At 56.3% G+C, this 54,715-nt stretch carries 56 protein-coding genes; 27 read left to right on the top strand and 29 right to left on the bottom strand.

Going from position 1 to position 54,715, the window contains the following annotated elements:
* Positions 1-171: 171 nt before the first annotated feature.
* The 3 genes from AC2TDJ_RS04945 to AC2TDJ_RS04935 all read left to right on the top strand — a co-directional run bounded on the left by AC2TDJ_RS04945 (position 172) and on the right by AC2TDJ_RS04935 (position 2,855).
* Positions 172-750 carry a recombinase family protein gene (locus AC2TDJ_RS04945; protein WP_480839798.1) on the top strand — a complete coding sequence of 193 codons (579 nt, stop codon included), beginning with the start codon at positions 172-174 and terminating at the stop codon, positions 748-750.
* A 488-nt stretch (positions 751-1,238) separates the two neighbouring features.
* On the top strand, positions 1,239-2,276 hold the full coding sequence (locus AC2TDJ_RS04940; RefSeq protein ID WP_480839796.1) for a hypothetical protein: 1,038 nt from the start codon (positions 1,239-1,241) through the stop codon (positions 2,274-2,276).
* A gap of 180 nt (positions 2,277-2,456) precedes the next feature.
* Positions 2,457-2,855, top strand: coding sequence for a hypothetical protein (locus AC2TDJ_RS04935; RefSeq protein ID WP_480839794.1), 399 nt, complete (start codon positions 2,457-2,459; stop codon positions 2,853-2,855).
* A gap of 402 nt (positions 2,856-3,257) precedes the next feature.
* Here the strand turns inward: AC2TDJ_RS04935 and mepK are convergent, their stop codons facing one another.
* The gene (gene mepK / locus AC2TDJ_RS04930; protein WP_480839792.1) at positions 3,258-3,827 is read right to left on the bottom strand and encodes a peptidoglycan L,D-endopeptidase MepK; all 570 of its coding nucleotides are present in this window, start codon (positions 3,825-3,827) and stop codon (positions 3,258-3,260) included.
* Between the two features lie 358 nt (positions 3,828-4,185).
* On the opposite strand from mepK, the gene AC2TDJ_RS04925 reads away from it, so the two are divergent.
* Genes AC2TDJ_RS04925 through AC2TDJ_RS04910 form a run of 4 tightly spaced genes read left to right on the top strand, consistent with a single transcriptional unit; the run spans position 4,186 to position 8,420 of the window.
* The gene (locus tag AC2TDJ_RS04925) at positions 4,186-5,787 is read left to right on the top strand and encodes a L,D-transpeptidase family protein (protein WP_480839790.1); all 1,602 of its coding nucleotides are present in this window, start codon (positions 4,186-4,188) and stop codon (positions 5,785-5,787) included.
* A 34-nt stretch (positions 5,788-5,821) separates the two neighbouring features.
* The gene (lpxD, locus tag AC2TDJ_RS04920; protein WP_480839788.1) at positions 5,822-6,913 is read left to right on the top strand and encodes a UDP-3-O-(3-hydroxymyristoyl)glucosamine N-acyltransferase; all 1,092 of its coding nucleotides are present in this window, start codon (positions 5,822-5,824) and stop codon (positions 6,911-6,913) included.
* Between the two features lie 32 nt (positions 6,914-6,945).
* On the top strand, positions 6,946-7,203 hold the full coding sequence (locus tag AC2TDJ_RS04915; protein WP_170658574.1) for an acyl carrier protein: 258 nt from the start codon (positions 6,946-6,948) through the stop codon (positions 7,201-7,203).
* A gap of 8 nt (positions 7,204-7,211) precedes the next feature.
* Positions 7,212-8,420, top strand: a complete 1,209-nt coding sequence (locus AC2TDJ_RS04910; RefSeq protein ID WP_480839786.1) for a beta-ketoacyl-[acyl-carrier-protein] synthase family protein — start codon at positions 7,212-7,214, stop codon at positions 8,418-8,420.
* Between the two features lie 51 nt (positions 8,421-8,471).
* Here the strand turns inward: AC2TDJ_RS04910 and AC2TDJ_RS04905 are convergent, their stop codons facing one another.
* Positions 8,472-9,065, bottom strand: coding sequence for an invasion associated locus B family protein (locus AC2TDJ_RS04905; protein ID WP_480839784.1), 594 nt, complete (start codon positions 9,063-9,065; stop codon positions 8,472-8,474).
* Positions 9,066-9,514: 449 nt separating this feature from the next.
* On the opposite strand from AC2TDJ_RS04905, the gene AC2TDJ_RS04900 reads away from it, so the two are divergent.
* Complete coding sequence (locus AC2TDJ_RS04900; protein WP_480839782.1) at positions 9,515-11,062, top strand: helicase HerA-like domain-containing protein; 1,548 nt, start codon at positions 9,515-9,517, stop codon at positions 11,060-11,062.
* 44 nt (positions 11,063-11,106) lie between these two features.
* On the opposite strand, the gene AC2TDJ_RS04895 is transcribed toward AC2TDJ_RS04900, so the two are convergent.
* The 4 genes from AC2TDJ_RS04895 to AC2TDJ_RS04880 all read right to left on the bottom strand — a co-directional run bounded on the left by AC2TDJ_RS04895 (position 11,107) and on the right by AC2TDJ_RS04880 (position 14,478).
* Positions 11,107-11,361 carry a hypothetical protein gene (locus AC2TDJ_RS04895; protein ID WP_480839780.1) on the bottom strand — a complete coding sequence of 85 codons (255 nt, stop codon included), beginning with the start codon at positions 11,359-11,361 and terminating at the stop codon, positions 11,107-11,109.
* 189 nt (positions 11,362-11,550) lie between these two features.
* Positions 11,551-12,864, bottom strand: coding sequence for a branched-chain amino acid ABC transporter permease (locus AC2TDJ_RS04890; RefSeq protein ID WP_480839779.1), 1,314 nt, complete (start codon positions 12,862-12,864; stop codon positions 11,551-11,553).
* Positions 12,861-13,871: a branched-chain amino acid ABC transporter permease gene (locus AC2TDJ_RS04885; RefSeq protein WP_480839777.1), complete on the bottom strand. Its 1,011-nt coding sequence runs from the start codon at positions 13,869-13,871 to the stop codon at positions 12,861-12,863. Before AC2TDJ_RS04885 ends, AC2TDJ_RS04890 begins: the two co-directional genes overlap by 4 nt.
* Before the next feature lie 229 nt (positions 13,872-14,100).
* Complete coding sequence (locus tag AC2TDJ_RS04880) at positions 14,101-14,478, bottom strand: hypothetical protein (protein ID WP_480839775.1); 378 nt, start codon at positions 14,476-14,478, stop codon at positions 14,101-14,103.
* Between the two features lie 424 nt (positions 14,479-14,902).
* Here AC2TDJ_RS04880 and AC2TDJ_RS04875 point away from each other — a divergent pair, with 424 nt between their 5' ends.
* Positions 14,903-15,256 (top strand): hypothetical protein, encoded by a 354-nt coding sequence (locus AC2TDJ_RS04875; protein ID WP_480839773.1) that lies wholly within the window; start codon positions 14,903-14,905, stop codon positions 15,254-15,256.
* 125 nt (positions 15,257-15,381) lie between these two features.
* On the opposite strand, the gene AC2TDJ_RS04870 is transcribed toward AC2TDJ_RS04875, so the two are convergent.
* From AC2TDJ_RS04870 to AC2TDJ_RS04855, 4 genes are all read right to left on the bottom strand, one after another.
* Positions 15,382-15,819, bottom strand: coding sequence for a hypothetical protein (locus AC2TDJ_RS04870; protein WP_480839771.1), 438 nt, complete (start codon positions 15,817-15,819; stop codon positions 15,382-15,384).
* Between the two features lie 5 nt (positions 15,820-15,824).
* Entirely contained in the window at positions 15,825-16,655 is an 831-nt protein-coding gene (locus tag AC2TDJ_RS04865) for an ABC transporter ATP-binding protein (protein ID WP_480840232.1), read from the bottom strand.
* 8 nt (positions 16,656-16,663) lie between these two features.
* Positions 16,664-17,452 (bottom strand): ABC transporter ATP-binding protein, encoded by a 789-nt coding sequence (locus AC2TDJ_RS04860; RefSeq protein WP_480839769.1) that lies wholly within the window; start codon positions 17,450-17,452, stop codon positions 16,664-16,666.
* A 135-nt stretch (positions 17,453-17,587) separates the two neighbouring features.
* Positions 17,588-18,769: an ABC transporter substrate-binding protein gene (locus AC2TDJ_RS04855; RefSeq protein ID WP_480839767.1), complete on the bottom strand. Its 1,182-nt coding sequence runs from the start codon at positions 18,767-18,769 to the stop codon at positions 17,588-17,590.
* A 152-nt stretch (positions 18,770-18,921) separates the two neighbouring features.
* Between AC2TDJ_RS04855 and AC2TDJ_RS04850 the strand changes: the two genes are divergently transcribed.
* Positions 18,922-20,019 carry a PQQ-dependent sugar dehydrogenase gene (locus tag AC2TDJ_RS04850; RefSeq protein WP_480840230.1) on the top strand — a complete coding sequence of 366 codons (1,098 nt, stop codon included), beginning with the start codon at positions 18,922-18,924 and terminating at the stop codon, positions 20,017-20,019.
* On the opposite strand, the gene AC2TDJ_RS04845 is transcribed toward AC2TDJ_RS04850, so the two are convergent.
* Positions 20,016-21,020 (bottom strand): GlxA family transcriptional regulator, encoded by a 1,005-nt coding sequence (locus AC2TDJ_RS04845; protein WP_480839765.1) that lies wholly within the window; start codon positions 21,018-21,020, stop codon positions 20,016-20,018. The two genes, AC2TDJ_RS04850 and AC2TDJ_RS04845, sit on opposite strands and share 4 nt — an antisense overlap.
* 169 nt (positions 21,021-21,189) lie before the next feature.
* On the opposite strand from AC2TDJ_RS04845, the gene AC2TDJ_RS04840 reads away from it, so the two are divergent.
* Positions 21,190-22,560 carry a class II 3-deoxy-7-phosphoheptulonate synthase gene (locus tag AC2TDJ_RS04840; RefSeq protein WP_480839763.1) on the top strand — a complete coding sequence of 457 codons (1,371 nt, stop codon included), beginning with the start codon at positions 21,190-21,192 and terminating at the stop codon, positions 22,558-22,560.
* A gap of 68 nt (positions 22,561-22,628) precedes the next feature.
* On the opposite strand, the gene AC2TDJ_RS04835 is transcribed toward AC2TDJ_RS04840, so the two are convergent.
* On the bottom strand, positions 22,629-23,303 hold the full coding sequence (locus AC2TDJ_RS04835) for a PAS domain-containing protein (RefSeq protein ID WP_480839761.1): 675 nt from the start codon (positions 23,301-23,303) through the stop codon (positions 22,629-22,631).
* A 257-nt stretch (positions 23,304-23,560) separates the two neighbouring features.
* On the opposite strand from AC2TDJ_RS04835, the gene AC2TDJ_RS04830 reads away from it, so the two are divergent.
* The 10 genes from AC2TDJ_RS04830 to phoB all read left to right on the top strand — a co-directional run bounded on the left by AC2TDJ_RS04830 (position 23,561) and on the right by phoB (position 33,055).
* On the top strand, positions 23,561-24,439 hold the full coding sequence (locus tag AC2TDJ_RS04830) for a YicC/YloC family endoribonuclease (protein WP_480839760.1): 879 nt from the start codon (positions 23,561-23,563) through the stop codon (positions 24,437-24,439).
* Between the two features lie 18 nt (positions 24,440-24,457).
* Positions 24,458-25,099 (top strand): guanylate kinase, encoded by a 642-nt coding sequence (gmk, locus tag AC2TDJ_RS04825; RefSeq protein WP_480839758.1) that lies wholly within the window; start codon positions 24,458-24,460, stop codon positions 25,097-25,099.
* Positions 25,096-25,629: a gamma carbonic anhydrase family protein gene (locus tag AC2TDJ_RS04820; RefSeq protein ID WP_480839756.1), complete on the top strand. Its 534-nt coding sequence runs from the start codon at positions 25,096-25,098 to the stop codon at positions 25,627-25,629. Before gmk ends, AC2TDJ_RS04820 begins: the two co-directional genes overlap by 4 nt.
* A 17-nt stretch (positions 25,630-25,646) precedes the next feature.
* A complete protein-coding gene (locus AC2TDJ_RS04815; protein WP_480839754.1) occupies positions 25,647-26,693 on the top strand; it encodes a sensor histidine kinase in 1,047 nt (348 codons plus the stop codon).
* 196 nt (positions 26,694-26,889) lie between these two features.
* Entirely contained in the window at positions 26,890-27,930 is a 1,041-nt protein-coding gene (locus AC2TDJ_RS04810; protein WP_480839752.1) for a substrate-binding domain-containing protein, read from the top strand.
* 93 nt (positions 27,931-28,023) lie between these two features.
* Entirely contained in the window at positions 28,024-29,496 is a 1,473-nt protein-coding gene (gene pstC, locus AC2TDJ_RS04805) for a phosphate ABC transporter permease subunit PstC (RefSeq protein ID WP_480839750.1), read from the top strand.
* Positions 29,493-30,824, top strand: a complete 1,332-nt coding sequence (gene pstA, locus AC2TDJ_RS04800) for a phosphate ABC transporter permease PstA (protein ID WP_480839748.1) — start codon at positions 29,493-29,495, stop codon at positions 30,822-30,824. Before pstC ends, pstA begins: the two co-directional genes overlap by 4 nt.
* A 14-nt stretch (positions 30,825-30,838) precedes the next feature.
* Positions 30,839-31,636, top strand: coding sequence for a phosphate ABC transporter ATP-binding protein PstB (pstB, locus tag AC2TDJ_RS04795; RefSeq protein WP_480839746.1), 798 nt, complete (start codon positions 30,839-30,841; stop codon positions 31,634-31,636).
* 16 nt (positions 31,637-31,652) lie between these two features.
* On the top strand, positions 31,653-32,354 hold the full coding sequence (phoU, locus tag AC2TDJ_RS04790; RefSeq protein WP_480839744.1) for a phosphate signaling complex protein PhoU: 702 nt from the start codon (positions 31,653-31,655) through the stop codon (positions 32,352-32,354).
* 11 nt (positions 32,355-32,365) lie between these two features.
* Entirely contained in the window at positions 32,366-33,055 is a 690-nt protein-coding gene (gene phoB / locus AC2TDJ_RS04785; RefSeq protein WP_480839742.1) for a phosphate regulon transcriptional regulator PhoB, read from the top strand.
* Positions 33,056-33,058: 3 nt separating this feature from the next.
* On the opposite strand, the gene AC2TDJ_RS04780 is transcribed toward phoB, so the two are convergent.
* Positions 33,059-33,970 (bottom strand): LysR substrate-binding domain-containing protein, encoded by a 912-nt coding sequence (locus tag AC2TDJ_RS04780; protein WP_480839740.1) that lies wholly within the window; start codon positions 33,968-33,970, stop codon positions 33,059-33,061.
* Positions 33,971-34,066: 96 nt separating this feature from the next.
* Between AC2TDJ_RS04780 and AC2TDJ_RS04775 the strand changes: the two genes are divergently transcribed.
* Positions 34,067-35,296, top strand: coding sequence for an acyl-CoA dehydrogenase (locus tag AC2TDJ_RS04775; protein ID WP_480839738.1), 1,230 nt, complete (start codon positions 34,067-34,069; stop codon positions 35,294-35,296).
* A gap of 323 nt (positions 35,297-35,619) precedes the next feature.
* Positions 35,620-38,079, top strand: coding sequence for a CoA transferase (locus AC2TDJ_RS04770; protein WP_480839736.1), 2,460 nt, complete (start codon positions 35,620-35,622; stop codon positions 38,077-38,079).
* Positions 38,080-38,272: 193 nt separating this feature from the next.
* Here AC2TDJ_RS04770 and AC2TDJ_RS04765 read toward each other — a convergent pair whose 3' ends face one another.
* Both AC2TDJ_RS04765 and AC2TDJ_RS04760 read right to left on the bottom strand, forming a co-directional pair.
* Positions 38,273-39,136 (bottom strand): acyl-CoA thioesterase, encoded by an 864-nt coding sequence (locus AC2TDJ_RS04765; protein ID WP_480839734.1) that lies wholly within the window; start codon positions 39,134-39,136, stop codon positions 38,273-38,275.
* Positions 39,137-39,185: 49 nt separating this feature from the next.
* The gene (locus AC2TDJ_RS04760) at positions 39,186-40,403 is read right to left on the bottom strand and encodes a serine hydrolase domain-containing protein (protein ID WP_480839732.1); all 1,218 of its coding nucleotides are present in this window, start codon (positions 40,401-40,403) and stop codon (positions 39,186-39,188) included.
* A gap of 166 nt (positions 40,404-40,569) precedes the next feature.
* On the opposite strand from AC2TDJ_RS04760, the gene AC2TDJ_RS04755 reads away from it, so the two are divergent.
* Complete coding sequence (locus tag AC2TDJ_RS04755; RefSeq protein WP_480839730.1) at positions 40,570-41,175, top strand: DsbA family protein; 606 nt, start codon at positions 40,570-40,572, stop codon at positions 41,173-41,175.
* Here AC2TDJ_RS04755 and AC2TDJ_RS04750 read toward each other — a convergent pair.
* Both AC2TDJ_RS04750 and AC2TDJ_RS04745 read right to left on the bottom strand, forming a co-directional pair.
* Positions 41,172-42,200: a phosphotransferase family protein gene (locus AC2TDJ_RS04750; protein WP_480839728.1), complete on the bottom strand. Its 1,029-nt coding sequence runs from the start codon at positions 42,198-42,200 to the stop codon at positions 41,172-41,174. The genes AC2TDJ_RS04755 and AC2TDJ_RS04750 overlap by 4 nt on opposite strands.
* Before the next feature lie 42 nt (positions 42,201-42,242).
* Positions 42,243-43,061: an SDR family NAD(P)-dependent oxidoreductase gene (locus AC2TDJ_RS04745; RefSeq protein WP_480839727.1), complete on the bottom strand. Its 819-nt coding sequence runs from the start codon at positions 43,059-43,061 to the stop codon at positions 42,243-42,245.
* Between the two features lie 407 nt (positions 43,062-43,468).
* Here AC2TDJ_RS04745 and aroQ point away from each other — a divergent pair, with 407 nt between their 5' ends.
* Positions 43,469-43,918: a type II 3-dehydroquinate dehydratase gene (gene aroQ, locus AC2TDJ_RS04740; protein ID WP_480839725.1), complete on the top strand. Its 450-nt coding sequence runs from the start codon at positions 43,469-43,471 to the stop codon at positions 43,916-43,918.
* Positions 43,915-44,670 carry an autoinducer binding domain-containing protein gene (locus AC2TDJ_RS04735; protein ID WP_480839724.1) on the top strand — a complete coding sequence of 252 codons (756 nt, stop codon included), beginning with the start codon at positions 43,915-43,917 and terminating at the stop codon, positions 44,668-44,670. The genes aroQ and AC2TDJ_RS04735 overlap by 4 nt, the downstream gene beginning before the upstream one ends.
* 374 nt (positions 44,671-45,044) lie before the next feature.
* Here the strand turns inward: AC2TDJ_RS04735 and tsf are convergent, their stop codons facing one another.
* The 5 genes from tsf to AC2TDJ_RS04710 all read right to left on the bottom strand — a co-directional run bounded on the left by tsf (position 45,045) and on the right by AC2TDJ_RS04710 (position 48,841).
* Positions 45,045-45,920 (bottom strand): translation elongation factor Ts, encoded by an 876-nt coding sequence (tsf, locus tag AC2TDJ_RS04730; RefSeq protein WP_480839722.1) that lies wholly within the window; start codon positions 45,918-45,920, stop codon positions 45,045-45,047.
* A gap of 77 nt (positions 45,921-45,997) precedes the next feature.
* Entirely contained in the window at positions 45,998-46,789 is a 792-nt protein-coding gene (gene rpsB, locus AC2TDJ_RS04725) for a 30S ribosomal protein S2 (protein WP_480839721.1), read from the bottom strand.
* Between the two features lie 166 nt (positions 46,790-46,955).
* Positions 46,956-47,810, bottom strand: a complete 855-nt coding sequence (gene olsA, locus AC2TDJ_RS04720; RefSeq protein WP_480839720.1) for a lyso-ornithine lipid O-acyltransferase — start codon at positions 47,808-47,810, stop codon at positions 46,956-46,958.
* The gene (gene olsB / locus AC2TDJ_RS04715; protein ID WP_480839718.1) at positions 47,797-48,552 is read right to left on the bottom strand and encodes an L-ornithine N(alpha)-acyltransferase; all 756 of its coding nucleotides are present in this window, start codon (positions 48,550-48,552) and stop codon (positions 47,797-47,799) included. The genes olsA and olsB overlap by 14 nt, the downstream gene beginning before the upstream one ends.
* Positions 48,553-48,658: 106 nt before the next feature.
* The gene (locus AC2TDJ_RS04710; protein ID WP_480839716.1) at positions 48,659-48,841 is read right to left on the bottom strand and encodes a DUF3553 domain-containing protein; all 183 of its coding nucleotides are present in this window, start codon (positions 48,839-48,841) and stop codon (positions 48,659-48,661) included.
* Between the two features lie 42 nt (positions 48,842-48,883).
* Here AC2TDJ_RS04710 and AC2TDJ_RS04705 point away from each other — a divergent pair, with 42 nt between their 5' ends.
* Positions 48,884-49,480, top strand: coding sequence for a histidine phosphotransferase family protein (locus tag AC2TDJ_RS04705; RefSeq protein ID WP_480839714.1), 597 nt, complete (start codon positions 48,884-48,886; stop codon positions 49,478-49,480).
* Here AC2TDJ_RS04705 and AC2TDJ_RS04700 read toward each other — a convergent pair.
* From AC2TDJ_RS04700 to AC2TDJ_RS04670, 7 genes are all read right to left on the bottom strand, one after another.
* Positions 49,477-50,739 carry a glutamate-5-semialdehyde dehydrogenase gene (locus AC2TDJ_RS04700; protein WP_480839712.1) on the bottom strand — a complete coding sequence of 421 codons (1,263 nt, stop codon included), beginning with the start codon at positions 50,737-50,739 and terminating at the stop codon, positions 49,477-49,479. The two genes, AC2TDJ_RS04705 and AC2TDJ_RS04700, sit on opposite strands and share 4 nt — an antisense overlap.
* A gap of 45 nt (positions 50,740-50,784) precedes the next feature.
* Positions 50,785-51,891: a glutamate 5-kinase gene (proB, locus tag AC2TDJ_RS04695; RefSeq protein ID WP_480839710.1), complete on the bottom strand. Its 1,107-nt coding sequence runs from the start codon at positions 51,889-51,891 to the stop codon at positions 50,785-50,787.
* Entirely contained in the window at positions 51,879-52,913 is a 1,035-nt protein-coding gene (obgE, locus tag AC2TDJ_RS04690; RefSeq protein ID WP_480839708.1) for a GTPase ObgE, read from the bottom strand. Before obgE ends, proB begins: the two co-directional genes overlap by 13 nt.
* A gap of 37 nt (positions 52,914-52,950) precedes the next feature.
* Positions 52,951-53,487: a GNAT family N-acetyltransferase gene (locus AC2TDJ_RS04685; protein WP_480839706.1), complete on the bottom strand. Its 537-nt coding sequence runs from the start codon at positions 53,485-53,487 to the stop codon at positions 52,951-52,953.
* Positions 53,484-53,642: a hypothetical protein gene (locus tag AC2TDJ_RS04680; RefSeq protein ID WP_480839704.1), complete on the bottom strand. Its 159-nt coding sequence runs from the start codon at positions 53,640-53,642 to the stop codon at positions 53,484-53,486. The genes AC2TDJ_RS04685 and AC2TDJ_RS04680 overlap by 4 nt, the downstream gene beginning before the upstream one ends.
* A 96-nt stretch (positions 53,643-53,738) precedes the next feature.
* Positions 53,739-54,008: a 50S ribosomal protein L27 gene (gene rpmA / locus AC2TDJ_RS04675; protein ID WP_010440093.1), complete on the bottom strand. Its 270-nt coding sequence runs from the start codon at positions 54,006-54,008 to the stop codon at positions 53,739-53,741.
* Positions 54,009-54,019: 11 nt separating this feature from the next.
* Positions 54,020-54,640, bottom strand: a complete 621-nt coding sequence (locus tag AC2TDJ_RS04670) for a 50S ribosomal protein L21 (protein ID WP_480839702.1) — start codon at positions 54,638-54,640, stop codon at positions 54,020-54,022.
* Positions 54,641-54,715: the final 75 nt, after the last annotated feature.

The following is a 54,715-nucleotide window of genomic DNA, read 5'->3' as shown; positions in this document are numbered from 1 at the left end:
AGTCGGTTTCTAAAACCCCCCACCCCTTTGTTTCCAGACAAAAAATGCTGCCAATAGGCCAAGGTTCTGTGTCCATCCTCTCAGGGTGGCGGAAATGGTGGCAATGAAGTCGATCTCGGCTTTTGGCAAGCAATTGCCTCAACGTCTAGGAATCTAAAGGAGATCACCACCATGATCATCGGATACGCAAGAACATCTACACTGGAACAACAAGCAGGACTAGAAGCCCAACAGACGACACTCACAGAAGCTGGATGTGAGAGGGTCTACTTCGAACAAGTCTCTTCTGTTGCCCGTAGAGAGGCGCTCAGTGAAGCTCTCAGCTACTGTAGAGAAGGAGATGTCCTCATTGTCACCAAGCTTGACCGCCTTGCTCGTTCAGTCAGGCATCTAGGCGAGATCGTGGACGACTTAACTCAAAGAGGCGTCGCTCTAAGAGTACTCGATATGTCCCTTGATACTTCAACGGCTACGGGGAAGCTGATGCTGAATGTCCTTGGGTCCATCGCTCAATTCGAGAGAGAGATGATGTTGGAGCGGCAGCGAGAGGGAATAGCAAAAGCCAAAGCTGAGGGAAAATACAAAGGCAGAAAACCAACGGCACGTATGAGGGCTTCAGAGGTGCTTCAGTTACTAGGGCAAGGCTACAAGAAGCACGAGATCGCCCAGCGCTTAAGTATTTCTCAGAGATCGGTCTATCGGATCGTTAATGAGGCTCATCAGTCAGTCGCTGTGGAAGGTCAGTGCTGAAATAGACGACAAAATGCGCAGCTAGTGGTTGTTAGCTTCTGCTAGAAGCACTCACTAGCTGTGTTGTTTTGGTTGTTAATGGATGTGTAACGACCAGAAAGGTTCAGCCTGAGGCCCATTGCGGACCTTCTCAATAACTCTGGGGTGCCAACGGCTAAGGGTGGTATTTTTCTGGCGCCACAGGTTCAGAGCGCTTTCCATTGGCTTGTGGGTCATCAAATTCGATCAATTCAAGATTGTGTATATGTTAAGTGCTCAAAGGCAAAATGGCACAATCTACTGTTAGTTAGCTGTCGATCAATTGATCGTAGGTCGCTGTCCTCCGAAGGCAGAGGCATTATAAACCTCGCACGGGGAGTTTTGATCCCCTGCATCCACCAAAATGTAGACGGTTCCCACATACGGATAGTATTGAGAATGCTAGAATTTAGCACACCATGCTGAATCACTCATTTTAGCTATGCGAGCTCAACCCAGATTGGAACGTGATGCCTCTGTCAGATTACGCTTTGGAGTTGACCGGTTTCAAAAAAATACCGGAACAGGCTTCAATTGTAGCGAAATTCTACGGCTTGCATGTCTACAAAACTGGCGGCCTCAGCCTTTCAGATGTTACAAGCTCGTTGTTTTCTTGGGAGCTGGACGGCACAGAGTTTAAATTTGCATTTGGAAACAACCTAAACAGCGTATGCAGATTGCTGACTAACGATGACTTTTCGGATGACTTGGAAGCGTGGGAAAAAGAAAACGAATGTCAGCCACCTTACCTGGTTGTTTTGCTTGGCCCAACTCCACCCCATACAGCTACAAACTGCTGGACCAAGAGAGAAAGTGAAACACTGCTCACCTATGAGGCGTTCTTAGATGCCCGTGCTGACCTAAGGGCCACTAAGTCTGCGATTTTGCCTCGTTTCTTGACTGGTCTGTCCTGTGAGTTCCAGAAATCACTGGGGACCATCGGTTTTGATTTTGTACATTCCACGGCGTTTGGGGTTACGGATCAGGGCGAGAATGTTCACGATCTTGGTTTGTCTATTTTTGGTAAAGGAACGGTTACTGTAAACATTAATGATGCGGATTTGTCAGATGGCATGGCTTCGGCGAGGTCGATTGCAGAACAAGTCAACTACAAATCAGCTAAGTTCTTGGAGCAAGGGATGCGAGAAAAGGACGACTTGAAGGCATTTCTTTTTCTGTTTCTGTCAATAGAGACAACGACGCACAAGACCTTCAATCGCATAGACCACAAGGCTCATATAGAAAGGCTCTTTCACCCGGATGCTCGAATTGCACCTGAAGCCAGAGCATTGTTCGAGATAAGAAAAGACTTCATGAAGGACCTAACGCCTCGCTTCATTTGGTGTGCTACATGCGTCTGGAAAGGCATTAGTAGCGACGACATTTCTGAGTTCAAATCGCTAAAGAAAGTTCGGGACGACATTGCTCACGGTAAGATTGTCTCACCAGAATATAGCGATGTAGAACGTGTTCGAAAGCTTGCCCAGCGTGTTCTATCCCAGCAGTGAATTGAGACAAGCCTTCACTTTGGTCTACTGGAAAGCTGAAGCCAACGGCACGTGCAAAGACCGATGACGTTTTGAAATCGCGTTCAAAGGGGGTCGGTCCCTCAGAAATTGCCCAGCGCCTCGGAACAGGAAGGGCGCCATTCTATCGGATCATAAGTGACCAAGAGGAAATAAAAACAGATGACTAAAGATCACTGGGACAAAGCGGAGGTTATCGGCAAGATCACTGGTGCGGTGCTGATCCCAGTAGTTGTAGGAGTAACAATTGCTGTGTTGAACGTGCAGTCGAATACACGCACGACAGCAGCGCAAATGACAGAAATTGCTGTTGGTATTCTCGCAGAAAACCCACAGGACGACCCTACAACTAAGGGTCCACTAAGGGATTGGGCTATCTTGGTTCTTCAGAATCCTGGCAAGATTGTTCCTCTTAGTCCAGCAGCAGCAAAGCAACTTCAAACTGTTCCGATTGGACATAGTCGAGGAACATCAAGTGCCGTCACTGGCAGTATCTATGTTGACCCAAACTCCTTTCATCAAGGAGAATTGCTGGTGGTGCGCCCTGAGATAGCCGAATAAGCCTAAGCCATGTTTCTGGCTCAACGAATGAGAGACTTTCGCCCGTAACGCTTACTCATTGCATTTCGGTGTGTTGACGTAGACGAAGATGCTAATGGCCCAGTGATTGTGGAAGTGATCTGTTGATTGGGATGAAAAGTTGATCCGAAATCCTCAAGGGTGACACAAAGAGTGACACGTGTGGCGTTGGTGTTGACGTAACTATTTATAAAATAATAATAATGCCGAAGCTAAAATTGGTAGAAAATCCTCTCAGGTGCGCCACTCAATTCCCAATTGGATTATACCCCGGGCTGCATCTAGCACCGTGATGTGTTGGTAGTCGCAATGAAGTGCACAAAAACAAACCCCCAGCAGACTTGTCTGAGGGGGTACGTTTCCAAGTACGGGGTTTGGTTTGAATCAGCCGCGCCAGGTTCGGATGTCGCCGCAATCCATGTGCACGAAATTCGACCGGTAGTATTGCCCGACACCACCAGCGCGGCAGGACATTGCGGCCTTCGCCATTTGCGAAACCGAACGAGAGGACAAGCGCAGATCCGCAGCCTGGCCTTTCATGTGAAGCGAGTTTCTGGCAACGCCACGCGAGCGGGACCGCAGCATTGCATTGGTCTGCGGCGAGCGATAGCCCGACAGCAGCATGTAGGGTTCGCTGACGTCCAGCAGGTTGTGCGATGCGGCCATGATATCGATGGTACGCAGGTCCATTTCCTTGACCTGATCGCTGCGCCAGTCGCGCATGAAGTGGTTAATTTCCTTGACGGCTTGTTTGACATACTTGCCATCGACCCAGTAAATCATGTCGATGCGTTCACCCGTGCGACCCGAATACATGCGAATTCGGCGAATGTCGCCACCGCCACGGAGAAAACCAGCCGCATTGGAATAAGTGGGAGCTGCCACGACTGCCGTGGCTGCGAATGCGCCTAATAGGGCACGCCGGGTCAAGCCCGATGTACTGCTCTTGGTCATTTCTTGTTTCGTCCCGTACTGTTCCTGCCTGCACACGATGTTACGCGCGCGTTCTTAAATTTTTCCCCATCCCAGATGCGGATTTTATGGCACAGTTGGAATCACGCGCCAAGGAATCTTTGATGAATGCGAATTCAAGGGGGAATTTTCGGCAGTTTTTTGCGCAACTGATGCGAACGTGCACAGTTTTGCCACAGATATTCGGCGCTTAACCGCTCGCGATGCAAACGCGCATCACGGCCCGAAAGATGACCCTTGATGATGGATTTGTGAATAGACTTCTGCGGCGGTGCAAAACATTATTTCGCAGGCGCCTTTGTTAGGGGCGACCAAGTCATTGAATAACCAAGGACATCCTATGCCCTCTGTCTTTCGGACATGTACCAGTCTTTTCATCGCCGCTTGTTTCGCGGTATCCGGTTCTGTCGTTCAGGCGGGAACCGACAGCACGGCGTTCCAGTTGGCAGTGGCCGAGACGACGGCGCAGGAAAAGGACGTCGCCACGTTCTATCGGCAAAGCGGATTTGAACCGATTTGGGTTGGAGACACGCCTGAACATGCAGCCCGGCGCGCTGCGTTGATCAAGGCGTTGTCGACGACGGATATGCATGGACTGCCGACAGCGCGATATGACGTGCAATCCCTTATTGAACGCATGGAAGGGGCTAGAACGATCCGCGATCTCGGGTTGTTGGAAGCTGAAATGACCCGTGTATTCCTCAAATATGCCCGGGACATGCACTCGGGGACAATCAATCCGTCTAAAATCGATGATGGTCTTGTCAGAGAGGTCGAGCGGCGACCAACTGCCGAACACCTGGAATTGGTGTCGTCTGCCCCTGCAGGAAGCTACATTGCCAAAATTGCACCGCAATCAACGCAGTATCGGGCATTGATGAAGCAGAAGATCGCGCTGGAACACCTGATCGCTCAAGGTGGCTGGGGGGCAACGGTTCCCGTGACTAAGCTGGAGCTGGGTGACTCTGGGCCGAACGTCATCAAGTTACGAAACCGGCTGGTTTCGATGGGGTATCTGAAGCCCACGGCCAATCCAAAATTCGACGCTGATCTTTTGGCGGCGGTTCGGGCCTTTCAGACTGCTCACGGGCTGGAACCGGATGGCGTCGCAGGTAAGGGTACGATCACAGAACTCAACCGTCCGGCGTCAGACAGGCTCAAGTCAGTTTTGGTCGCCCTTGAGCGTGAGCGTTGGTTGCCGAAGCAGCGCGGAAAACGGCACATTCTTGTTAATCAGGCAGATTTCTCGGCAAAGATCGTGGACGAGGGGCAGGTGACTTTCGAAACCCGCGCGGTCATCGGTAAAAACACCCATGATCGCCGCAGCCCTGAATTTTCGGACCAGATGGAGCATATGGTGATCAATCCCAGCTGGTATGTGCCGCGTTCGATCATCACCAAGGAATATCTGCCGAAACTGCAATCCAATCCGAATGCGGTTGGTCATATCCAGATCACAGATCGCACCGGGCGACAGGTGAACCGAGAGGCGGTCGATTTTACCCAATTTACCGCGCGCGACTTCCCGTTTGCGATGCGCCAGCCGCCCAGCAAAAGCAACGCGCTGGGGCTGGTAAAGTTCATGTTCCCCAACAAGTACAACATCTATCTGCATGATACGCCTCAGAAAAATCTGTTCGCACGGGAAGTGAGGGCGTTTTCGCACGGTTGCATTCGATTGGCGCAACCCTTTGAATTTGCGTATGCCTTGCTGGCGCGGCAGGAGGAAGACCCCAAAGCCTTCTTCCATCGTGTTCTGGCTACCGGGAAAGAGACAACGGTGCCTCTGGATCAACCCGTCCCCGTGCATCTGATCTACCGGACCGCATATGTCGGACCCAAGGGTGACATTCAGTATCGGCGCGATGTCTACAACCGGGATCACAAGATCTGGGAGGCGTTGCAAAAGGCAGGGGTGGTCCTGCCGGACGTTCAGGGGTAATCACGGGGCAAGTCCTGCCACAAGGAAGCCCACGATGCAGTACACCGTTCAACAGATCGCCCAAGCCATTGGTGCCGAAGCCGAAGGTCACACCAACCTGACCATCCTGCGCGCCGCCGAACCCGGCGACGCTGGGCCAACCGACCTGGCGATGGCGATGTCGCCGAAATACGCTGAATCCCTGGCTTCTGGTTCGGCGCGTGCGGCCGTGTTGTGGGAGGGTGCGGACTGGAAAGCGCTGGGACTTGACGCGGCTATCTTTGTCGGTCGGCCACGAATGGCGATGGCGGGGATCACGTCCATGCTGGACCGCGGGCAGGGGGTTTTGCCCGGCATTCACCCTTCGGCTGTTGTCGATCCGACCGCGGAGATCGGAGCAGATGTATCGATTGGTCCGCTCGCAGTCGTCGGGGCGCGAGCGCAAATCGGATCGGGCGCTGTGATCGGTTCCCACTGCGTGATCGGCATGGACGCGACTTTGGGCAAGGACGCCGTCTTACGAGAGATGGTCAGCATCGGGGCGCGGGCCATCGTCGGTGATCGGTTCATTGCCCAGCCCGGAGCCCGGATCGGTGGAGACGGTTTCAGCTTTGTGACGCCCGAGATTTCAGGAGCCGAGAATGCACGTAAAACCATGGGCGATCAGGGTGATGCCAAGGCACAGAACTGGCTGCGCATCCATTCCCTGGGCGCAGTGGAAATCGGCGATGACGTCGAAGTCGGCGCCAATTGTACCGTGGATAACGGAACGATCCGGAACACGGTGATCGGCAGTGGATCGAAGCTCGATAACCTTGTTCATGTTGGGCACAACACACGCGTCGGGCAGGACTGCCTGCTCTGCGGTCAGACCGGTGTGTCCGGTTCTGTTGAAATCGGCAACAACGTTGTGCTGGGCGGTCAGACCGGTGTGGTCGACAACATTTTCATTGGGGACGGCGTGATTTCGGGTGGCGGGACCAAAATTCTTTCAAACGTTCCCGCAGGGCGCGTCATCATGGGATACCCCGGAATAAAAATGGAAAGCCATACGGACATTTACAAAGCGCAGCGTCGATTGCCGCGGCTGGCCCGCGACATTGAGGCGTTGAAAAAGGCTGTTTTCAAACAGCCCTCAAGCGATTAAATCATCCCCAACGCGACAATCAGGGGATCGACATGAGCATCAGCGACCGCGTCATCGCAATTATTGCCGAGCAAGCCGTGCTGGAGCCATCGGATGTGACACCCGACAGCACGCTGGAGGATCTGGGCATCGACAGTCTGGGTCTGGTCGAAAGCATTTTTGCGATCGAAGAGGAATTCGACATATCGATTCCCTTCAATGCCAATGAACCAACAGCCAGCGATTTCGACATTTCGAACGTGGCTGCGATCATCGCGGGGATTGAAAAGCTCGTGGCGGAAAAGGTCTGACAGGCGCTATGAAACGCGTTGTCATTACGGGCGCCGGCACCATTAATTCGCTGGGCCATTCTGTTCCCGACACGCTTGAAGCGATGCGTGAAGGGCGGTGCGGTATATCCGAGCTTGAATTTCGCGATGTCGAACGGCTTGCAATCAAAATCGGTGGCCAGGTTCGTGGTTTTGAAGCCGAAGGGCGGTTCAACCGCCAACAGATGACGCTTTATGACCGGTTCACGCAGTTCACTCTGACAGCCGCAAAAGAGGCTATCGATCAATCGGGTATCGTGTTTCACGGAGACGTTGCAGCGCGTTCCGGTGTGGTGCTCGGCACTGCAGGTGGCGGCGTTTCGACATGGGATGACAACTACCGCTCGGTTTATGAAGACGGCAAGAATCGCGTTCACCCATTTGTGGTCCCCAAACTGATGAACAACGCGGCCGCAAGCCACGTGTCGATGGAGCACAACCTGAAAGGCCCGAGTTTCACCGTGTCCACAGCGTGCGCGTCTTCGAACCACGCGATGGCGCTGGCCTTTCAGATGGTACGCAGTGGTGCGGCCCCGGCAATGATCACTGGCGGCTCGGAATCGATGCTATGCTTTGGCGGCGTCAAAGCGTGGGAGGGCCTGCGCGTCATGTCCAAAGACGCCTGCCGTCCTTTCAGCGCAAACCGCAATGGCATGGTTCAGGGCGAAGGTGCCGGCGCTTTTGTCTTTGAGGAATACGAGCACGCCCGTGCGCGGGGGGCGGGTATCCTGTGCGAGGTTGTGGGGTTTGCAATGTCTTCGGATGCTGCAGATATCGTCATGCCCAGCAAACAGGGCGCATCGCGCGCCATGGCTGGCGCCCTGCGAGATGCAAGACTGAATGCAAGCGATGTGGGTTATATCAATGCCCACGGAACCGGAACTGCGGCCAACGACAAAACCGAATGTGCTGCCGTCGCAGATGTGTTTGGCCCGCACGCGGATGATCTGATGATCTCTTCGACCAAATCCATGCACGGGCACCTGATCGGCGGCACAGGCGCGGTTGAACTTCTGGCCTGTATTATGGCCCTGCGCGATGGCGTCATTGCACCAACGATCGGGTATGAAGAACCCGACCCGGAATGCGCGCTGGATGTGGTTCCGAATGAAGCGCGCGAAGCCAAGGTGGATGTGGCGCTAAGCAACGCCTTTGCCTTCGGAGGTCTCAACGCAGTTCTTGCGTTGAAGCGGGTGTAAAGAAAGCCGCCGCGGAAACGCAGCGGCTTTTCAGTTACTTGTTTGCGGTTATTAGTTTACCGATGGACTCAGGCTGTCGAATGCCGAGGTAAATCCGCTCAGTGACATATCCATGTTGAGGACCTGGTCTGGCACGCGCGCGGGCACCAGTGACAGTACGGCTTTGGTACCAGATTTCATGGCATCGATATCACCCTGTGTCAGCCCCAGCTGCGCGACGCATCCAACCGGGATACAGTGGTGATAGTTGTACAGTTTCCGCGGGGCACCATCGATGGAGACCGCAAGCTGAGCCTGCAGCAGGGTTTCAAGCGGCACCACCACATTTGCCCAAGCTACCGCAGCGCCACCTTCGGGCAGTTTGCCGATTGTTACTTCGGCAATCGGATCGCCCTGGGCGCCTTTGAGGATCTGAACCATGGCACAGGGGTCGTTTCCTTCCTGTGCCTTGATACAGGAAATGCCCCAATCACCGGATTCCTCCTTGATGTATTGCTCGCCAATGCGTGGACCGGACTCTCCCAGATCGAGGTCATTGCCGACCTGAGACTGGTCGGTCTGCGTATCAGTTGTTTCCTGCGCGTATGCTGCGCTGCTCAGCAGAGCCACCGCCGCAAGAGTGAATGGGACAAGTTTCCTGATCATGAATGCCTCGTGTTGCTGATCCAGCTTTTTGTTTCCTCTACCACCGCAGAACCGTGGTGTCAGGGTTAAACCGGCATCGGCGTCCAGAATTGAACGGAAATCCGCCGAAAGTCGGGTGACAACTGCATGGGATGCCAAGGAAAAAGGGAGCCGGTGAAGCGGCTCCCTTTAAGAAATGTATCTCCCCGTCGGACTGGCCGACTTAGTTATGCGCAGACGTTACGAGAGCAATTCCCGTGGGTCAACATCTATCCGCAAAATTTAATCCAGCATTTAGTGCATTTACGTTTTGCCAGCCAAAAAAGCCGTGCCCAAGGGCACGGCCAGTCAACAGGGAGGAAGTTTGCCTCTTCACGGGCACAACCGCAAAGAAAGCAAAATGACTATCGCAGCCAAAGGTTAACTTTGTATGCTTGGCGCAGATCGGTAGAAATTGGGACAGTTTTTCTATGAGCGACAAGATTTTCATCGGCGGCGCGGGTCCGGACTATGGGCAGGCGCAGGGCATGGCTTTGAAGTATGCCAATCGTCACGGGCTGATTGCAGGGGCAACGGGCACGGGAAAAACCGTTACGTTGCAAATCCTGGCTGAAGGGTTTTCCAAAGCCGGTGTGCCGGTATTCCTGTCGGACGTCAAAGGAGATTTGTCCGGGTTGGCATTGCCGGGCAGTGAAGGTCACAAACTGCATCAGGCCTTCCAGGATCGGGCAGACCGGATCGGTTTCGATAAATTCGCATATGCGGCCTGCCCGGTGACCTTCTGGGACCTCTTCGGAGAACAGGGCCATCCCGTGCGTACGACGGTAACCGAAATGGGCCCGCTCCTGCTGTCGCGACTGATGGAGCTGAGCGAGGCGCAGGAGGGCATCCTGAACATCGCGTTTCGGGTTGCGGATGAAGAGGGTATGCCACTTCTGGATCTCAAGGATCTACAGGCCCTGCTGGTCTGGATCGGAGAAAACCGCGCTCAGCTGTCTCTGCGTTACGGCAATGTCTCGACGGCGTCGATCGGTGCCATTCAGCGCCGGTTGCTGGTGCTGGAAAATCAGGGCGGCACGAACCTGTTTGGCGAGCCTGCTCTGGATCTTTCCGACCTTATGCGGACCGATGAGAACGGCCATGGGGTGGTCAATATCCTCGCTTCGGACAAGTTGATGGGTGCGCCAAGGCTGTACGCTACGTTTCTTTTGTGGCTGCTGAGCGAGTTGTTTGAAGAACTGCCCGAGGTTGGAGATCCAGACAAACCTAAGCTGGTGTTTTTCTTTGACGAAGCCCACCTTCTGTTTGATGACGCGCCCAAGGTTCTGGTCGACAAAGTGGAACAGGTCGCGCGTCTGATCCGGTCCAAGGGTGTTGGTGTCTACTTTATCACTCAGAACCCGGCCGATGTTCCCGAGGACATTCTGGGCCAATTGGGCAACCGTATTCAGCACGCTTTACGGGCGTTTACAGCGAAGGACCGAAAGAACCTGCGGCTGGCCGCCGAGACCTATAGGGAGAACCCGGAATTCGACACGGAAATCGCTATCCGCGAGGTAGGCGTGGGTGAGGCCGTGACATCCATGCTGCAAAAGAAAGGCGTGCCGGGCATGGTCGAGCGAACCCTGATCCGCCCGCCCGGGTCTCAGCTAGGGCCCATAGGCGATGCAGATCGCCAGGCGATCCTGGTATCCTCGCCGATGGCCGCGAAGTACGACAAGAGCATAGATCGGAAGTCGGCCTTTGAAATTCTCCAGGCCCGGGCAAATACCGCCGCGCAGGAGGCTGCTGCTGCAGAATCCGAAGACATCTTCGAGCAGCAATCACCGATCGAGCGCGAATATGCATCGGCACGCCGGTACTCGGGCAGTCGGGTCGGGCGATCTTCATCTCGTGTGACACGCAAGAAGGACACGTTTGCAACCGCCATGAGCGAAGCAGTCATCAAGGAATTGAAAGGCACAACGGGCCGACGCATCGTGCGCGGCATATTAGGCGGGTTGTTTCGGAACCGGTGACCGAATAAAGCGCCCCGCCAATTTCCGACAGGGCGCTGCGCCCTTTATTTGTTCAACCGGCGCAAGCCTTCCTGTTTGCAGTAGTTGTCCGCCTCGGGCACCGACATTTTGGTGGCCGGGAAATTGATTGCGCGATCCCACGAAACACGATCATGCCGGTACAACTGACATGTCACAACACCCTTTGGCGTCTTCACCTGAACGGGCGTCGTTTCCAACTCTTCCGGGGTTGGCACACAGGCGGATAGGGGGGCCATCAATACGGCCAGCGTCGCAGTAAGTCTGAGTGGTTTCTGCATGGGCTATGCTGCTCTTTCTTTCGTGAACACAGTGATCGTTAAAAACCGGACGGATGCAGAGTGGGGTCCAGCCGTCAGGTACCGCCGAAGTGGTGATAGACGGTACACTCGTTTATTCTTTTTTAACCTTTGAAACAAGAAACCGCGCCGATTGGCGGCGCGGTCACGGCATTCTGGGTGAAGTTTTGCCTATTTCTCGGGGATCAACCCCCTTGGGCTGAACCTGAGAACAATCAGCAGAATCAGGCCCATCGTGAACAGGCGCATATGCGCCGCACTCTCGATCAGATGTGTTTTGAGTGCGCTGCCATCGGGTAGCCCGGCGGTAACTGCGCTCATCAACCACAGGCCGATCGGTTCGACCTGTACCCATAGGAACCAAATCAGGAAGGCACCCAGAACCGCTCCGAAGTTGTTACCTGATCCGCCGACGATCACCATGACCCAGACGAGAAAGGTAAACCGCAACGGCTGATAAGCGCTGGGTGTCAACTGACCATCCAATGTGGTCATCATGGCGCCTGCGATACCACAGATCGCGGAACCCAGAACAAAGATTTGCAAATGACGGCGGGTGACGTCCTTGCCCATCGCCTCGGCTGCCACTTCATTGTCCCGAATGGCGCGCATCATGCGGCCCCAAGGGCTTTTTAGGGCCATCTGCGCCATCCAGAGCAGCACCAGCAAAACGATCAGGAACAGCAGCGAATAGCCCAGTTTGACCGAAAGGGTTGACGCTGTCACCGGGTCCAGCCCGAACCACTCGGCGCGGGCGATGAACGACGGATCTTTCTGAAGCTCGACTTCATAGCCGACAACGGGCGCGGGGCGGGGAATTCCGTAGACATTCTTGACGCCTCGGGCCAGCCAGTCTTCGTTCTTCATGATCGCGATGATGATCTCGGCAATACCCAGCGTTGCAATCGCCAGATAATCCGACCGCAGGCCCAGCGCCGTTTTACCGATCAACCACGCAGCCCCTGCCGCCAGCAGTCCACCTGCTGGCCAGGCCAACAAAACCGGAAGGTTCAGACCCCCAAGGTTGCCTTCTACCGCCGGGTTTATTGCTTCGACCGCTGCTGCATTTGGATCGAAGATCGCGCGATAGACAAAAAATCCGATCACCAGAATACCAATGATCGACAAGGTTTGCGCACGTCCCTTCGGTAACTTCTGCGCGACTAGAACCGCGGCCACAACTGTGGCTGCCCCTAACAAAAGGGCCAGAACGATCCCGTAACCCCCTGCGGACCACGCTCCAGGCGTCGGAGAGGTCGATACCAGCACAACCGCCAGACCGCCGAGCGCGACAAAGCCCATGACACCCACGTTGAACAGACCGGCAAAGCCCCACTGCAGGTTCACACCGATGGCCATGATGGCCGAGATCAGACCCATGTTCAGGATCAGGATGGCGGCGTTCCAACTTTGCGTGAAACCTGTCAGCAGAATCAGGCTGCCAACGACGACGAAAAGCAGCGTGTTTTTGACGGACTCGGTCATACTGCTTTCCCCTTAAACAGACCCGTGGGCTTGAACAGAAGCACGATCAGCAAGATCACAAAGCTGACGGCGAATTTGTAGTCGGTCGACAGAAACTGCACCAAGCCCGACGGGGCAAGGCTTTCCGGTGCAACGTAAGTCAGCACTTTCTTCCACGCATAGGTAATCGTGACCTCGGAAAACGCGATGATGAACCCGCCCGCAATGGCACCCAGAGGATTGCCGAGGCCACCCACGATGGCCGACGCGAAGATGGGCAGCAGCAGTTGGAAATAGACGAAGGGCTTGAAGCTTTTGTCTAACCCATAAAGAACGCCCGCCGTCGTTGCCAAGGCTGCGACGATGATCCATGTGATCATCACCACACGTTCGGGATTGATGCCGGACAGCAGCGCCAGATCCTCATTGTCAGAATACGCACGCATCGATTTTCCGGTCCGCGTTTTGTTGAGGAACCAGAACAACAGCGCTACTGCAACAACCGCGACCACAACTGTGAGCGCCTGAGAAGTTCGGATCGCAAGGCCCTCGTTCAATCCGGTCATGGCCTTGAAATCCCGAGCGGAAATCAAGAACCGTGCGCCATCCGAGAACCGTTGGTCGTCGGGACCGATGATAAACCGCACCAGGCCATTCATGATGAACATCACGCCCATCGAAACGATCACCAATATGACTGGTTTGGCCTTTTGATCTCGGTAAAAGCGGTAAACAAGCCTGTCGGTGATCAACACGAGGATGATGCAGCCCAAAATGGCAAAGGGCAGGGCCAGAAGGGCAGTAGGCAAAGGCCCAAAGCTGACGCCTGCGGCCTGCAACGCCCAAGTGACCAGCACGGCGATCATCGCGCCAAAGGCCATCGTGTCGCCATGGGCAAAGTTCGAGAACCGCAGAATGCCGTAGATCAGCGTGACCCCCAGCGCTCCGAGCGCCAGCTGGCTGCCATAGGCAATCGCTGGCACGATGACAAAGTTCGTAAGCGCGACAAGCGCGTTGAGTAGGTCCATGAATTCTTCTCACTGTCCGGGTGCGGCCTTATGCCATGCGGGTGGGTGAGAACACAACATTTCAGCCGCGCAAGACGCCCTAAATGGTCACAAAAAACGCGATTTTCGACCTGCGTCACAGCCCATGTTGCCGGGTAGAAAAAACGACCCCCGGAGGCCGGGCACAAACCTCCGGGGCGCGGCGCGCCGATTCTGCTTTTTTGCGCGAATCTGGGCGGCTTATTGGGAACTATTGGGAAATCGTGCAGTTACCGCGTTCATTCCGCTGCTTCGCACCCGTTGCCCGGATCGCAAGTTGGCCAGAGTCGGTATTCACTGTGTAACCGACGCTGCCACCTTTAAGAACCTGAAGGAATTCCTGAGCGCCCAGGCTGGGGTAAACGAGCACCTCATGCTCTTGGTTGTCGACCAAAAGCGCGCCCTTGGATTGACCTTCACGCCGTTTCAACGTGACTTGCTGGCCGGGTTCGAGTGGCGTGCATCCACTGGTCTTGCATGTCTCGGTAATCTGGCACTCGTAAACTGTTTCACCTTGCGCGGGGTCTTGCGAAACGGCCTGCGCGGTTGCGGGCAGGACGATGGCGGCAAGCACTGCCAGATATTTCATATTGTGTCTCCTAAAGGGGTAATGGCCCGAAATATGTCGAGAATCCCGTCTGGATTCTCGTCGTTCGCTCGGTGTGAGTAGGCGTGGAAAATGGCAAGAATTAAGCTGATGGTGGGCGGAAATCAGAAGCGGTCGAATTTTCGTATGCGCGGGTATTTCAAAGTAACGCTCTGAGATTGAACGGTTTAATACTGACACGATTTAGGTTCCGCGGGAGAAAAGTAATGATTGCCTTTTTTACGTCACTTTCGACCATCAGTGCACTGGCGAGACACGGTCATGAAAAAACATCGACCCGACGAACACGCTTTTTCACTCAGCCTCAAGAACAAGTGAAGGTCTCCGTGCAGCCCATTGAAATCTTTGAGTTACTCGTTGACTTGTTTTGAAGCGTGGGGGCGCAGAAACAGGAAAGAGGTTCCACATGAAGTTTTACGCAGCTCTGATACTGTGTGCGACCATGCCGGTGATGGCGCAATCGGCAACGAGTGATCCGTTGAACGGGGCGGATTTTGTTGTCAATTGCGTGTCGGACAGCAATGGTGGCGCAGTGACCCTGGCGCGATCCGGCGCGTCCGACAAAGGGTTCATTGTCACGGATGAGATCAAGGGAGAGGCGACGATTATCGCGGGGCTAAACTCACTGACCTTCCTGCACATCATGGACAAGGACGTTGTGACCTTTGTCGTTGATTTCGAGGATCGGAACTACGATATGTCCATCAAAGGCCCGCATGCCAGCAATGATTTCGGGCAATGCGGCGATCCGGTATTCTGATGTCGGAGCAAGGTGCGAAACTTCAAAGTAGATAGAAGGCGATAGGCGAGCAGCCAGAACAAATGCGAGTTCGGCGTGCGCGACGAACTCGCTGAAAATCCCAGTTGGCTACAAGGCAACCGATCTCAATCTTCTGGCAATTCCCGCGGTTCGCACAAGCCTCCAAAAGTTACATGTGCGTCCGGACCAGCGTAGACAGATACCAAAATATCTTTGTCAGGAAAGAAGGTCACTAAGGTAATCTTCGGTTCGGTTTGTTGCTGCTCACTCCAGTTTCCAATTAACCAACGTCCATCTTCTTGTAGTTGTCCAATTCCAATTGAGTTGGTCGTCGTGGATCCGAAGCCGAACCGGTTGGATTCTCCTGGGCGCGACATACGGCTAAGGCCGAAAGGGGTATAGTCCGCCATTGCAACCGGTTTCGTAGGGTTACCACCAGCTGATGTGGTATCAGTAAGTGTGCAAAAATAGAGTTCGTGAAGTTCAATTTCCGATGCAGCTACGGAATTTTGGGACGCTATAGCGCCCAAAACAAAAAGGAAAACTGTCAGGATTGCTCTCAAGTTCCTCATCCCCCCAAGAAACTCTTCCGCACCTCCGGGTCAGCCAACAATTCCTTGCCCGTGCCGCTGTAGGCATTCCGCCCCTGCACCAACACATACCCCTTGTCCGCGATCTCCAGCGCTTGACGGGCGTTTTGTTCGACCATCAGGATCGGCAGACCGGTGCGAGAGACCTCGATGATCCGGTCGAAAAGCTCGTCCATCACGATAGGCGAGACCCCGGCGGTCGGTTCGTCCAGCATCAGCACCTTGGGCTGTGTCATCAGCGCGCGTCCGACGGCGACCTGTTGGCGTTGACCGCCCGACAACTCTCCGGCCGCCTGATTGCGTTTATCGCGCAGAATGGGGAAGAGGTCATAGACCTGCTCCATGGTCTGGCCGATGTCGTCGCGGCGGATGAAGGCGCCCATTTCAAGGTTTTCCTCGACTGTCATCGAGGTAAAGATGTTCTGGGTCTGTGGCACGAAACCCATACCCTTCATCACCCGGTCCTGTGGGGACAGGTTGGTGATGTCCTCGCCATCCAGCCGCACCGATCCGGCGCGCACGTCCAGCATCCCGAACACAGCTTTCATCGCGGTTGATTTTCCCGCGCCGTTGGGGCCGACGATCACGGCTATCTCACCCTTGTCCACGGCGATGGTGCAATCGTGCAGGATGTCGGGGCCCTTGCCATATCCTCCGGTCATGGTGTCACCGATCAGGAAAGGACCGCCGCCGACATAATGCGTCTTACCGCTTTTCTTGTGCGCCGGTGTCATGGTCCCGACACCATGGGTGTTGGTGATCGAGGCGTCTTTGTTGCCCTTGTCGTCCTGATAGGGGTTGTCGCTCATGCCAGCGGTCATGTTTGGGCCTCCAGCTTGTCTTTGTTCTTCAGGCCGGTGCCCAGATAGGCCTCGATCACGTGTTCGTTGGCCTTGATTTCGTCCAAAGTGCCCTCGGCCAGAACCTTGCCCTCGGCCATACAGATGACCGGGTCGCAGATCTTGCCGATGAAATCCATGTCATGTTCGATCACGACAAAGGTATAGCCGCGTTCCTTGTTCAGTCGCAGGATTGTATCAGCGATGGTCATCAGCAGGGTGCGGTTCACACCCGCGCCCACCTCGTCCAGAAACACGATCTTGGCGTCGACCATCATGGTGCGGCCCAGTTCCAGCAGTTTCTTCTGCCCGCCCGAGACCTGACCCGCCTTGTGGTCGGCAAGATGTTCGATGGTCAGGAACTCCAACACCTCATCGGCCTTGGCGCGCAAGGCGCGTTCTTCGTCTGCGATTCGCTTGCGGCCAAACCAGGTGTTCCAAAGCGATTCCCCCGACTGCGCACCGGGCACCATCATCAGATTCTCGCGGCAGGACATCGAGGAGAATTCGTGCGCGATCTGGAATGTGCGCAGCAGGCCTTTGTGAAACAAGTCATGCGGCGGCAGGCCTGTGATGTTTTCACCGTCCATGAAAACCTTGCCGCTTGTCGGCGGCAGAACACCCGCGATCACATTGAACAGAGTGGTTTTTCCGGCCCCGTTCGGCCCGATCAGGCCAGTAATCGAACCTTTTTCGATTTCCAGCGATGCCCCGTCCACCGCGTGAAAACCGCCGAAATGCTTATGCACGTCTTCGACGACGATCATGTGTTCCCCTGGCCACCTGAAAGTAGCGCTTTTTAGTTGTCCCCATGCCCCTTCATCAGGGGTGCGGGTTTGTGTCATCGAAACAGCCCGGACACAAGGCCCGGGCTGCTTGGTTTTAGAATTTGGTGTCCGAAATCAACGGAAATTGACGGTTTTGTTTTCGCCGTCGGTCACTTCGATCTCGCGGTACGAACCCGCGCTTTCACCGGGGCCGATCAGCTCGACACCGGACGCGCCGACATAGTCGATGTCCTGACCTGCGGCCAGCAGTTCCAGGCCTTTCGCCAACTCACCCGGATAGATCTTTTCACCTGGTGCGTTGGCGACGTCCATGATTTTACCGCCATAATCAGCAGGGTTCGTCGATCCAGCAGCTTGCATCGCCAGCATGAACAGGGCAGCAGCATCATAGGATTCAGGCGAATAAGGGGACGAGCCGTCAAAGCCCGCTTCCTCGGCCATTGCAAAGTACTTCTCGGCACCTTCACCGCCCGAGCCGGCAATCTGACCGAACGAGCCGTTCAGGTCCGGACCAACGTTTGCGGGAAGCGAGTCGCCGATCATGCCACCGGGCAGACCGAACGTGTCAAACGCACCGCTGTCCAGCGCCGACTGGATGATGCCCAGACCGCCCTGGTCCAGATAGCCCGCAACAACCAGAATGTCGCCACCGGCCGAGGCCAGCGCGCCAACTTCGGCCGAGTAGTCGGCCTTGCCGTCTTCGTGCGCTGCAACGATGGTCACTTCACCACCTGATGCTTCGAACGAGGACTGGATCGCATCCGCCAGACCCTTGCCATAGTCATTGTTGGTGTAGGTCAGCGCAATCGAGCTGATGCCACGGTCATTCAGGATGTCCGCCATCACCTGACCTTCACGCGCGTCCGACGGGGCGGTGCGGAAGAACAGGCCGTTGTCCTCCATGGTCGACAGGCCAGGAGAAGTCGCGGAAGGCGAGATCATGACCATACCGTTCGGGATCGCAACGTTCTGCAGGATCGCACCGGTCACGCCCGAGCAGTCACCACCGATGATGCCAGCAACGCCGTCAGCAATCATGCGTTCGCCGTTCGACGTGGCCAGACCGTTGTCGATACAGCCGGTGTCGGCGCGTGATGCGGTGACTTTGGCGCCATCCAGCAGCTTGCCGGATTCGGTGACCTCGGCCATCGCCAGCTCGGCACCCGAGCCCATGGCTGGGGAAAGCGATTCGATTGGGCCGGTGAAGCCGAACAGAACGCCCAGTGTCACATCCTCGGCCATTGCGGTTCCGGCCAGCAGAGCGGTTGCTGCAGTCGCAGTAAGCAGCTTTTTCATAAGGTTACTCCCTGTTATGAACGTATTCGTTCTGGGCACGACCCTAGGCAAGCTGTTCGGAAAAGAAAAGTCCTAACGAAAAGTTGGCTTTCGCAGGTATGCGCTATCTTGTTTTCTCGACCAAAGGCGATCCACGTAAGCGGAGGTTTCGGATGCTCAGGCTTGGTTTTTTTCTGGCATTTCTCTTGTCGTCCAGTGTGGTTTCCGCAGATCAGATACAGACCTCAGCTGGCCCCGTCACGGTGACAACGCTCGTCAGTGGACTGGATACGCCTTGGGCCATCGGAATATTGCCGGACAGTTCTTTTCTCGTCACGGAGCGCGATGGAGAGCTCCTCTATATTGCGGACGGGCAGTCAAAACGCGTCAAAGGCGTGCCAAAAGTCGTGACGAACGGGCAGGGTGGTTTGCTGGACGTCACTGTTGCGCGCGACTTTGTGCGCTCACGAGAGATTTTTCTGACTTTTTCCAAGCGACAGAAGGGCGGGGCCGGAACCGCGCTTGCTGTCGCCCGTTTGTCGGAAAGCGGTGATCGTCTGACCAATCTGCGCGTGATATTCGAGGCGCTTCCCGGCGGATCGGGAGGCCGCCATTTTGGCTCTCGCGTGGTTGAGGCAAATGACGGCACCCTGTTCCTGACGATAGGTGACAGAGGCGATCGGCCCAGTGCTCAGGACCGGACCAATCACATAGGCGCTGTCATCCGAGTGAACCGGGATGGAACGGTGCCTGCCGATAATCCATTTGTCGGCGAAAGTGGCGTACGCCCCGAAATCTGGTCGTTTGGGCACCGAAATCCGCAAGGAGCAGGACTCGACGCGCGCGGTCAACTATGGATTTCAGAGCATGGTGCGAGAGGCGGCGACGAAGTGAATCTGGTACAGTCAGGAAAGAATTACGGATGGCCGGTCATCTCCTACGGCGTCCATTACTCTGGTCAGAAAATCGGCGAGGGCACTACGAAACCGGGCATGGAACAACCCGAGCATTATTGGGACCCTTCCATCGCACCGTCTGGATTATTGGTGTATTCCGGCAAGCTGTGGCCGGAATGGAAAGGGGACATTTTTGTCGGTTCCCTGAAGTTTGATTACATTTCACGGCTCGAAGGAACGCCGCTGCGCGAAGTTGAACAGATCCAAGGCCCTGAAACCGAGCGTGTCAGGGATATCGTGGAAGCACCTGACGGGGCCATTTGGTTCATTTCAGTAGGAAACGGGGCGATCTACAGAATGACGCCGACCCGTTAGACCGACAGCCGACCGCCTTGTGCGCCGCGCTCGCGATAGGGCGTGGTGTTGTAGTGTGCCCGGTAGCATTTCGAGAAATGCGAGGGGCTGGCGAATCCGCAGGCCAGTGCCACGTTGATCACGCTCATGTCCGTCTGCATCAGTAGGTTGCGAGCTTTGTGCAGGCGCAGTTCCATATAATAGCGCTTGGGCGAGCGGCTCAGATAGCGGCGGAACAGTCGCTCGAGTTGCCGCGTCGACATGCCGACGTCCTTGGCCAGGATCGAGGGAGAGATCGGTTCCTCGATGTTCTTTTCCATCATCAGAATGACCTGGCTAAGCTTGGGATGGCGTACCCCGATGCGCGTGGGCGTGGACAGGCGCTGTGTGTCCTGATCCGTGCGGATCGAGGAATAGATCATCTGATCCGCCACCGCATTCGCCAGATCCTCACCGTAGTCCTCGGCAATCAGTTTTAGCATCAAATCTATCGAGGATGTCCCGCCCGCAGTGGTCATCCTGTTGCCGTCGATCTGAAATACCGATTTGGTCAGTTCGACGGTGTCGAACTCTTCGGCAAAACTGTCCGAGTTTTCCCAGTGGATGGTCGCGCGTTTGCCCTCCAGCAGACCAGCCTTGGCCAGTGTATAGGCAGCGGTACACAGTCCCCCGATTTTCAGGCCCTTGCGTGCCTCGCGGCGCAACCAGTTCAGGACACGTTTGGTCGTCGCGGCCTGAACGTCGACCCCGCCGCACACCAGAATCACTTCGTCACGTTGCAGTTCGGACAAGTCACAATCGAGTTTGAATGTCGTACCGGCGGAGCAATGAACCAATTCACCTCCTTCACCGGCCAGCGTCCAGGTATAGAGTTCCCGATCAGACATTCGGTTGGCGATGCGCAGGCTATCAAGGGCCGACGCAAAGGACAGAAGGGAAAACTTATCCAGCAGAACAAAAACAAAATTGTTCGGCTTAGTGGAATTGCTATCCACGGTGACAACTTGGCGTTGCTCTTGCATGGCGAACTGTCCTTGATTCGGTGCCGGCCGACCTTTTTGAGCCGGCGGAATTGCCAGCCACCATGCTCAAAGCTTGTTTCCGGCGTCAAGAGGCGCAAATGGGATATGGCCACTCTTCATTGCATTTTGTATAGAGACCCCCTGAAATACCTCAGCGGAGATCAAAGCAATGACCGAGTGGCAAAAAACGAACTGGCGCAACAAGCCTCGCGTTCAGATGCCCGAATATACCGACCCGGCCGCACTGGCCAAGGTTGAGGCAAAGCTTTCTCAGTATCCCCCGCTGGTTTTCGCGGGCGAGGCGCGTCGCCTCAAGCAGCATCTGGGTGCCGCAGGGCGCGGTGAAGCATTCCTGTTGCAGGGGGGCGATTGCGCTGAAAGCTTCGATCAATTCAGCGCTGACGCAATCCGTGACACCTTCAAGGTGATGTTGCAGATGGCGATGGTTCTGACCTACGGCGCCAAGGTGCCGGTGGTCAAGGTCGGACGTATGGCCGGGCAATTCGCAAAGCCACGCAGCGCACCGACCGAAGTGGTGGATGGCGTGGAACTGCCCAGCTACCGCGGCGACATTATCAACGAACTGGCCTTCACACCCGAGGCGCGGATTCCGAACCCAGAAAAGATGTTGCAAGCCTACACTCAGGCGGCGGCAACGCTGAACCTGCTGCGCGCGTTCTCGACCGGTGGTTTTGCCGATATGAGCCGCGTGCATTCCTGGACACTTGGATTTACCGATGAGCAGGACGTTCAGAAATATTCCGAGATTGCGGATCGGATTCAGGACACCATCGACTTCATGGGCGCGGCCGGGATTACCGCCGACACCACCCACGAATTCTCGACCGTGGAATTCTACACCAGTCACGAAAGCTTGTTGCTGGAATATGAAGAGGCACTGACGCGCCTCGATTCCACGTCGGGCAATTGGCTGGCTGGCTCTGGTCACATGATCTGGATCGGGGATCGCACACGTCAGCCGGATGGTGCGCATGTCGAATTCTGCCGCGGCGTCCTGAACCCGATTGGCTTGAAATGCGGTCCAACGACGACAGCCGAGGATCTCAAGGTTCTGATGTCCAAACTGAACCCGGAAAACGAAGAAGGTCGCCTGACCCTGATCGCCCGGTTCGGTGCAGGGAAGGCAAGTGAACATTTGCCGCGCCTGATCAAAACCGTGAAAGAAGAAGGCGCCAAGGTGACCTGGGTTTGCGATCCGATGCACGGCAACACGATCAAATCGGCGACCGGATACAAAACGCGCCCGTTCGAATCCGTTCTGCGCGAGGTTCGTGATTTCTTTGGCGTACATCAGGCCGAAGGCACCATTCCTGGCGGTGTGCATTTCGAAATGACCGGTCTGGACGTTACTGAATGTACCGGTGGAGTTCGTGCTGTGACCGAAGAAGACCTGTCCGACCGTTACCACACGGCCTGCGATCCGCGTCTGAACGCCACGCAATCGCTGGAGCTGGCGTTCCTGGTTGCTGAAGAACTGACCAATTTGCGCCGCGATCGGAAGAAACGCGCTGCAAGCTGAGTGCACTTGTCAGAAACTCTTGAAACAAAGCGGCGGGTCTTGAGCCCGCCGTTTTTTGTTGTGCGAACTTAATCCTCGCGGGAAGAGACCAGTCTCAGATGACTTTTGGACGGATGAAGAGGCTCCTGATCTTCGGCAAAGCCCATCGCCTTTTCCGGGGAAACCTGTGGAGGCACCTGAAGATCAGCAATCTTGCGCACCCGGCTGTCCGTGATCGTGAACCGTCGTGGCGTTGTCCCGATTGCGCCATCGCTGATCATGACACCCAAGACCCGGCTGACATCGCCAAGGTCGCTTTTCAGCGGCAGAAGGATCATGCGGGCTTGCAGGTGTGCACGACCCATCTTGCCTTTTGAAACCATGCCCAGCTCGGTTACGGCGGGGGCGGCAAAAACCCGTTCCAGTTGCAACGTGACCTCTTCCCGCGCTTCCGGTTCGAAAAAGGATGTCAGAGGCATCCCACGGACTTCCATTCCCGCCAGTTTATTCAGATGACTGCCCGCAAGGCGAAACCGGGCAAGACCTGGTGCAATGCGTTCCAGAATAAACGTGTATTCAAGAATATTCTCCAATCCGCGCGGATCGATTTGTGATCGCTTCGGCACCCCATCTCCGGTCAGCAGTGCGGTCCAGTATGCCTCGGCCTGACGTATGGGGGACAGGCTGCGCCCGCTGTCAAAGCGATCCATTGCAACGATCTTTCCAAAACTTGAGCCGGAACCGGTCCCGAAAAAGGTTTTCATTTTCATCACCCTAACATCAATCACTCGCGATTTATCTAAAATGCCGTGTAATAGGCACCACAGCGATACACCAGCCGTTGCGACCGGAAGATTGGCACGGGTTAAGACAATTTTGGAGGAATTCTTTAACGAATGGTTAACTTTGCCGGATGAAGTCAAGAATAAGCAAGGTCTTGCCCCGGGGCGGTCGATGGCATTAGGTGCGGCAGGCGCGCGAAACGCGTCAGAGGATTGAAAGGGCAGGCATGATCAAATCCATGACTGGGTTCGCTTCGGGCAAAGGCGCGCTAGGCCCACACAGCTGGACGTGGGAGCTGCGCAGCGTCAACGGCAAGGGCCTGGATATGCGCCTGCGTGTTCCGGATTGGCTAACAGGGCTCGAAGCCGCTCTGCGGGCAGAACTGTCCAAGGCCGTCGGTCGCGGAAACATCACCCTGTCGCTGCGTGTAAACCGGGAAGAAACTTCGTCGGACATAAGATTGAACAGTGCTGCCATGCAGGCGGCGCTGGCTGCCTTGGCCCAGACCGAATCCATGGCTGCCGAGCAGGGCGTGACTTTGGCACAATCGCGTGCCAGTGACCTGCTGGTTCTCAAAGGCATGATGGATAACGGTTCTGACGAAGACGAAGCGGCACCCATCGTCGCGCAACTGACCAGTGATTTTCGCGGGTTAATATCCGACTTTCTGGCCATGCGCCGCACCGAAGGGCAGGCATTGGCGGAAATCCTGCAAACACAGCTGGATCGCATTGCCGACCTGACCGACCAGGCGGCAGGGTTGGCCGAGAGACGTCGCGATGATATGGCGAAAGCGTTGCGTGAAAATCTGGCGCGTGTTTTGGACAACGCACAGGGTGCTGATCCCGAACGTGTCGCGCAGGAGCTGGCTTTGATCGCGGTCAAGGCCGACATCACCGAGGAGATCGACAGGCTGGCCGCGCATGTCACAACGGCGCGAAATTTGCTGGCCGAAGAAGGCCCGGTGGGGCGCAAACTGGATTTCCTGACCCAGGAATTCAATCGCGAGGCCAATACCCTGTGCTCCAAGTCCCAGAATGCCGAACTGACGGCGGTCGGGTTGGAACTGAAGGCGGTCATTGATCAGATGCGCGAGCAAGTGCAGAACGTAGAATAACAGACGGGAACCAGAAACATGGCGGATCGCCGAGGTCTCTTAATCATTTTGTCCTCACCTTCGGGCGCGGGCAAATCCACGCTGGCCCGACGGCTGATGCAATGGGATAGCGAGTTGGAGTTCTCGATCTCGGCTACAACCCGTGCGCCGCGACCGGGGGAAGAGCACGGTCGCGAATACTACTTCTTGTCCGAGGACTCTTTCAAACAACAGGTCGCGGATGGTCAGATGCTGGAACACGCCCATGTGTTCGGAAATTTCTACGGGTCTCCCGCCGAACCTGTGCTCGACTCAATCAACCAGGGCCGGGACGTTCTGTTCGATGTGGACTGGCAGGGCGAGGTTCAGATCCGTAATTCGGATCTGGGCAAACACGCGCTTTCGATCTTCATCCTTCCGCCGTCGATCCGGGAACTGCGCCGCCGTTTGGAAGGCCGCGGTCAGGACAGCGAAGACGTGATTGCAAAGAGAATGCTGAAAAGCTGGGACGAGATCAGCCATTGGGGATATTACGACTATGTCCTGATCAATGATGATCTGGACATGACAGAAGAGAAGCTGAAAACCATCGTCAGCGCCGAGCGGATGCGGCGTATTCAGCAGCCGCGCCTGCAACATCACATCCGCACATTGCAGACCGAGTTCGAGGGGCTGTCATGACCATTTACGCTCTGGGTGAAGATACGCCACAGATCCACGAAGACACTTGGGTGGCGCCTGACGCCAACCTGATAGGCAAGGTCGTGTTGGAGCAGGGGGCCTCGGTCTGGTTTGGCAGCACCATTCGCGCCGACCACGAAGAGATTCGGGTGGGTGCGGGCAGTAACGTTCAGGAAGACTGCGTCATGCATATCGATGCAGGCTATCCATTAACAATTGGTCGGGATTGCACGATCGGGCACAAGGTCATGTTGCATGGATGTACAATCGGCGACAACAGCTTGATCGGTATGGGAGCCATCGTTCTGAACGGCGCGAAAATCGGGCGCAACTGTCTGATCGGGGCAGGAGCCCTGATAACTGAAGGAAAAGTGATCCCCGACAATTCGCTGGTCATGGGATCTCCTGGAAAGGTCGTCCGTCAGCTGGACGAAGCGGCCGCGCAAAAGCTCACGCTCAGCGCGCTGCACTATCAGGAAAACATGCGCAAATTTCGCGAAACACTCAAACCGGTTTCACTAGGCAGTTAACGCCGGATAGGCCCCAGATGTCCCAAGACCTGATTGGCGAATTCGTTTCAGCCGTACCGATGCCTGCTTTGCTGGTGGATCAGACAGAGCGGATCATCGCTGCCAATACGGACGCCAAAACGCTGCTCGGTCAGAATATCGAGGGGCGTCACTACGCCACGATCCTGCGACAGCCGCAGGTGATCGAAGCCATGGAACAAAGCCTGCGGTCCAAGGGCCCTGCCAAAACCCGTCATCTGTCCAATGATGGCGCGCAGGACACGACATTTCAGGTGGAATGTCGATACCTGAATGGCGTAGGTGCCGTTTCTGGCGGCGCGGTTCTGGTGGTATTCCAAGACGTCACCCATCTGGAGCAGGCCGGCCAGATGCGTCGCGACTTTGTCGCCAACGTCAGTCACGAATTGCGCACACCTCTGACCGCCTTGATGGGATTCATCGAGACGCTGCGGGGTCCGGCCCGCGATGACGTCAATGCCCGGGACCGGTTTCTTCAAATCATGACGGACGAAGCCAACCGGATGAACCGTCTGGTTGGCGACTTGTTGTCCCTGAACCGCGTGGAAAGCCAGGAGCGCGTTCGCCCAACCGAACAGCTTGAACTTACGGCCTTGCTGGAATCCACACTGAACTCCCTTCGCCCTCTGGCCGACGATGCAGCGGTCACCATGACGCTGAATGCGCCGCCCGAACCGGTTTCAGTCACGGGTGATAGCGACCAGTTGCGTCAGGTTTTCACCAATCTTATTGAAAATGCGATCAAATACGGCGGCAGCGGCGAGAGTGTAACGGTCAACATTCTACCTTCGGAACGTGACACAGCGATGCGTGGACCGTCGGTTCGGGTTCAAATTGTGGATAAGGGGCCGGGTATTGATGCCGTGCATCTTCCCAGATTGACGGAACGATTCTATCGGGCGGACAGCCACAGATCCCGGGAACTGGGTGGTACAGGGTTGGGGCTTGCAATCGTGAAGCATATCGTCAATCGCCACCGGGGTCGTCTGCGGGTCGAGAGCGATCTTGGAAAAGGTTCCGTCTTTACAGTGATTTTGCCACGCTGAGATCGGTTGACCCGACCTCGCGACTTTGGTGTCGGCGCTCACTTTACGTATCGTCAAGTTAAGAAATCCTAAGAAAAACTTGAGTTGTCATAAAACCGTTACGTATGTGTCACAAAAGGCTTACGCGCGGTACTTAGGGGTGCCGGCAAGATCATCATGGGGGTGATCATATCTTATCTTTTTCAGGGAGACTGAAATGTCCTTTGTAAAACTGTCGGCATCTGCGCTGGCAATCGCTGCCGTCTCGGCGACCACTGCTGCAGCTCGTGACAATGTCCAGGTTGCCGGTTCGTCGACCGTTCTGCCGTATGCCTCGATCGTTGCGGAACTGTTCGGTGAAAACACCGACTTCCCGACACCGGTTGTCGAATCGGGCGGCTCGTCGGCCGGTCTGAAACGTTTCTGCGAAGGCGTTGGCGAGAACACTATCGACGTTGCAAACGCATCGCGTGCGATCCGCGAAAAAGAAATCAAAGCCTGCGCCGAAAACGGTGTGACCGACATCATGGAAGTGCGCATCGGCTATGACGGCATCGTGTTCGCCAGCCAGCAGTCGGGTCCTGCTTTCACCGCATTCCAGCCGGCTGACATCTACAACGCCATTGGCGCAAAAGTCATGAAGGACGGGGCGCTGGTCGACAACAGCTACAACAGCTGGGCCGAGTTCAACGGCGACCTGCCGGATGTTGAAATCGCCATGTTCATCCCGGGCACCAAGCACGGCACCCGTGAAGTGTTCGAAGACAAGGTTCTGCTGGCTGGTTGTGAATCGACCGGTGCCATGGAAGCCATGATCTCTGGCGGCATGAGTGAAGATGACGCCGAAGACGCCTGCCTGGACGTGCGTGCGGACGGCAAGTCGGTCGACATCGACGGCGACTACACCGAAACCCTGGCGCGTATCGACACCAACCCGAACGGCATCGGCGTGTTTGGACTGGCGTTCTACGAGAACAATACCGACAAGCTGAAAGTGGCCACCATGGGTGGCGTCGCACCTTCGACCGAGACCATCGCGTCGGGTGAGTATCCGGTTTCGCGTCCGCTGTTCTTCTACGTCAAGAAGGCACACATCGGCGTGATCCCCGGCCTGAAAGAATACGCTCAGTTCTTCGTCGCTGACGAAATCGCTGGTGGTTCAGGCCCGCTGGCCAACTATGGTCTGGTTGCTGATCCTGAGCTGGCAAAAACTCAGGAAGCCATTGCCAATGAAGAGACCATGGGTTCGGGCAGCTAATCCCGCCTTTGGTCTGAAGTACCGGGGGCGGCATTTGGTGTCGCCCCCAACTTGTGTTTCTGAATTTCCCAATCGAGACCAAATGGGGGTGTCATGCCGATACTTTGGCTCATTCTGATCGTTCTGGCGATCGCAGCTTTCGGTTATGTATTAGGTCGGGCACGCGCTCTTCAAAGCGCCGGAGGGGACAGTCGGGATCTGCATTCGCTTCCGTCGTTTTACGGCGCGAACGTCGTGCTGAAAACGGTTGTACCGGCATTTGGTCTTCTGGTTGTCTGGTTGTTGGTGCAACCGCTTTTCGTTAACTCGCAGATATCCGGGATGATCCCGGATTCGGCCATTAAAGACGGCTCGTCCCGCAGCCTGGTCATGGCCGAAATCCGCCGTGCAGCCAGGGGTCTGGACAACGCAGTTGCACAAGGGCAATTGACCGAGGATCTGGCACGGAACGCACGCGCCGATTTCACGGACATGACCCAGCGCCTCAAGGACGCGGGGCAGGTCGTGACCTCGGACATCACCCAGCCGGTGCTGCGCGCAGCGCAACGTTATCGGATCATGAATTCCACCGGTTACTCGATCATGACGGTCGCAGTAATCCTGGTCGCGCTGGCTGGTGCCGCATTCAGTTGGTTTCAAACACATTCGGAATATCGTGCCCGCAACGTTGTGGAGCAGGGGGTCAGCGTTCTTTTGCTGGCCGCTGCATCGATCGCAATTCTGACTACCGTCGGTATCGTTCTGTCGCTGGTCTTCAACACGTGGGAATTCTTCAAGCTTTATCCTGCGTCGGATTTCTTTTTCGGAACGACATGGGCGCCCAGTTTCTCGGGACGTGGCGGATCTTCCGCTCTGGGCATCATTCCACTGCTTTGGGGTACGTTCTATATCTCGCTGGTTGCTCTTTTGGTGGCTGTTCCCATCGGACTGTTCGCCGCCATCTACCTGAGCGAATACGCGTCGGCCCGCGTCCGTTCTTTCGCAAAGCCACTGTTGGAGGTGCTGGCCGGTATTCCCACCATCGTTTATGGCCTCTTTGCCCTGCTGACCGTTGGCCCGCTTTTACTGGGCGTGTTCGGCGATGGCGGACTGGGCTGGATGAAAGCGGGCACGGCCGTAATGACAGCGGGTCTTGTCATGGGCATCATGCTGATCCCGTTTGTGTCGTCTCTGTCGGACGACATCATCAACGCGGTGCCTCAGGCTATGCGCGACGGCTCGTACGGGCTGGGGGCGACGCAGTCGGAAACCATCCGTCAGGTCGTGCTACCGGCAGCACTGCCCGGGATCGTCGGTGCGATCCTGCTGGCAGCATCGCGCGCCATTGGTGAGACAATGATTGTGGTTCTGGGGGCTGGTGCCGCCGCGCGCCTCAGCCTGAACCCGTTCGAAGCCATGACCACCGTCACCGCAAAAATCGTCAGCCAGTTGACCGGGGACGCGGATTTCGCATCACCCGAAGCGCTTGTCGCTTTTGCGCTTGGAATGACACTTTTTATCCTCACGCTGGGGCTCAACATCTTCGCCCTTTACATCGTGCGTAAGTATCGGGAGCAGTACGAATGACCGACGCCAGCATGCAAAGCCCCGAAACAGGTCGCCACTCGGTCTCGCTGACTGCCAGCGATGCGCACACAAAAAAGCGCGCCAACGCGGAAAAGCGCTTTCGCGCCTACGGTATTATGGCGATTGCGACCGGCCTGTTCTTCCTGATCGTTCTGTTTGCCTCAATCCTGTCGCAAGGCCTTCCGGCTTTTCAGCGGACGGTTGTCAGCGTGGATTTCACGTTGACCGAAGCTCAGCGCGATGAAGCCGAAGGCACGTTGTTCAAGACCAAAGCTTACTCCGACCTTTTCATCTCCGAACTGAACGGCGAATTGGCGGAACGTGGGATCAGCGTCGATTTCGATGAAGCCGCCATCGAACGTCTTCTGGGTAAAGTTGGCGGCACGATCCGGACCTTTTATGCCGACAACCCGGATAAGTTGGGCGAACCCATCGAGTTTGATCTGACCGCGTCCAGCCGCGTTGACGGATACTTCAAGGGTCGCGTTTCGCGCGATACTTTGCAGGACAGTCGTTTCCTTCAGCTCAGCGATCTGGATCTGGTGGACGCACTGGAAGAGGCAGGCATCATCAAGCAAGTGTTCAACTGGCCTTTCATCACAGGCGCGGACTCGGGCGTGGACAACCCCGGCGGTGCGGGAATCGGGGCATCGGTTGTCGGCTCGTTCTTCATGATGTTGGTGGTTCTGGGCCTGTCGTTGCCCATCGGCGTCGCCGCGTCGATCTATCTTGAGGAATTCGCGCCGCAGAACAGGTTCACGGATCTGATCGAGGTGAACATTTCGAACCTCGCCGCCGTGCCGTCAATTGTATTCGGTATCCTCGGCCTCGCGGTCTTCATCCAGTTCATGCACTTACCACAGTCTGCGCCATTGGTCGGCGGTCTGGTTCTGACGCTGATGACGTTGCCAACAATCATCATCTCGACCCGCGCGTCGCTCAAGGCGGTTCCGCCATCGATTCGCGATGCGGCATTGGGGGTAGGGGCCTCGAAGATGCAGGCCGTGTTCCACCACGTGCTGCCACTGGCTGCGCCGGGGATTCTGACCGGCACCATCATTGGCCTGGCCCAGGCGCTCGGTGAAACCGCACCGCTGCTGCTGATCGGCATGGTGGGTTTCGTGGCCCGCGGCTATCCCGATGGGTTCCTCGCGGGCTTTACCGAGCCGAACTCGGCCATGCCTGCTCAGATCTATACCTGGGCCGCGCGTGCGGATGTAGGTTTCTACGAGAAAGCCTGGGGCGGGATCATCATTCTTCTGATCTTCCTGCTCTCCATGAATATCATCGCAATCATCCTTCGCCGCCGCTTTGAACGCCGCTGGTAAATGGAGCTATAACAATGAACGACATGTCGCGAGTGGAGAGAGAAGTGGACACCAAGGAAATCAAGTTGGAGTGCCGTGACTGCCAAGTCTACTACGGTGACACCCACGCCATCAAAGATGTGAATGTCGACATCGAAGACAAAACTGTTACCGCTTTCATCGGCCCGTCCGGTTGCGGCAAGTCGACGTTCCTGCGGTGTTTGAACCGGATGAACGACACCATTGACGTTGCCCGTGTCGAGGGGTCGTTCAAACTGGATGGCGAAGACATCTATGACAAGCGAGTCGACCCGGTTCAGTTGCGCGCCAAGGTCGGAATGGTGTTCCAGAAACCCAACCCGTTTCCCAAGTCGATCTACGACAACGTAGCTTATGGACCGCGCATTCACGGTCTTGCCAAGAACAAGGCGGAGCTGGATGAAATCGTCGAAAAGTCCCTGCGTCGCGGCGCGATCTGGGACGAGGTCAAGGACCGTCTCGATGCCCCCGGAACCGGCCTGTCGGGTGGGCAGCAGCAGCGTTTGTGTATCGCCCGTGCCGTGGCGACCGAACCCGAGGTCCTGCTGATGGACGAACCCTGTTCGGCGCTTGACCCGATCGCGACGGCGCAGGTCGAGGAACTGATCGACGAGCTGCGCGAGCGATATTCTGTGGTGATCGTCACCCACTCGATGCAACAGGCGGCGCGCGTCAGCCAGAAGACTGCATTCTTCCATTTGGGCAACCTGGTTGAATTCGGTGAAACGGGCCAGATTTTCACCAACCCTGAAGATCCGCGCACGGAAAGCTACATTACAGGCCGGATCGGCTGAGCACAGGTATTTGGACATGACCGAACAACATATTGCATCCGTTTTCGACCGGGACCTCGAAGCCATTCAGGCACATATCATGAAAATGGGCGGTCTGGTCGAGGCCGCCATCATGAGCGCGGCCCGGTCACTGGAAATGCGAGACGAAGAACTCGCACAAGAGGTCCGTCAGGGCGACAAGGCCATCGATGCGCTGGAAGATATCATCAACGAGGAAACCGCTCGGCTGATCGCATTGCGTGCGCCGACGGCGAGTGACCTGCGGCTGGTTCTGTCGGTCCTGAAAGTTTCCGCCAATCTGGAACGTATCGGCGACTATTCCAAGAACATCGCCAAACGCACCACCGTTCTGGTTAACTCCGGCGAAATCAATGGCAGCGCTGCCGCACTGCGCCGCATGGCGCGCGAAGTGGAACTCATGCTTCGCGATGCTCTGGACGCCTATATTCAGCGCGACGAAGAACTGGCCCGCGACGTGATTGAGCGCGACGAAGAAGTGGATCAGATGTACAATGGCCTGTTCCGCGAGTTTCTGACCTTCATGGCCGAGGACCCGCGCAATATATCTTCGTGTATGCATCTGCACTTTATTGCGAAGAACATCGAACGCATGGGCGATCACGTAACGGCCATTGCCGAGCAGGTCGTATACCTCGTCACGGGCGAACGCCCGACCGAGGGCCGACCCAAAGCCGATACAACGTCGCAAACCGCCTAGGAGGCAAGACAATGTCCGTTGATCAACCTACGGTGCTGGTTGTCGAGGATGAACTGGCCCAGCGCGAGGTGCTTGCGTACAACCTCGAAGCGGAAGGTTTTCGCGTATCCAAGGCGGCCAGCGGGGATGAAGCGCTGTTGCTGGTGGATGAGGACAGCCCTGACATAATTGTCCTTGACTGGATGATGCCAAACCTCAGCGGGATCGAAGTTTGCCGCCGATTGAAGACCCGCCCGGACACGCGGTCGATCCCGATCATCATGTTGTCGGCGCGCAGCGAAGAGGTCGACAAGGTCCGCGGGTTGGAAACAGGGGCTGACGACTATGTCGTCAAGCCGTACTCGGTCGTGGAACTGATGGCGCGGGTGCGTACCCAGTTGCGTCGGGTGCGCCCTGCAACGGTCGGCATTCGACTGGAATTCGACGACATAATCCTCGATTCTGAAACGCACAAAGTCAGCCGCAACAACAAGCCGCTTAAGCTTGGGCCAACGGAATTCCGGTTGCTGAGCACATTCATGGAAAAACCGGGCCGCGTCTGGAGCCGTGAACAGCTTTTGGACCGCGTTTGGGGGCGGGACATCTATGTTGATACCCGCACTGTCGACGTACATATCGGGCGTCTTCGCAAGGCATTGACACAGCATGGCGGCGAAGATCCCGTTCGCACAGTTCGCGGTGCCGGATACGCACTGGGCTAAGGATCAACGGGGCAGGGTCTCTTCGCTCTGCGCCTGCGAGGCGAGCCAGTGCCTGAAGTGCCGCAATGCTGTGTCCTCGGACTTCTCCCGGGGCCAGACCAGATAATAGGCGCCAAGTGTCTCGACACTGTCGGAAAATGCAGCGATCAGGTTTCCTGTCGCCAGATCCTGTTCAACCAGATAGTTCGGCAGCAGTGCTACTCCCAGACCATGCAGCGCTGCCTGATTGATCGTCGTGAACTGGTCATGCACTGTACCGGGCAGGGGATCGGGATGTGCGACTCCCAACTGACGAAACCAGTCTTGCCAGGCGCGTGGTCGTGTCTGAATGTGCAGCAAAGGCAGTTTCAACAGGTCATCGGGCGACTTAGGAGCACCTTGAGGCAGCAACTCTGGTGAACACACGGGAACGACACGTTCGACCTGCAAAAGCAAACGATCCGTTCCGGGCCAATCGGGTTCACCAAAATGCAACGCTGCGTCAAAGGGTTCGGCGGCAAAGCTGAATGGTCGCAGCCGGGTCGTCATGTTGATCGTGATGTCCGGATGCAGTCGCGCAAAATCGGGCAGGCGGGGCACGAGCCAACGCATCCCGAACGTCGGCAATATGGCAAGGTTCACCATTCCCCCGGCGGGTGCGACGTGCAGCTTCATTGCCGCCTGCGCAATCTGAGACAGGGCGGGACGGATTTCCTGAACATAGTCCTGTCCGGCTTGCGTGAGGGACAGACGCTTGCGGTCTCGTCGCACCAGCTCTGCGCCCAGCTGTGCCTCGAGTGTTTGCAGTTGCCGGCTGACCGCGCTTTGGGTCAGCGCCATCTCCTCGGCAACCGCCGAGGCCGAACCCAAACGATCCAGGGCTTCAAGTGCACGCAGGGCAGAAATTGGTGGCAATGTAAGTCGGCGCGGTTTCATCTATGCGTTTTAGTCATGAAAACTTGCAAATGTCTCGCTGTTTTTTGCAAGAAACTCAGATTAGATTTAGGAAAACTGTCTCAGCGGAGAAATCTCATGAATGCCCCCGACACCAAACCAACCCTGCGCGCCAAGGATGCACCCGATTTGGGGGCCTTTGCGTGGGACGATCCCTTCCGCCTGACCGATCAGTTGGAAGAAGACGAACGACTGATTGCGGAAAGCGCACGCAGCTATGCACAGGAGAAGCTGCAACCCCGCGTCACCGAAGCGTTTCAGAACGAAGAAACTGACCCCGAAATCTTCCGCGAAATGGGTGAGATGGGGTTGCTGGGTACAACATTGCCTGAAGAATACGGAGGCATCGGTGCCGGATACGTCGCGTATGGCCTTGTCGCACGCGAGGTTGAGCGTGTGGATTCCGGCTATCGTTCGATGATGTCTGTCCAAAGCTCGCTGGTCATGTATCCGATTTATGCCTACGGCAACGAGGAACAGCGCCGGAAATACCTGCCGAAACTTGCCAGCGGCGAATGGATCGGTTGCTTTGGGCTGACCGAACCGGACGCCGGTTCAGATCCTGCCGGAATGAAAACACGTGCCGAGAAAATCGACGGCGGATACCGCCTGACGGGCACCAAGATGTGGATCTCGAATGCCCCGATTGCCGATGTTTTCATCGTCTGGGCCAAGTCTGATGCACATGACGGAAAAATCCGCGGCTTTGTTTTAGACAAAGGGACCAAAGGTCTGAGCGCCCCGAAGATCGAAAACAAGTTGAGCCTGCGCGCTTCGATCACCGGTGAGATCGTTCTGGACGGTGTCGAGGTGGGCGAGGACGCTTTGCTGCCCCACGTACAGGGCCTCAAAGGTCCGTTTGGTTGTCTGAACCGCGCCCGCTATGGAATCAGCTGGGGAACCATGGGGGCTGCAGAAAGCTGTTGGCACGCCGCACGCCAGTACGGTCTGGACCGAAAGCAGTTCAACCGGCCGCTTGCGCAGACGCAGCTCTACCAGAAAAAGCTGGCGGACATGCAGACTGAGATCGCTTTGGGGTTGCAGGCCAGCCTGCGTGTTGGTCGACTGATGGATCAAGCCGAGGCCGCGCCAGAGATGATTTCGATTGTCAAACGCAACAATTGCGGCAAGGCGCTGGAAATCGCTCGGATGGCGCGTGACATGCACGGCGGCAATGGTATTTCGTTAGAGTTTCAGGTCGTCCGACATATGATCAACCTTGAAACCGTTAACACCTACGAAGGCACGCACGATGTGCACGCTCTGATCCTGGGGCGTGCGCAAACCGGGTTGCAGGCCTTTTATTGAGACCGGTCAAAGTTGTAACCCAACTGATCCGACGCTTATAGGGCAAGGCGGTCCTACCGTCTGCTTTCCTGGCGACGCATGTGTCCGTCAGGATGCCTTGGTCGGATGCTGCGTGTTTGACATTGCAGTGTCCGACCCCAAGCTTCTTCGTTGCGCGAGAGCAGTTGAACGCGCGTTGAGCGTTCCAAAAATTAGCCATGTCATTCGTTCTTTCAAATTTTGATTGTGAGGCCATCAATTTTATTTCAGTGTCCCGATGGAATCTCTGGTTTCAGGCTTCACAAATTTTGCTCTCCACTCGGAAAAATTAGCGCAGGTCCAAAATGTCAGAACGACCCTTGTCTCACATCCGCGTTCTCGACTTCGGTCACTATCTGGCCGGTCCTCTGGTGGGCATGATGCTGGCAGACATGGGGGCCGAGGTCATCCGTATCGATCCGCCCAATGGCCCGGCCTTTGACGATCCTGCCTTCGACATGATTTCGCGCGGCAAAAAAGTTTTAACGCTTGATCTCAAGTCTTCAGCCGGGCGCCAAACGGCGGTCGAACTGGCCAAACGCTCTGACGTTGTGATCGAGAATTTTCGCCCTGGCGTCATGGATCGTCTGGGTTTGGGGCCCGGCACTCTGCGCGCCGCAAATGATCAACTGGTCTATCTGTCGTTACCCGGTTTTGCCTCGACCGATCCCGTGCTGGCCGGATTGCCTGCGTGGGAGGCGGTCATCGCCGCCTATACCGGGCAATTCACGGATATGGGGCTGAACCGGCGGTTGATGGGGATCAACCCGTCCTTCACACCGCTGACATTGGCCTCGGCCTACGGTGCCAGTTTCGGCGCCATGTCAGTCTTGTTTGCCCTGAACGCACGCGACCGAAACGGAGGCGACCATATCGAAGTTCCGCTCGCCTCGGCTTTGCTTGAAGGGCTGATCTACAATTGCGAGCAGATCGAAGACTACCCCGAGCGTTACAAGTCCCCGCGTGAGGTGGAATTGGATCGGCGCGCGGCCGAAGGTCTGCCTTTGAACCTGAAATTCGACGAATTGTCTGAATTCCTTGATCCGTTCTATCGCACTTATACCTGTGCCGACGGGCGCGGCTTTTATGTGGTGTCGGGTTCGGTTGCCACACATCCACGGCGGGTGCTGGAAACGCTGGGCCTTAAGGAGTTGGCAGATGAACTGCCGGATTTCTCGGCCTATCTGGATACCAAAGACTGGCCCGCGGAATGGTCAATGCGAAATTACCCGGTCGGTGCGTCCGACCGGGCGCGCGTTTCATCGGCCATGAAGGACGCTTTTCTGACCCGACCGTCGCATGAATGGGAAGAGCTGTTCGGAACGGCCAAAGCACCGGCTACCGTGCAGCGGTTTACACAAGAGTGGTTGTCTGATCCTCATGCGCTGGCCTCGGGTCTGGTGCTGCGGGTCGAGGATGAGCGCCACGGCAAAATGCGCCAGATGGGCAATGTCGCATGGCTGGCAAGCGACGAGGGTGCGACTGAAAAAACCGGGCCACAATCTGCTGATTTGAAAGCGGTATTGGCGGATGCGCCGCGCAGCGGAAATGTTTCAGGAAAAAGCGGCTGGCTGGACGGAGTGAAAGTGCTGGACCTGACCAACGTGATCGCGGGCCCGACCATTGGATCGACGCTGGCGCGCTTTGGGGCAAATGTCACGCTTGTACAGCCGGTCGAGCCTTCGGTGGATCCGTGGAACACAATTGTATTTGGGATTCACGCACAACGCGGCAAGGAAAGCATTCTTCTGAATCTGCGCAGCGACGAAGGGCAGGCGGCATTGGCCAAACTGATCGCCGAGGCCGACGTCATCACATTGAACGGAACGGACGAACAGCGCGACAAACTCGGCCTGTCACCGGATCGCTTGGCGGCGATTAACCCGAAACTCATCCTTGTTCAACTGGATGCTTTCGGTGGGCCAAAGCGCGGGCCGAAATCGGACCACCTTGGTTATGACGATCTGGCGCAAGCCGCGACCGGCGTGATGGTCCGGTTCGGGGGCGGAATGGAAACCCCGGAAGAGCACGCGCATTTTGGAACGATTGACGTGCTGACCGGATTCTGCGCCTGCGTTGCGCTTGGCGGAGCGCTCTTGCGACTGCGGAAAACGGGGAAGGGTGGTGTTGCTCGGGCGTCCCTGGCGGGTGCAGGCAACCTTATTCAGGCGCAGTTCATGTATGACTACGAAGGTCGTGAACCGTTTGGCGAACCCTCGGGGCGCGACGCTTTGGGATGGGGGCCGTTCTATCATTGTTACGAGGCTGCGGATCAGTGGATGTTCTTTGCCGCACCGGCGGACGGGCCGGCGGCTTTGGCCGCTGTTTCGGAACTCGCCGATCTTGCCGATTTGACCACAGAAGATCTGCACGGCGCGCTGGCGGATCGGTTTCGGCAGAAGCCGCTGTCCCACTGGCAACGGGTTTTCGGCGGTTCAAGCACCGTGGTTCCGTTGGCTTCGCTTCACGAAACGCGTGACCGAGCCTTGCAGCTTGAAAGCGCGGGAGACATCGACATTGCGAAGGACACATTCCGGGTCATTCGCCACGATCAGCATCCAATGGGTCGTTGGTGCGATCTGGTCGCGCCCAATGCTGTTCGTCCGACCAGCGGCCGGATCACAGTTCCGAGCCCGATGCCCAAATATGGAGCGCATACGACGGACATTCTGAAGAGGATCGGCTACGACGAAGCGCAAATTCAGCAAATGATCGGTCGCGGCGCGGCCGCCACAAGCTGGTCTGAGAAATACCTGCCAGAGTAAAGTGGACGGCATCGACACGTAGTGAAGGGGCAGAATGGTGCTCTCGTTTAACAGATCTATAATTCGTATAATCGGTATTATGGTAATTGTGCAATGCGGCTGCCTACACCGTATTCGTCACTGAAAGAAATGCTCTAGCAATCTCAGTCCGTTTTTTCTCTTGTTATCGGCCATTTAGAAAAGCCACTTGATCTCACTTTCGCGACGGTCGCAACAAACCTTCCTGCGCGACGGATGCGACCAACGTACCATCCTGAGTGTAGATCGAACCACGATTGTAACTTCGACCGCGCCCGGTCCACGGCGACTCCATGGTATAGAGATGCCAGTTCTGAAACTGCACGGGCCCATGGAACCAGATGGCATGATCCAGGCTGGCGCCGTTTATTTCGCCGGAAAACCAGCTGAGACCGTGCGGACGCATGCCAGAGCTCAACAAGCTCATGTCCGAGGCATAGGCCAAAAGAAGATGCTGCGTCACTGTATCGGCCTCATCTGCCGCGGCCATCCGAAACCAGAGGCTGTTACGATCATCCGTTTTTTCTGGCCTGAAAACGTCCAGAGGCTCAATTTCACGAACTTCGATCGGACGTTCGCGCAACAGTTCCGACCGCAGTTTGTCAGGAACCCGATCCAGATACTTTTGACGCAACTCATCGCGCGACGGATGGTATTCCGGCGCCGAAACCTCTGGCATCGGATGCTGATGGTCCCAACCATCGTCCTGAACGTGGAATGAAGCGGACATGTTCAATATCTGCTTTCCATGTTGAATGGCGACGACACGTCTGGTTGTAAAAGAACCTCCGTCTCGCGCTTTATCAACCTGATAAATAACGGGTATTTCCGGATCACCCGGTCGGATGAAATACGCGTGCAAGGAATGGCACAAACGATCTTCGACCGTCCTGTAGGCGGCTGCAAGGGCCTGTGCGACCACCTGCCCTCCAAATATCCTTGTGGGCGTTTCACCACCTGAACCGGTTCCACGAAACAGGTCTACTTCCAGCCGCTCAATGTTCAGCAGGTCCAGCAGGATGCGTTCGGCTTCGGTCATCAAATCGTCTCCGGTGTCAGGCCGGTTTCAGGTATCAACGACGCGCACATCATTCAACCAATGCACCGAGAACAAGCGAGCGGAGCTCGGCCCGCGACGGGTATGAGCTGGAGGGTGACAGCTGCGTAAAAAAGACGGTTGTCAGATCATTGACCCGGTCGATCCAGAAAAAGGTCGAGGCCATGCCGCCCCAAGCGAAGTCTCCAACAGAAGACGGCGCGCCCAGTCGACCCGGATTCAGGACAACAGACCCGCCAATTCCAAACCCGATTCCTTGCATCGGTTGTTCCGCAAAACTCTGTGGTCCCATTGAGGCAATGTCGCCCGGTAAGTGATTGCGCATCATATATTCTACGGTCTTGGCCCCCAGCAGACGAACACCGTTTTCAGTTCCATTGTTGCGCAACATCTCGGCGAACCGGCTGTAGTCATCGATCGTACTCACCAATCCTCCTCCACCGGAAAACGTCGTCGTGCGTTCGAACGGAGAACCTCCGGCGGCGTCGACAAGCCGTAACGTATCGCCACCCTGTTTCGCCGCGTTCAAGGCCATGGCATCGCCTTCCAGCGGAGTATAGAGCGAGGCAAACCTGTCCCCTGCCCCTGACGGCACAGAAAACCCGGTTTCCTGCATTTGCAGTGGCTCGAAGATGTGCTCTGCAAAGAACTGATCAAGTGACTGTCCTGTCACAACCTCAATCACGCGACCTATGACATCGATGCCCACCGAATACTCCCAGCGCGTGCCGGGCTGGAACGCCAGCGGCAGGGCCGACAGCACTTTAACCCGGTCGGCCAATGGCCCTTGGTCTGGTGAAAAAATCAGATCCAGCGCGTCCAATTCCTGCGGAAGAAGACCGGGATTGAACGGATAACTGAGGCCACTTGTATGTGTCAGCAATTGATGCAGGGTTGGCGTGGGCGCATTTTCAGTTTGATCCAGACGCGTCGCTTCGGGAACCAGCGCTTGCATGGATTGAAATTCAGGAATGAATTCGGACACGGGCGCATCCAAGTGGACCAGCCCGCGTTCCGCAAGCATCATCAGAGCGACCGAAGTGACAGGTTTTGTCATGGAATAGATCCTGACAAGCGTGTTTCGTTGAAATGGCAGGTTGTTTTCAACGTCGCGGCAGCCGCAGCTGTTAAAAATTACTTCCTGCCCGTTTTGCTTCACCAAAAGGGAACTTCCCGCGTATTTGCGTTGCTCGACATATCGGTGCATCCAGTTGCGAATATGCGTCAGTGCTGTTGGGTCAAACCCCATGTGTTCGCTCCGCTGTGATGTTTTTCGCCGATAGTGCCGCGACGTGTTTGTAAACGACAGCGAAAAACCGCGTCCTCTGACGGAAAGCTCTGAATCGACGCGCCATGGACTGCTAAACTAAAGATTGAGTGGATTCGGCTCTGCATTTACTGACCGGGGAAGAAACATGGCGCAAAACATTGTATTTATGTATGACTTCTGCAGTCCCAATGCGTATCTGGCCTATAAAGTTTTGCCTGATCTGGCGAAAACCCTGAATGTATCGCTGGACTTCCAACCGGTTCTGCTCAGTACCGTTTTCAAGGCCACGAACAATCAAAGCCCATTTCAAGCCTTTTCCGATATTCGCCAGAAATCTGCCTATCTGACGCATGACCTCCACCGCTTTGCCCGGCGTCGCGGCATCAGTTTCCACATGAGCCCACATTTTCCACTGAACACCAAGTTTGCCATGCGAGGTGCTGTCTATGCCCATGGAAAACCGTGGGAACGCAGATACATTGACGCTGTATTTGACGCAATCTGGGTTCACGGCCAAAAGGTCGACGACCTGAATGTCTTGATGGATGTCGTTCTGGAAAGCGATTTGCCCACTCGCAAAATTCGCGATGCACTGGGTGATGCACACATCAAGCAACAACTGAAAGATCAGACAAAAACGGCAGTTAGAAATGGCGTTTTTGGCGTGCCCACGATGTTCGCCGGTCCCGAGATGTTTTTTGGGAAAAACAGCCTTGGGAATCTTGAATTGGAACTCTCACATTCGAGTTAGCCGTCCAGTGCGGCAAGCCCGTGTTTTGCAAACTGCGGAACGTAGGCGCCAAAAGCGCGGGCTCGTTCAGGGTCTGACGCGTTGCCGTCGAGTGCGCGCTTGTAGACCCCTTGCAATATTCCGGCCATTCGAAAAAAGTTGAAGGCCAGATAGAACCCAAAATTGTCGATCCCGTCGAGCCCCCTTCGCGCACAGTAATCCGCGACAAAGCGTTGATCTGAAGGCAACCCCAGACTGCCGCGATCAACCCCAGCCAAACCGCGGCCTTCTGATCCGGGGGGCATTTGCCACTGCATGATAACAGCCGCCAGATCAGCGTAAGGGTGGCCGATTGTGGACAATTCCCAATCCAGAACGCCGATACAGTGTGTTCCATTCTGTTCGAACATCAGGTTGTCGATACGGAAATCACCATGCACCAGTGTTCTTTGGCCGTCATCTGCCGGTATTGACGATTCCAGCGCTGCGATCAACGCGTCCATTTCGGCGATCACAGCTGTTTCCGAAGCGCGGTATTGCTTCGTCCATCGCGCAATCTGGCGTTCGAAGTAATTCCCCGGCGGCCCATAGTCGGACAAGCCGACGTTGTCGATATCGACCTGGTGCAACTCGGCCAGAACTCGGTTCATCTCATCCAGGACCCCTGCCCGCGTTTCGTTATCTTCGCCTTGCATCGTAGGGTCCTGAAAGCTGCGTCCCGGCAGATGTTGCATCACGTAAAACATCGTTCCAATAACGCTTTCGTCCTCGCAAAGAAGATACATGGCCGGCACCGGGACCTTGCTGCCAGCCAGCGCGCTTTGCACCCGGTATTCACGATCGACAGCGTGCGCGGACTTCAGCAAAACACCCGGAGGTTTGCGGCGCAGGACATAGTTTTTGGTTGGCGTCTGCAGCAGATAGGTCGGGTTGGATTGCCCGACGGCGAACTTGGTGGCTGTAACCGGGCCTTCGTAATTCACCAGGTGCGCTTTAAAGTAGGTGTCTATTGCGTTCAGATCTAGCGTATTTTCAGACGTCGGCATGAGCTATCTCGGGTTTGGATCCGTCTAAATTCAACGGCCAATTCAAAGGGCGTCGGCGAAAATATTGCCACCGCTTTGGACATTGATCCCGCCGGATACCGGGATGACAGCACCGGTAACATAGCTGCCGCCGCGCCCGCACAGGAACAGCATGCACCCGCCAATGTCATCCTCTCGCCCGACGCGACCGAGCGGGACGGCCTTGCCAACCTTTTCCCTCTTGTCCAAATCTTCGGTCGCGAATGCAGTCATTCGCGAGACAAACGGTCCCGGTGCGATGGCGTTAACCGTCAGTCGGTATGGTGCAAACTCCTTGGCCATGATTTTCGTCAGATGTATCACAGCCGCTTTCGAGGCAGAGTAGCTGTAAGCGCCGTCTCCCATGGGGGCCTCGCCCATGACCGAGGCCACATTTACCACCCGCGCCGGATCTTCATCCGATGCCGCCTTCATCAACAGCGGTAATAGTTTCTGGGTCAAATCAAAGATGCCCGCCACGTTTACCGACATCACCTTTTCCCATGCATGGTAGGGAAACTGTCCCATGGGCGCGCCCCAGGAAACACCAGCATTGTTCATAAGAATATCAAGGCTTTGTGCGCGAGTATTCACTTCGGCCACAAGGGCATCAATTCCGGCCTCGCTTCCGATATCGCCCGCAAAGCCTTCGGCCGAACCGGGCGCGTCTAGTGCGTTCAACTCGGCCGCTACAGATTGGCAGGCGTCTCCCTTGCGCGAGGCTATCAGAACTCTGGCCCCGGAACGCACGAAGGCCTCGGCCGCCATTCGGCCAATTCCTGTCGCCCCTCCTGTCACCAGCGCGGTTTTTCCTTGAAGCGAAAACAAAACTTCCGGGGTCATGTGAATTCCCTAATTTGGCTGGCGGCCACCTGCCGCGGCCTGAAAATGCAAGGATGTTCCGCCACGTCGGTGGCATTTGACACTAATCCAACGCAATCAGATCTATCTAAGCAAGAGAAAGAAGCGCAAATACCAATTTACTGCACGTCAGCCGAGAAATGTTTTACCTGGAGTTCCGGGTCGGTTTGCGGGCAAGTTCAGTGTTTCGAATTGGTAACCTTCAAGCGGAATCGTCGATCTGTTCACGGAAAAGTTGTTTCGCCGGGAACCGATATGTGACCAAATTTACATCCTTACCATTCATATCACGCCAGCATAAAGAATCACGGTTCGCCTCATGAGGGCAGAGGTGGCTGGACGCTCCTTGAAATCGGGTTTATGAAAATAGGACATGGGGACAGTAAGAAATGAAAAACATCCTGGTTCTGAATGGCCCGAATCTGAACCTTCTGGGGACTCGACAACCAGAAGTATACGGCCATACGACCCTCGAAATGATAGAAGACCTGTGCAGATCTCACGGTGACACGTTGGGACAGCACATCACACATCTCCAATCCAACCATGAAGGGGCGCTGATCGACGCAATCCATGAAGCGCGCGGAAAGCAGGATGGGATCGTACTGAATGCCGGTGCTTTCACACACACGTCGGTTGCAATGATGGACGCGATTTCCTCGACGCAAGTTCCAGTGGTCGAAGTGCACCTTTCCAATATCCACGCGCGCGAAGAGTTCCGCCACAAGTCCTTTGTCGCGCCGGTTGCCATCGGACAAATCTGTGGATTTGGCGCCAAAAGTTATGTTCTGGCATTGGATGCGCTGGCCGCGCATCTCGGACAGGAGAGCTCGGAATGAACCTGAACGAGTATCTCAACTTTCTAAGCTACGCCAAGACGCTGGAAGAGCTTTGGGATGCGCATTGCCGTCAAATGGCAAAGTACGGATTTGATCGGCTGCTGTACGGCTACACGCAGTACAGAACCGAGACGTCCTTGGGCGATCCCGAAGATTTCGTGATTTTGACCAACCACTGCAAAGAGTATCTGGACGGGTTCCTGCGGTCAGGTCTGTATTTCCACGCACCCATGCTCAAATGGGCGTTGGCCAACGAAGGTGCTGCCAGTTGGCGCATGATTCAGGAAGCAATGTCCAGCGGCACCATGACCCCAGAGGAGCGGCAGGTCTACGAGTTCAACAAGTCCAAGGGCGCAACTGTCGGCTTCACGGTCAGCTTCACTTCGGTCTCGCTAAGGTCGAAGGGCGCGATTTCGATGGCGCATTACGGGGACATGTCACAGGACGAAATAGATGCTGTCTGGGATGAGCATGGCGATGACATCCTGCTGATGAACAACATGGCGCATCTCAAGATCCTCACCCTGCCCTATAACGCGCCGAACCGGGCGTTGACCAAGCGCCAGCGTGAAGCGTTGCAATGGGTTGGCGATGGCAAGACGACACAGGACATCGCACTGCTGATGGGGCTGACATCAGCCACAGTTGAAAAGCATCTGCGCCTGGCGCGCGAGGCACTGTGTGTTGAAACGACCGCGCAGGCCGTTCTCAAGGCGTCACTGCAAAACCAGATGTTTGTCATGGAAGTGTAATGACCACAAAACTGACGCAAAAATGCGTCAGCTTACCTTAGGTAAGGAAAACATTACTTCCTTATCCGCGCTTAAAATTGCAGAGTGATACTGTTCCGTGAGTGGTGGCTTTAGCCAGGGAACATTTGATCGGATCTTTGCTATATCAGAGCTCTCCGGTCGCTCTGTCTCAGGGGCGTCTATTCGTCCACGTACCTGGGTCGGAAATTTTGGGGGGCCTCGACCATCCCCATCATGCGGGGCCCCTCAATCTATCTCCACACAGCTCGTCCAGTTTTCGATCGCCGTTTTGTCGTAAAAAAACCGGCTACGCATTGCGTAACCGGTTGCTTTGGTTCGAAATGTGCGGCCCGGCGAACGGGCCGCGACATGCCTTAGCCCTGAGCGGCTTTGGCAACTTCGGCAGCGAAGTCTTCTTTCTCGACCACGATGCCTTCGCCAACTTCCAGACGGATGAAGCCGGTGATGGTTGCGCCGGCTTCCTTGGCCGCCGCTTCTACGGTCAGATCGGGGTTCACAACGAATTGCTGGTTCAGCAGAGTCGATTCGGCGACGAATTTCTTCATGCGGCCTTCGATCATCTTTTCGATCACCTGCTCCGGCTTGCCGGATTCGCGGGCGATGTCCATTTGAACCTGCTTTTCCTTCTCGACAACTGCCGGATCCATGTCCGCTTCGGACAGAGCAGCCGGGTTCACAGCGGCAATGTGCATCGCAATCTGCTTGCCGATGGCTTCATCGCCACCGGACAGAGCAACCAGAACACCGATTTTACCCATGCCATTGGTTGCCGCATTGTGGACGTAGGACACAACTGTGTCGCCCGACAGTTTGGCCATACGGCGCACCGACATGTTCTCGCCGATAGTGGCGATCTTGTCGGTCAGGGTGTCAGCAACGGACTTGCCACCCAGATCAGCAGCCAGCAGAGCCTCGACATTGTCAACGCCTTCGGCCGCATATGCGATCTTGCCAACCATTTCCTGGAACTCGGCGTTTTTCGCAACGAAGTCGGTTTCCGAGTTCACTTCAACAGCAACGCCGTTGCCGCCATCGACGTGGACTGCTACCAGACCTTCTGCTGCGGTACGGCCCGATTTCTTGGCCGCTTTGGCCAGACCTTTGGTGCGCAGCCAATCAACGGCTTCGTCCATGTTGCCTTCGGTTTCGGTCAGCGCTTTTTTCGCGTCCATCATGCCTGCGCCGGTCTGGTCGCGCAGTTCTTTAACCATTGCTGCTGTGATTGCCATCTTTTGGCTCTCCTCAATTCAAACGGAATTGGGGCAGGTCATACCCTGCCCCATATGTCATTTACGTGACGGGCAGCTTACGCTTCGGCAGGTGTTTCTGCTTCTGCGGGCGCTTCTTCCGCAACGGCTTCTTCAACCGGAGCTTCTTCGAATTCACCCAGGTCAACACCTGCAGCACCCAGCTGAGCGGTCATACCGTCCAGAGCGGCACGTGCGGCCAGGTCGCAGTATAGCGAGATCGCGCGGGCTGCGTCGTCGTTGCCGGGGATGATGTAGTCAACACCATCGGGCGAGCAGTTGGTGTCGACAACAGCCACAACCGGGATACCCAGCTTGTTGGCTTCGGCGATGGCCAGTGCTTCTTTCTTGACGTCGATGACGAACAGCAGGTCCGGAACGCCGCCCATTTCGCGGATACCGCCCAGCGACGCCTGCAGTTTGCCCTGGTCACGCTCCATGCCCAGACGCTCTTTCTTGGTCAGGCCTTCAGCACCCGATTCCATCGCTTCGTCGATTTGGTTCAGACGGTTGATCGACTGGGAAACGGTTTTCCAGTTGGTCAGCGTGCCGCCCAGCCAGCGGTGGTTCATGTAGTACTGAGCCGATTTTTCAGCCGCTTCCGCGATCGGGCCAGCGGCCTGACGCTTGGTACCAACGAACAGAACGCGGCCACCTTTTGCAACGGTGTCACGAACGGCCTGCAGCGCCTGATCCAGCATCGGAACGGTCTGGGTCAGGTCCATGATGTGGATGCCATTGCGCGAGCCGTAGATGAACGGGCCCATGCGGGGATTCCAACGCTGTGTCTGGTGACCAAAGTGAACGCCAGCTTCCAGCAGCTGACGCATGGTGAACTCGGGAAGAGCCATGCTGTTTTCCTTTTCCGGTTTGCGCCTCGGCGGGGGTGAAAGAAGCGGATGCTCCAACCGGCGGTCTTGATGAGGATGTCTCCCTCAAAAAGCCCAAACCCCGCCTGCGGGTTTGAATGGCGCGCGTATAAGGCAGGATTGAACGCAGCGCAAGTGCCAATCGCCCTTATTTTTCGAGGCGAGCCAACGCGTGGGCGTGCCGGACCGCCTCTTCGCAATGCGCAGCGAGTGCCTTGCGATCTGGAAAATCGCTGACCCGAGCCGGAGAGTGGTAAATCAACTCGACCGAACCCTGCTTGCGTGCCCCCAATGTCTTGAGCAGATGGGGCCCGAAGTCCATATCGCCCCACCAGCCATAGAACCTTTCGGGTTGCCCCTTGGGGGCATGGAAAATGACCGAAACCGGCTGCACGTACATGAATTCTTGCAGCTCATCTGCGAAGAACGCCGCGAAAAGTGTTGTTTTGAAGGGCAAAACCCGCAATCCATCTGTCGAAGTTCCTTCGGGAAAGAACAACAGCTTGTGTCCCGCTTTCAGACGGTTCTCAAAAATCTGCGTCTGCTCACGCGCTTTTTTGCGGTCACGCTCGATGAACACGGTGCCCGTTGCGCGGGCCAGCCAGCCGATCCCTGGCCATTTCGCAACCTCGGCCTTGGAAACGAAGTAAACTCTTTTGCGGGCATTCAGCGCAAAGATATCCAGCCAGGACGTGTGGTTGGCAACCACCGCTCCGCGTTCGCGCATCAATTCTCCTGACGTCCGGAACCCGATGCCGAGGATTCGGAACGCGTTGCGACAGACGAATTGCGGGATGAAAGACGAGACGGGACGGCGCATTCCAAAGAACGGTTGCTCGATCAGACGGATGGCCAGCAGGACGAACAACCCGCCGAAGACCAGCACAGCCAGCGGCAGCCCGCGCAGAACCGCCAAAACCCAACCGAAAACACCCAGCTCTACCGGTTCTGGTGCGTCCTCGCTTTGCCAAGAAGTCTCGCTCACCGTCTCAAGCTCCGCCATAGATGCGACGCTGCCGCTCGTTCATCCGGGTCGTATCCAGGATCAGACACACATCGGTTGTGTTAAAAACGTGGTCGATAAAAGCCCCCTCGCCCACAAACCCGCCCAGCCGCAGATATGCCTTGATCAGAGAGGGCACTTGAACCATTGCGGCGCGTCGATCCAGCGCATCTGCAGCCACAAGGTTCATCGATTGGAACACGTCAGGTTGCGCCTTTACCCGAAGGTCAGGCGGTGCCAGATGGTTGTGGTGCAGCATCGACAAAGGTTGCGCCAGTTCCTGCACGTCTGTTCCATGAAAGCTGGCAACGCCAAACAGCACCTCTATCCCTCGTTCTGTGACGTACCGAGCCAGGCCGTTCCAGAGGTGGTACATCGCTGTGCCGCCTCGATAGTCGGGATGCAAACAAGAGCGGCCGAGTTCAAGCAGTTTGCGTCCGCTCTGTTTTAGAACGGTCAGGTCATATTCATCCTCGGAATAAAATTGCCCCAGTTCTACTGCACGTTCACCCGGTAACAGCCTGTAAACGCCCACAACTTCGCCAGTTGCATCGTCAATTGCCAGCATATGATCGAAATATGGATCGAACCGGTCCTGTTCCAACCCGGCATCATGGTCAACCATTTCTCCGCCGCCGCCGAGCTCTCGAACGAAGACGTCGTATCGCAGCCGTTGTGCAGCGCGCAACTCGGCCTGGGTCTCGGCCAGTTTGACTGTAAAAGAAGGGCCAGTATCCGGCATCAAAGGGGTCTATCCGTTGTTCAATCTTCGCGCTGATACCGCAGATGTCGGGGGCAAGGCAACAAGTGCACTCTGGTCAAGGTTGTTAACCTTTTCTAAACCAGTTTCACGGATCAAAGACAGGCATCAGGGCTATGCGTGTCCCATCGATTACCACTTTCCCCTGCTCGCGAAAGTTCACGGTGATCTTGCCGCCTATGTTGGACTGCACCTGTCCGATACCCCATTCGGGGAAATCCGGGTGGCGGACATACATGCCCGGTGCAAGAATGGCATTTAGGTCTGTCATGTCGTGGCTCCGGTCCGGCGGCAGATGCAGCAGGAGGTACGCATGGGCGACACGAACGTCAACCTGGCCGAGTTGATCGGTTCCCGGATCTGCCATGATCTGATCAGCCCGATCGGGGCAATTACCAACGGGTTGGAGCTGTTGGAGATGGTTGGCGCGTCACAAGGCCCCGAGATGGAGCTGATCTCGGGCAGTGTCGGCAGCGCGGGCGCCAAGATCAGGTTCTTCCGCGTGGCCTTCGGTGCCGCCAGTGATCAACCGCTGGGACGTGCCGAGGTGAACAACCTGCTGAAAGACATCGAACAGGCCAGCCGGGTCCGCGTGCGTTGGCACGTGACCGAGCCGATGCCGCGTAATCAGGTCAAACTGGCATTCCTTGCTTTACTGTGCTGTGAAAGCGCCATGCCAATGGGCGGGGAGGTCGAGATTACCGTTACCGGAGACACCTGGCTCGTCAGCGGCTCGGCGGACACCATGAAGGTTGACGCAGGGTTGTGGAAAGGTCTGACCGGCAAACACCACCCGGTCAAGGTGACGCCCGCGCAAGTGCAGTTCGCCCTGTTGCCAGAAACTGCGACCGCAATGGGGCGGCGCGTTGCGGTTGAGACCGCCACAACGCGAGTCGCCATTCGGTTTTAGCTGCGCGTGGTCCCGTTCCCGCGCACCAGATATTTGAAGCTGGTTAACTGAGCCGCGCCAACCGGTCCCCGCGCGTGCATCTTGCCGGTGGCAATTCCAATTTCGGCACCCATTCCAAACTCACCACCATCCGCGAATTGCGTGGACGCATTGTGCATCAGGATCGCGCTGTCCAGCCGCTCAAAGAACCGGGCTGCGGCCTGCCCGTCTTCTGCCATGATACAGTCGGTATGGTTCGAGCCATACCGCCGGATGTGGTCAATCGCTTCATCAACGTCCGCGACCGGTTTCGCCGCGATGATGCTGTCTAGAAACTCCTTGCCCCAATCCGCATCGGTTGCCGCAATGGTTCCGTCACCCGCCAGCGGTCCCTCAGCGTGAACCTCAACCCCGGCAGCCAGTAGCGCCGCAATCAGGTCACGCCCCAAACTGTCTGCGATGTCTCTGTGAATCAGCAGGCATTCGGCCGCGCCACATATTCCGGTCCGGCGGGTTTTGGCGTTCAGAACCACATCCAGCGTTTTCTGAGGGTCGGCGGATTTGTCGACGTAGATGTGCACGATACCTTCGAGATGCGCAAAAACCGGCACTCGTGCCTCACGCTGGACAAGGCCGACAAGACCTTTACCGCCGCGCGGAACAATGACGTCCACGTAATCTGTCATCGTCAACAATTCCTGAACCGCTGCCCGGTCGCGTGTCGGCACCAATTGAATTGCATCTTCCGGAAGGTTTGCAGCCTTCAATCCTTCGACGAGACAAGCGTGAATGGCGGTCGATGAATGAAAACTCTCGGACCCGCCGCGCAGGATGACCGCGTTGCCCGACTTCAAACAGAGCGCGCCCGCATCAGCCGTAACATTGGGTCGGCTCTCATAGATGACTCCGATTACACCCAGAGGCGTGCGGACGCGCTGAATGTTCAGCCCCGACGGCATGTCCCATTCGGCCAGCACTTCGCCAACAGGATCCGCTTGGTCGGCTACTGTACGCAAGCCATCGACCATGCCTTGAATGCGAGCGTCGTCCAGCATCAAACGATCCATCATCGCCGGGCTCAAACCCTTGTCGCGGCCAAATTCAAGATCCTTCTGATTGGCCTCGATGATCTGGGCGCGGTTCTTCCAAACGGCGTCCGCTGCCGCTATCAGAGCGGCGTGTTTGCGCTCGGCATTGGCAAATGCCAGTTCCTTCGACGCGGCTTTGGCGCGTTTTCCAAGGTCGGCCATCAGGGCGGGGATGTTATCGAAATCCTTCATGTCTTGTGCCTTTCTGGTCGGCAATTTGTATTTCGGCTTGCGTGTTTACACAGCCAGATCGTCGCGATGGATCAAAGCGGCCCTGCCAGGATAACCCAGCGTCGCCTCGATTTCCGAGGATTTGCGCCCTTTGATGGCGTCAGCCTCTTGCGCTGTATAGCGGCTGAGGCCTTGCGCCAGACGCCGCGCGCTTGGGTCTTGAACCGCAACCGGATCACCGCGCCCGAAATCACCACTTACGGCGACGACACCGGCGGGCAGCAGGCTCTTGCCGTTTGCAAGCGCGCGCGCGGCGCCCTCATCCACCGTGATCTCTCCGCGCGGTTTCATTGCGGAAATCCAACGCTTGCGGGCAGCATGTGGGTCGAGCGTTGCGGTGAACCAGGTGCAATTGGCACCGTCTTCCAGCGTTTTCAGCGGGTTCAACGGTGAACCTTCAGTAATCGCCATGTCGCAACCCGCAGCGACTGCCATCTTGCCAGCCAGCAATTTGGTCTTCATCCCACCTTTTGACAGCCCCGACCCGGCATCACCTGCCATCGCTTCGATCTCGGGCGTGATGTGTTCGATCACGTCATAGCGCGTAGCGGAGGGGTCCTCGCTGGGATTGCCGGAATAAAAACCATCCACATCGGACAACAGGATCAACTGATCGGCCCCAACCGTCACCGCGATCTGTGCCGCCAGACGATCATTGTCTCCATATCGGATCTCATCCGTGGCAACTGTATCGTTTTCATTAACAATCGGAACAACACCCATACCCAACAGCGTTTCCAGCGTGGCGCGTGAGTTCAGATAACGGCGGCGGTCCGCACTGTCTTCTAGCGTTACGAGAACCTGCGCTGTCTTGATGTCGTGCGGCGCCAAAGCCTCTTCGTAGGCCCGTGCAAGTTTAATCTGACCGACTGCGGCAGCGGCTTGAGATTGTTCAAGTGGCAAACTTGTCCCAGTCAGGCCAAGGACACCACGCCCCAATGCAATGGACCCCGAAGATACCAGAATGACATCTGCGCCCTCCCCTTTGAGCCAGGCAACGTCTTGGGCCAGAGAGTGCAACCACTCAGAACGCAACAAACCCGTTTCGCGGTCCACCAGCAACGCAGACCCGATTTTGACAACCAGGCGTTTGGCGGAAGTCAGGGTTGCCAAGGCTGGGCCTCCTCAGTGGGTTTTTGCCGCAGGCGGTTTTCATCAATTTGGGTACGCAGCGCACGAAGAACCTCGGTTACGCCCTGATGTGCGACACCGGACATGGTCATGACCGGGCCGCCAACGGCGTCTTCAAGCTCGGAACTGGCAAGTTGCAGTTCTTCTTCATCCAAAGCGTCAGACTTGTTCAGGACCGTGATCCGGGGCTTTTCGGCCAGTTCACCACCATAGGCTTCAAGCTCATGTATGATCGTCCGATAGTCTTCGGCGACCGTCTGTGATGTCCCGTCGACCAGATGCAGCAGAACCGCGCAACGCTCTACATGGCCCAGAAAGCGGTCTCCGATACCACGGCCCTCGTGCGCGCCTTCGATCAGACCGGGAATGTCAGCCACCACAAATTCGACGTTATCAACACCGACAACGCCCAGATTAGGATGCAGGGTCGTAAACGGATAATCAGCAATCTTTGGTCGTGCGTTCGAAGTTGCCGCCAGAAAGGTCGACTTCCCGGCGTTTGGCATGCCCAGCAGGCCGACATCCGCAATCAGCTTCAGCCGCAGCCAGATGGTGCGGTCAATCCCGGCCTGCCCCGGATTGGCGCGGCGCGGCGCCTGGTTGGTGGCGGATTTGAAATGCAGGTTGCCAAAGCCGCCATTGCCGCCCTTGGCCAGCAAGAACCGCTCACCCACCTGCGTCAGATCGCAAATGACGGTCTCTTCGTCCTCATCGAGAATCTCGGTGCCGACAGGGACGCGCAGAATGATGTCGTCGCCATCCTTGCCGGTGCGTTGCTGACCGCGACCAGGCTGGCCGTTCTTGGCAAAGAAGTGCTGTTGATAGCGGAAGTCGATCAGAGTGTTCAGCCCGTCGACCACTTCGGCCCAGACCGAACCGCCCTTACCACCGTCCCCGCCATCGGGACCGCCGTATTCGATGTATTTTTCGCGTCGGAAGCTGACGCAGCCGCCACCTCCGGCCCCGGACCGGATGTAGACCTTTGCAAGATCGAGAAATTTCATGTGTGTCCCCTACTGCAAAGGCCCCATCGGCCACAAGTCAGAGTTTTTTACTGTAAGTCCAGGTGGGCACATTCGCATCGCGCGCCACGGAATAGCTTTCTGCATCACCCAGATACTGGAACCCGCAATGGGTCAGCACCCGGGCCGAGGCCGGGTTGTCCTGAAACACGCTGGCGAACATCGTGGCGTTTTCCAGCGGGTTGGCGTTCACCAGCGCCTCGACGGCCAATGACGCAACACCCGTATTCCAATAAACCGGAGCAACCCAGTAACCGACCTCGGACTGGTTGCGATCCAATCGCTTCAGCGAGATCACTCCTATCAGCTCCGGTCCGCTGTCCTTGGTGGCATCCATGACCCAGACATCTTCGTCCCGATCTTCGGCCATCGAACGCGTAACAAAAGCTTCAACAGATCCGGGCGGCAGCGGATGGGCAATACTTGTTGTCATGCGCGCCACGCGCTCGTCGCCTGCATAGTGTTCAATGAGACCCATATCCGACCGGCGCAACGGGCGCAGATCGAACCGCTCGGTTTCAATCACCGGCTGGTTTATTATCGTCTCAAGTTTCATGAGTGCGGTCCTCCTCCGAACAACTCAAAAAATGCGGATACAAAAACAAAACCAATTAACGCCCACATCAGATATTTTCGCCCCAGGCGATCTTCAACCGCGTGCTCAACCCTGCCTTGCGTAAAGGTCGGAATACTGCTTGCTGCGTCAGTCATCGGAGCTTTCGATCAAAACTGCGTTAAAACGAGAAAGGGGACCGGCATTTTCTGCCGGTCCCCCATGAATTTTTCTTAAACCTTCTGGGTTTCGGCTTACTCTGCGGCCTCCGCCACTGGCAGGACCGAAATAAAGGTGCGGTTTTTGAGTCCCTTGTGGAACTTCACGGCGCCATCAACAGTTGCAAAGATGGTGTGATCCTTGCCCATGCCGACGCCTTCGCCCGGCCAGAACTTGGTGCCGCGCTGACGTACGATGATGTTGCCTGCGATGGCCGCTTGACCACCATAGAGTTTCACGCCAAGGCGACGACCCGCTGAGTCGCGACCGTTACGGGAGGAACCGCCAGCTTTCTTATGTGCCATTCTCTCTCTCCTTAGCCTTTGGCCAGCTCTTTGGCCTGCTCAACCCATTCGGGTTTCACTTTGACCGTTTCGATAGCAGCAATCTGCTCGTCCGACAAGGCAGCCAGAGCGGCAAAGCTCTCGATACCGGCTTCTGCCAGCTTTTTGGCGGCGGCGGGGCCGACACCATTCAGCTTGGTCAGATCGTCAGCGGCAGCAACAGCGGCAGTTGCCTCTGCTTTGGCTTCAGCTTTTTTCGCAGCAGGCTTTTTCGCCGCCGGAACAGCTTCGCCAGCCGGAGCCGAACCGGTTGCAGCTTTGATGCCCGACTTATCAGCGCCCGAGGACAGGATGTCGGTGATCTTGACCAGTGTCAGTTTCTGACGGTGGCCAACGGTACGCTTCGAGCTGTGCTTACGACGGCGCTTGACGAACTTGATGACCTTGTCACCTTTGATCTGTTCGATCACTTCGGCCTGTACGCCCGCGCCTTCAACGAAAGGTGCACCAACAACCGGAGCATCGCCGCCCAGCATCAGAACATCGTTGAATTGAACTTTTTCACCTGCGTCGGCAGCCAGTTTTTCAACACGGAGCATATCGCCCGCCTGAACCTTGTACTGCTTGCCGCCAGTCTTGAGGACCGCAAACATGCGTCTTTCCTTTGTCTAACCGCGTTCTGTGGTCCCCGTTTGGGTGTTTTGGCCTAGGCCACCTCGAACAGCGCG

It is taken from the genome of Ruegeria sp. HKCCD6647-2, from assembly GCF_057221075.1.
This window is presented reverse-complemented; position numbering and strand designations above follow the sequence as displayed.

Excerpts from the sequence above, each read along its gene's own strand:
- AC2TDJ_RS04765 (WP_480839734.1), bottom strand. The coding sequence starts at position 39,136 with ATGACCGAAGCCGAACGCATCCTGCTGGACCTGCTGAACATTGAGCGG.
- AC2TDJ_RS04830 (WP_480839760.1), top strand. The coding sequence starts at position 23,561 with ATGACTGGGTTCGCTTCGGGCAAAGGCGCGCTAGGCCCACACAGCTGG.
- gmk (WP_480839758.1), top strand. The coding sequence starts at position 24,458 with ATGGCGGATCGCCGAGGTCTCTTAATCATTTTGTCCTCACCTTCGGGC.
- AC2TDJ_RS04915 (WP_170658574.1), top strand. The coding sequence starts at position 6,946 with ATGAGCATCAGCGACCGCGTCATCGCAATTATTGCCGAGCAAGCCGTG.
- AC2TDJ_RS04810 (WP_480839752.1), top strand. The coding sequence starts at position 26,890 with ATGTCCTTTGTAAAACTGTCGGCATCTGCGCTGGCAATCGCTGCCGTC.
- AC2TDJ_RS04745 (WP_480839727.1), bottom strand. The coding sequence starts at position 43,061 with ATGACCCCGGAAGTTTTGTTTTCGCTTCAAGGAAAAACCGCGCTGGTG.
- AC2TDJ_RS04940 (WP_480839796.1), top strand. The coding sequence starts at position 1,239 with ATGCCTCTGTCAGATTACGCTTTGGAGTTGACCGGTTTCAAAAAAATA.
- lpxD (WP_480839788.1), top strand. The coding sequence starts at position 5,822 with ATGCAGTACACCGTTCAACAGATCGCCCAAGCCATTGGTGCCGAAGCC.
- AC2TDJ_RS04845 (WP_480839765.1), bottom strand. The coding sequence starts at position 21,020 with ATGCAAGAGCAACGCCAAGTTGTCACCGTGGATAGCAATTCCACTAAG.
- rpsB (WP_480839721.1), bottom strand. The coding sequence starts at position 46,789 with ATGGCTCTTCCCGAGTTCACCATGCGTCAGCTGCTGGAAGCTGGCGTT.
- AC2TDJ_RS04780 (WP_480839740.1), bottom strand. The coding sequence starts at position 33,970 with ATGAAACCGCGCCGACTTACATTGCCACCAATTTCTGCCCTGCGTGCA.
- phoU (WP_480839744.1), top strand. The coding sequence starts at position 31,653 with ATGACCGAACAACATATTGCATCCGTTTTCGACCGGGACCTCGAAGCC.
- AC2TDJ_RS04760 (WP_480839732.1), bottom strand. The coding sequence starts at position 40,403 with ATGGGGTTTGACCCAACAGCACTGACGCATATTCGCAACTGGATGCAC.
- AC2TDJ_RS04905 (WP_480839784.1), bottom strand. The coding sequence starts at position 9,065 with ATGATCAGGAAACTTGTCCCATTCACTCTTGCGGCGGTGGCTCTGCTG.
- AC2TDJ_RS04855 (WP_480839767.1), bottom strand. The coding sequence starts at position 18,769 with ATGAAAAAGCTGCTTACTGCGACTGCAGCAACCGCTCTGCTGGCCGGA.
- AC2TDJ_RS04670 (WP_480839702.1), bottom strand. The coding sequence starts at position 54,640 with ATGTTTGCGGTCCTCAAGACTGGCGGCAAGCAGTACAAGGTTCAGGCG.
- phoB (WP_480839742.1), top strand. The coding sequence starts at position 32,366 with ATGTCCGTTGATCAACCTACGGTGCTGGTTGTCGAGGATGAACTGGCC.
- AC2TDJ_RS04945 (WP_480839798.1), top strand. The coding sequence starts at position 172 with ATGATCATCGGATACGCAAGAACATCTACACTGGAACAACAAGCAGGA.
- AC2TDJ_RS04910 (WP_480839786.1), top strand. The coding sequence starts at position 7,212 with ATGAAACGCGTTGTCATTACGGGCGCCGGCACCATTAATTCGCTGGGC.
- AC2TDJ_RS04775 (WP_480839738.1), top strand. The coding sequence starts at position 34,067 with ATGAATGCCCCCGACACCAAACCAACCCTGCGCGCCAAGGATGCACCC.
- AC2TDJ_RS04850 (WP_480840230.1), top strand. The coding sequence starts at position 18,922 with ATGCTCAGGCTTGGTTTTTTTCTGGCATTTCTCTTGTCGTCCAGTGTG.
- pstC (WP_480839750.1), top strand. The coding sequence starts at position 28,024 with ATGCCGATACTTTGGCTCATTCTGATCGTTCTGGCGATCGCAGCTTTC.
- AC2TDJ_RS04820 (WP_480839756.1), top strand. The coding sequence starts at position 25,096 with ATGACCATTTACGCTCTGGGTGAAGATACGCCACAGATCCACGAAGAC.
- AC2TDJ_RS04875 (WP_480839773.1), top strand. The coding sequence starts at position 14,903 with ATGAAGTTTTACGCAGCTCTGATACTGTGTGCGACCATGCCGGTGATG.
- rpmA (WP_010440093.1), bottom strand. The coding sequence starts at position 54,008 with ATGGCACATAAGAAAGCTGGCGGTTCCTCCCGTAACGGTCGCGACTCA.
- pstB (WP_480839746.1), top strand. The coding sequence starts at position 30,839 with ATGAACGACATGTCGCGAGTGGAGAGAGAAGTGGACACCAAGGAAATC.
- AC2TDJ_RS04925 (WP_480839790.1), top strand. The coding sequence starts at position 4,186 with ATGCCCTCTGTCTTTCGGACATGTACCAGTCTTTTCATCGCCGCTTGT.
- AC2TDJ_RS04680 (WP_480839704.1), bottom strand. The coding sequence starts at position 53,642 with ATGACTGACGCAGCAAGCAGTATTCCGACCTTTACGCAAGGCAGGGTT.
- mepK (WP_480839792.1), bottom strand. The coding sequence starts at position 3,827 with ATGACCAAGAGCAGTACATCGGGCTTGACCCGGCGTGCCCTATTAGGC.
- AC2TDJ_RS04835 (WP_480839761.1), bottom strand. The coding sequence starts at position 23,303 with ATGAAAACCTTTTTCGGGACCGGTTCCGGCTCAAGTTTTGGAAAGATC.
- AC2TDJ_RS04755 (WP_480839730.1), top strand. The coding sequence starts at position 40,570 with ATGGCGCAAAACATTGTATTTATGTATGACTTCTGCAGTCCCAATGCG.
- AC2TDJ_RS04900 (WP_480839782.1), top strand. The coding sequence starts at position 9,515 with ATGAGCGACAAGATTTTCATCGGCGGCGCGGGTCCGGACTATGGGCAG.
- AC2TDJ_RS04935 (WP_480839794.1), top strand. The coding sequence starts at position 2,457 with ATGACTAAAGATCACTGGGACAAAGCGGAGGTTATCGGCAAGATCACT.
- AC2TDJ_RS04705 (WP_480839714.1), top strand. The coding sequence starts at position 48,884 with ATGGGCGACACGAACGTCAACCTGGCCGAGTTGATCGGTTCCCGGATC.
- AC2TDJ_RS04880 (WP_480839775.1), bottom strand. The coding sequence starts at position 14,478 with ATGAAATATCTGGCAGTGCTTGCCGCCATCGTCCTGCCCGCAACCGCG.
- AC2TDJ_RS04700 (WP_480839712.1), bottom strand. The coding sequence starts at position 50,739 with ATGAAGGATTTCGATAACATCCCCGCCCTGATGGCCGACCTTGGAAAA.
- AC2TDJ_RS04815 (WP_480839754.1), top strand. The coding sequence starts at position 25,647 with ATGTCCCAAGACCTGATTGGCGAATTCGTTTCAGCCGTACCGATGCCT.
- obgE (WP_480839708.1), bottom strand. The coding sequence starts at position 52,913 with ATGAAATTTCTCGATCTTGCAAAGGTCTACATCCGGTCCGGGGCCGGA.
- AC2TDJ_RS04770 (WP_480839736.1), top strand. The coding sequence starts at position 35,620 with ATGTCAGAACGACCCTTGTCTCACATCCGCGTTCTCGACTTCGGTCAC.
- AC2TDJ_RS04885 (WP_480839777.1), bottom strand. The coding sequence starts at position 13,871 with ATGGACCTACTCAACGCGCTTGTCGCGCTTACGAACTTTGTCATCGTG.
- AC2TDJ_RS04895 (WP_480839780.1), bottom strand. The coding sequence starts at position 11,361 with ATGCAGAAACCACTCAGACTTACTGCGACGCTGGCCGTATTGATGGCC.
- aroQ (WP_480839725.1), top strand. The coding sequence starts at position 43,469 with ATGAAAAACATCCTGGTTCTGAATGGCCCGAATCTGAACCTTCTGGGG.
- AC2TDJ_RS04710 (WP_480839716.1), bottom strand. The coding sequence starts at position 48,841 with ATGACAGACCTAAATGCCATTCTTGCACCGGGCATGTATGTCCGCCAC.
- pstA (WP_480839748.1), top strand. The coding sequence starts at position 29,493 with ATGACCGACGCCAGCATGCAAAGCCCCGAAACAGGTCGCCACTCGGTC.
- AC2TDJ_RS04735 (WP_480839724.1), top strand. The coding sequence starts at position 43,915 with ATGAACCTGAACGAGTATCTCAACTTTCTAAGCTACGCCAAGACGCTG.
- AC2TDJ_RS04890 (WP_480839779.1), bottom strand. The coding sequence starts at position 12,864 with ATGACCGAGTCCGTCAAAAACACGCTGCTTTTCGTCGTCGTTGGCAGC.
- AC2TDJ_RS04860 (WP_480839769.1), bottom strand. The coding sequence starts at position 17,452 with ATGATCGTCGTCGAAGACGTGCATAAGCATTTCGGCGGTTTTCACGCG.
- AC2TDJ_RS04685 (WP_480839706.1), bottom strand. The coding sequence starts at position 53,487 with ATGAAACTTGAGACGATAATAAACCAGCCGGTGATTGAAACCGAGCGG.
- olsA (WP_480839720.1), bottom strand. The coding sequence starts at position 47,810 with ATGGCGGAGCTTGAGACGGTGAGCGAGACTTCTTGGCAAAGCGAGGAC.
- AC2TDJ_RS04840 (WP_480839763.1), top strand. The coding sequence starts at position 21,190 with ATGACCGAGTGGCAAAAAACGAACTGGCGCAACAAGCCTCGCGTTCAG.
- AC2TDJ_RS04750 (WP_480839728.1), bottom strand. The coding sequence starts at position 42,200 with ATGCCGACGTCTGAAAATACGCTAGATCTGAACGCAATAGACACCTAC.
- tsf (WP_480839722.1), bottom strand. The coding sequence starts at position 45,920 with ATGGCAATCACAGCAGCAATGGTTAAAGAACTGCGCGACCAGACCGGC.
- AC2TDJ_RS04865 (WP_480840232.1), bottom strand. The coding sequence starts at position 16,655 with ATGAGCGACAACCCCTATCAGGACGACAAGGGCAACAAAGACGCCTCG.
- olsB (WP_480839718.1), bottom strand. The coding sequence starts at position 48,552 with ATGCCGGATACTGGCCCTTCTTTTACAGTCAAACTGGCCGAGACCCAG.